The organism is Actinomadura sp. HBU206391, assembly GCF_014323665.1.
GTDB lineage: Bacteria > Actinomycetota > Actinomycetes > Streptosporangiales > Streptosporangiaceae > Actinomadura_C.
The window spans coordinates 1-56,756 of sequence record NZ_JABVEB010000018.1 but is presented as its reverse complement, the minus strand read 5'-3'; the positions used below and the strand labels follow the sequence as shown (position 1 = coordinate 56,756).

The 56,756-nt window shown below is 70.7% G+C and carries 53 protein-coding genes (1 of these 53 running past the window's edge); 27 read left to right on the top strand and 26 right to left on the bottom strand.

Annotated features, from left to right (window positions below):
* Positions 1-739 carry the 3' portion of an MFS transporter gene (locus HKK72_RS10050; RefSeq protein ID WP_187234012.1) on the top strand. 467 nt of this gene lie to the left of the window's left edge, so only the last 739 of its 1,206 coding nucleotides appear in the window; the start codon falls outside the window, past its left edge; the stop codon is at positions 737-739.
* Between the two features lie 108 nt (positions 740-847).
* Here HKK72_RS10050 and HKK72_RS10045 read toward each other — a convergent pair whose 3' ends face one another.
* The 3 genes from HKK72_RS10045 to HKK72_RS10035 all read right to left on the bottom strand — a co-directional run bounded on the left by HKK72_RS10045 (position 848) and on the right by HKK72_RS10035 (position 2,479).
* Positions 848-1,426, bottom strand: coding sequence for an HhH-GPD-type base excision DNA repair protein (locus tag HKK72_RS10045; RefSeq protein WP_187234011.1), 579 nt, complete (start codon positions 1,424-1,426; stop codon positions 848-850).
* Between the two features lie 156 nt (positions 1,427-1,582).
* On the bottom strand, positions 1,583-1,876 hold the full coding sequence (locus tag HKK72_RS10040; protein ID WP_187234010.1) for a hypothetical protein: 294 nt from the start codon (positions 1,874-1,876) through the stop codon (positions 1,583-1,585).
* A 9-nt stretch (positions 1,877-1,885) separates the two neighbouring features.
* Positions 1,886-2,479: a TetR/AcrR family transcriptional regulator gene (locus HKK72_RS10035; protein WP_187234009.1), complete on the bottom strand. Its 594-nt coding sequence runs from the start codon at positions 2,477-2,479 to the stop codon at positions 1,886-1,888.
* Between the two features lie 520 nt (positions 2,480-2,999).
* Here HKK72_RS10035 and HKK72_RS10030 point away from each other — a divergent pair.
* The gene (locus HKK72_RS10030; RefSeq protein ID WP_187234008.1) at positions 3,000-3,158 is read left to right on the top strand and encodes a hypothetical protein; all 159 of its coding nucleotides are present in this window, start codon (positions 3,000-3,002) and stop codon (positions 3,156-3,158) included.
* 103 nt (positions 3,159-3,261) lie between these two features.
* Here HKK72_RS10030 and HKK72_RS10025 read toward each other — a convergent pair whose 3' ends face one another.
* Positions 3,262-3,864 carry a hypothetical protein gene (locus HKK72_RS10025; RefSeq protein WP_222720545.1) on the bottom strand — a complete coding sequence of 201 codons (603 nt, stop codon included), beginning with the start codon at positions 3,862-3,864 and terminating at the stop codon, positions 3,262-3,264.
* A gap of 216 nt (positions 3,865-4,080) precedes the next feature.
* Here HKK72_RS10025 and HKK72_RS10020 point away from each other — a divergent pair, with 216 nt between their 5' ends.
* Positions 4,081-4,998: a magnesium transporter CorA family protein gene (locus HKK72_RS10020; RefSeq protein WP_315987172.1), complete on the top strand. Its 918-nt coding sequence runs from the start codon at positions 4,081-4,083 to the stop codon at positions 4,996-4,998.
* 32 nt (positions 4,999-5,030) lie between these two features.
* Here the strand turns inward: HKK72_RS10020 and xylB are convergent, their stop codons facing one another.
* Positions 5,031-6,413 carry a xylulokinase gene (xylB, locus tag HKK72_RS10015; RefSeq protein WP_187234006.1) on the bottom strand — a complete coding sequence of 461 codons (1,383 nt, stop codon included), beginning with the start codon at positions 6,411-6,413 and terminating at the stop codon, positions 5,031-5,033.
* A 144-nt stretch (positions 6,414-6,557) separates the two neighbouring features.
* Positions 6,558-7,703, bottom strand: a complete 1,146-nt coding sequence (gene xylA, locus HKK72_RS10010; RefSeq protein WP_187234005.1) for a xylose isomerase — start codon at positions 7,701-7,703, stop codon at positions 6,558-6,560.
* Between the two features lie 108 nt (positions 7,704-7,811).
* Between xylA and HKK72_RS10005 the strand changes: the two genes are divergently transcribed.
* Together HKK72_RS10005 and HKK72_RS10000 are read left to right on the top strand one after the other, a co-directional pair.
* A complete protein-coding gene (locus tag HKK72_RS10005; protein WP_261986695.1) occupies positions 7,812-9,131 on the top strand; it encodes an ROK family transcriptional regulator in 1,320 nt (439 codons plus the stop codon).
* A 129-nt stretch (positions 9,132-9,260) separates the two neighbouring features.
* Complete coding sequence (locus HKK72_RS10000; RefSeq protein ID WP_187234004.1) at positions 9,261-9,923, top strand: hypothetical protein; 663 nt, start codon at positions 9,261-9,263, stop codon at positions 9,921-9,923.
* A gap of 48 nt (positions 9,924-9,971) precedes the next feature.
* On the opposite strand, the gene HKK72_RS09995 is transcribed toward HKK72_RS10000, so the two are convergent.
* Both HKK72_RS09995 and HKK72_RS09990 read right to left on the bottom strand, forming a co-directional pair.
* On the bottom strand, positions 9,972-11,060 hold the full coding sequence (locus HKK72_RS09995; RefSeq protein ID WP_187234003.1) for an aldose epimerase family protein: 1,089 nt from the start codon (positions 11,058-11,060) through the stop codon (positions 9,972-9,974).
* Positions 11,057-12,085, bottom strand: coding sequence for a LacI family DNA-binding transcriptional regulator (locus HKK72_RS09990; protein ID WP_187234002.1), 1,029 nt, complete (start codon positions 12,083-12,085; stop codon positions 11,057-11,059). Before HKK72_RS09990 ends, HKK72_RS09995 begins: the two co-directional genes overlap by 4 nt.
* Before the next feature lie 364 nt (positions 12,086-12,449).
* On the opposite strand from HKK72_RS09990, the gene HKK72_RS09985 reads away from it, so the two are divergent.
* The 12 genes from HKK72_RS09985 to HKK72_RS09930 all read left to right on the top strand — a co-directional run bounded on the left by HKK72_RS09985 (position 12,450) and on the right by HKK72_RS09930 (position 26,306).
* On the top strand, positions 12,450-13,373 hold the full coding sequence (locus HKK72_RS09985) for a sugar ABC transporter permease (protein ID WP_315987171.1): 924 nt from the start codon (positions 12,450-12,452) through the stop codon (positions 13,371-13,373).
* A complete protein-coding gene (locus HKK72_RS09980; protein ID WP_315987170.1) occupies positions 13,370-14,287 on the top strand; it encodes a carbohydrate ABC transporter permease in 918 nt (305 codons plus the stop codon). Before HKK72_RS09985 ends, HKK72_RS09980 begins: the two co-directional genes overlap by 4 nt.
* The gene (locus tag HKK72_RS09975; protein WP_315987169.1) at positions 14,284-15,276 is read left to right on the top strand and encodes an NAD(P)-dependent oxidoreductase; all 993 of its coding nucleotides are present in this window, start codon (positions 14,284-14,286) and stop codon (positions 15,274-15,276) included. Before HKK72_RS09980 ends, HKK72_RS09975 begins: the two co-directional genes overlap by 4 nt.
* Positions 15,277-15,430: 154 nt before the next feature.
* Complete coding sequence (locus HKK72_RS09970) at positions 15,431-16,348, top strand: 5-dehydro-4-deoxyglucarate dehydratase (RefSeq protein ID WP_187234001.1); 918 nt, start codon at positions 15,431-15,433, stop codon at positions 16,346-16,348.
* The gene (locus HKK72_RS09965; RefSeq protein WP_187234000.1) at positions 16,345-17,442 is read left to right on the top strand and encodes a mandelate racemase/muconate lactonizing enzyme family protein; all 1,098 of its coding nucleotides are present in this window, start codon (positions 16,345-16,347) and stop codon (positions 17,440-17,442) included. The genes HKK72_RS09970 and HKK72_RS09965 overlap by 4 nt, the downstream gene beginning before the upstream one ends.
* Before the next feature lie 51 nt (positions 17,443-17,493).
* Complete coding sequence (locus HKK72_RS09960) at positions 17,494-18,639, top strand: Gfo/Idh/MocA family protein (RefSeq protein ID WP_187233999.1); 1,146 nt, start codon at positions 17,494-17,496, stop codon at positions 18,637-18,639.
* Positions 18,636-19,532 carry a PmoA family protein gene (locus HKK72_RS09955; RefSeq protein ID WP_187233998.1) on the top strand — a complete coding sequence of 299 codons (897 nt, stop codon included), beginning with the start codon at positions 18,636-18,638 and terminating at the stop codon, positions 19,530-19,532. The genes HKK72_RS09960 and HKK72_RS09955 overlap by 4 nt, the downstream gene beginning before the upstream one ends.
* A complete protein-coding gene (locus HKK72_RS09950; protein WP_187233997.1) occupies positions 19,529-21,091 on the top strand; it encodes a glycoside hydrolase 43 family protein in 1,563 nt (520 codons plus the stop codon). The genes HKK72_RS09955 and HKK72_RS09950 overlap by 4 nt, the downstream gene beginning before the upstream one ends.
* Positions 21,092-21,199: 108 nt before the next feature.
* Positions 21,200-22,534, top strand: a complete 1,335-nt coding sequence (locus HKK72_RS09945; protein ID WP_187233996.1) for an ABC transporter substrate-binding protein — start codon at positions 21,200-21,202, stop codon at positions 22,532-22,534.
* A gap of 91 nt (positions 22,535-22,625) precedes the next feature.
* Positions 22,626-23,960: a polysaccharide lyase family 1 protein gene (locus HKK72_RS09940; RefSeq protein WP_187233995.1), complete on the top strand. Its 1,335-nt coding sequence runs from the start codon at positions 22,626-22,628 to the stop codon at positions 23,958-23,960.
* 50 nt (positions 23,961-24,010) lie between these two features.
* Entirely contained in the window at positions 24,011-25,360 is a 1,350-nt protein-coding gene (locus HKK72_RS09935) for a Gfo/Idh/MocA family protein (protein ID WP_187233994.1), read from the top strand.
* Between the two features lie 262 nt (positions 25,361-25,622).
* Positions 25,623-26,306, top strand: coding sequence for a hypothetical protein (locus HKK72_RS09930; RefSeq protein ID WP_187233993.1), 684 nt, complete (start codon positions 25,623-25,625; stop codon positions 26,304-26,306).
* Here the strand turns inward: HKK72_RS09930 and HKK72_RS09925 are convergent.
* Positions 26,269-27,414 (bottom strand): acetylesterase, encoded by a 1,146-nt coding sequence (locus HKK72_RS09925; protein ID WP_187233992.1) that lies wholly within the window; start codon positions 27,412-27,414, stop codon positions 26,269-26,271. The two genes, HKK72_RS09930 and HKK72_RS09925, sit on opposite strands and share 38 nt — an antisense overlap.
* 118 nt (positions 27,415-27,532) lie before the next feature.
* On the opposite strand from HKK72_RS09925, the gene HKK72_RS09920 reads away from it, so the two are divergent.
* Positions 27,533-29,068 (top strand): aldehyde dehydrogenase (NADP(+)), encoded by a 1,536-nt coding sequence (locus HKK72_RS09920; RefSeq protein WP_187233991.1) that lies wholly within the window; start codon positions 27,533-27,535, stop codon positions 29,066-29,068.
* Positions 29,069-29,233: 165 nt separating this feature from the next.
* Here the strand turns inward: HKK72_RS09920 and HKK72_RS09915 are convergent, their stop codons facing one another.
* The 3 genes from HKK72_RS09915 to HKK72_RS09905 all read right to left on the bottom strand — a co-directional run bounded on the left by HKK72_RS09915 (position 29,234) and on the right by HKK72_RS09905 (position 31,837).
* On the bottom strand, positions 29,234-29,845 hold the full coding sequence (locus HKK72_RS09915) for a Dps family protein (RefSeq protein WP_187233990.1): 612 nt from the start codon (positions 29,843-29,845) through the stop codon (positions 29,234-29,236).
* 112 nt (positions 29,846-29,957) lie between these two features.
* A complete protein-coding gene (gene add / locus HKK72_RS09910; RefSeq protein WP_187233989.1) occupies positions 29,958-30,953 on the bottom strand; it encodes an adenosine deaminase in 996 nt (331 codons plus the stop codon).
* Positions 30,954-31,009: 56 nt separating this feature from the next.
* Positions 31,010-31,837 carry a phosphoribosylaminoimidazolesuccinocarboxamide synthase gene (locus tag HKK72_RS09905; protein ID WP_187233988.1) on the bottom strand — a complete coding sequence of 276 codons (828 nt, stop codon included), beginning with the start codon at positions 31,835-31,837 and terminating at the stop codon, positions 31,010-31,012.
* Positions 31,838-32,063: 226 nt separating this feature from the next.
* On the opposite strand from HKK72_RS09905, the gene HKK72_RS09900 reads away from it, so the two are divergent.
* Both HKK72_RS09900 and HKK72_RS39775 read left to right on the top strand, forming a co-directional pair.
* Positions 32,064-32,621 (top strand): GNAT family N-acetyltransferase, encoded by a 558-nt coding sequence (locus tag HKK72_RS09900; RefSeq protein WP_222720543.1) that lies wholly within the window; start codon positions 32,064-32,066, stop codon positions 32,619-32,621.
* Positions 32,622-32,939: 318 nt separating this feature from the next.
* A complete protein-coding gene (locus tag HKK72_RS39775; protein WP_222720542.1) occupies positions 32,940-33,554 on the top strand; it encodes a winged helix-turn-helix domain-containing protein in 615 nt (204 codons plus the stop codon).
* A gap of 27 nt (positions 33,555-33,581) precedes the next feature.
* Here the strand turns inward: HKK72_RS39775 and HKK72_RS42080 are convergent, their stop codons facing one another.
* The gene (locus HKK72_RS42080; RefSeq protein ID WP_187233986.1) at positions 33,582-34,763 is read right to left on the bottom strand and encodes a LamG-like jellyroll fold domain-containing protein; all 1,182 of its coding nucleotides are present in this window, start codon (positions 34,761-34,763) and stop codon (positions 33,582-33,584) included.
* Between the two features lie 245 nt (positions 34,764-35,008).
* On the opposite strand from HKK72_RS42080, the gene HKK72_RS09885 reads away from it, so the two are divergent.
* Positions 35,009-35,692 carry a hypothetical protein gene (locus HKK72_RS09885; protein WP_187233985.1) on the top strand — a complete coding sequence of 228 codons (684 nt, stop codon included), beginning with the start codon at positions 35,009-35,011 and terminating at the stop codon, positions 35,690-35,692.
* A gap of 161 nt (positions 35,693-35,853) precedes the next feature.
* Here HKK72_RS09885 and HKK72_RS09880 read toward each other — a convergent pair whose 3' ends face one another.
* The 8 genes from HKK72_RS09880 to HKK72_RS09845 form a co-directional block, all read right to left on the bottom strand.
* On the bottom strand, positions 35,854-36,900 hold the full coding sequence (locus HKK72_RS09880; protein ID WP_187233984.1) for an endo-1,4-beta-xylanase: 1,047 nt from the start codon (positions 36,898-36,900) through the stop codon (positions 35,854-35,856).
* Positions 36,901-36,980: 80 nt separating this feature from the next.
* On the bottom strand, positions 36,981-37,733 hold the full coding sequence (locus HKK72_RS09875; RefSeq protein ID WP_187233983.1) for a cupin domain-containing protein: 753 nt from the start codon (positions 37,731-37,733) through the stop codon (positions 36,981-36,983).
* On the bottom strand, positions 37,727-38,620 hold the full coding sequence (locus tag HKK72_RS09870; RefSeq protein ID WP_187233982.1) for a PmoA family protein: 894 nt from the start codon (positions 38,618-38,620) through the stop codon (positions 37,727-37,729). The genes HKK72_RS09875 and HKK72_RS09870 overlap by 7 nt, the downstream gene beginning before the upstream one ends.
* Positions 38,617-39,762, bottom strand: coding sequence for a Gfo/Idh/MocA family protein (locus HKK72_RS09865; protein ID WP_187233981.1), 1,146 nt, complete (start codon positions 39,760-39,762; stop codon positions 38,617-38,619). The genes HKK72_RS09870 and HKK72_RS09865 overlap by 4 nt, the downstream gene beginning before the upstream one ends.
* Positions 39,759-41,204: a glycoside hydrolase family 30 protein gene (locus tag HKK72_RS09860; protein WP_187233980.1), complete on the bottom strand. Its 1,446-nt coding sequence runs from the start codon at positions 41,202-41,204 to the stop codon at positions 39,759-39,761. Before HKK72_RS09860 ends, HKK72_RS09865 begins: the two co-directional genes overlap by 4 nt.
* 129 nt (positions 41,205-41,333) lie before the next feature.
* A complete protein-coding gene (locus HKK72_RS09855; RefSeq protein ID WP_261986694.1) occupies positions 41,334-42,197 on the bottom strand; it encodes a carbohydrate ABC transporter permease in 864 nt (287 codons plus the stop codon).
* A complete protein-coding gene (locus HKK72_RS09850; protein ID WP_261986693.1) occupies positions 42,194-43,192 on the bottom strand; it encodes a carbohydrate ABC transporter permease in 999 nt (332 codons plus the stop codon). Before HKK72_RS09850 ends, HKK72_RS09855 begins: the two co-directional genes overlap by 4 nt.
* A gap of 69 nt (positions 43,193-43,261) precedes the next feature.
* Positions 43,262-44,560: an extracellular solute-binding protein gene (locus HKK72_RS09845; RefSeq protein WP_187233979.1), complete on the bottom strand. Its 1,299-nt coding sequence runs from the start codon at positions 44,558-44,560 to the stop codon at positions 43,262-43,264.
* Between the two features lie 332 nt (positions 44,561-44,892).
* Between HKK72_RS09845 and HKK72_RS09840 the strand changes: the two genes are divergently transcribed.
* The 4 genes from HKK72_RS09840 (at position 44,893) to HKK72_RS09825 (ending at position 51,223) form a co-directional block, all read left to right on the top strand.
* A complete protein-coding gene (locus HKK72_RS09840) occupies positions 44,893-45,912 on the top strand; it encodes a LacI family DNA-binding transcriptional regulator (protein ID WP_187233978.1) in 1,020 nt (339 codons plus the stop codon).
* 72 nt (positions 45,913-45,984) lie between these two features.
* Positions 45,985-48,330 (top strand): glycoside hydrolase family 3 N-terminal domain-containing protein, encoded by a 2,346-nt coding sequence (locus HKK72_RS09835; protein ID WP_222720541.1) that lies wholly within the window; start codon positions 45,985-45,987, stop codon positions 48,328-48,330.
* A gap of 84 nt (positions 48,331-48,414) precedes the next feature.
* Positions 48,415-49,971, top strand: a complete 1,557-nt coding sequence (locus HKK72_RS42075; RefSeq protein WP_187233977.1) for a glycoside hydrolase family 43 protein — start codon at positions 48,415-48,417, stop codon at positions 49,969-49,971.
* Positions 49,958-51,223: an MFS transporter gene (locus HKK72_RS09825; protein WP_187233976.1), complete on the top strand. Its 1,266-nt coding sequence runs from the start codon at positions 49,958-49,960 to the stop codon at positions 51,221-51,223. The genes HKK72_RS42075 and HKK72_RS09825 overlap by 14 nt, the downstream gene beginning before the upstream one ends.
* Positions 51,224-51,261: 38 nt before the next feature.
* Here HKK72_RS09825 and HKK72_RS09820 read toward each other — a convergent pair whose 3' ends face one another.
* Positions 51,262-52,038 (bottom strand): class I SAM-dependent methyltransferase, encoded by a 777-nt coding sequence (locus HKK72_RS09820; protein ID WP_187233975.1) that lies wholly within the window; start codon positions 52,036-52,038, stop codon positions 51,262-51,264.
* 194 nt (positions 52,039-52,232) lie between these two features.
* Between HKK72_RS09820 and HKK72_RS09815 the strand changes: the two genes are divergently transcribed.
* The gene (locus HKK72_RS09815) at positions 52,233-53,723 is read left to right on the top strand and encodes a hypothetical protein (RefSeq protein WP_187233974.1); all 1,491 of its coding nucleotides are present in this window, start codon (positions 52,233-52,235) and stop codon (positions 53,721-53,723) included.
* Positions 53,724-53,801: 78 nt separating this feature from the next.
* On the opposite strand, the gene HKK72_RS09810 is transcribed toward HKK72_RS09815, so the two are convergent.
* The 4 genes from HKK72_RS09810 to HKK72_RS09800 form a co-directional block, all read right to left on the bottom strand.
* Positions 53,802-54,410: a disulfide bond formation protein DsbA gene (locus HKK72_RS09810; protein ID WP_410050291.1), complete on the bottom strand. Its 609-nt coding sequence runs from the start codon at positions 54,408-54,410 to the stop codon at positions 53,802-53,804.
* On the bottom strand, positions 54,305-54,625 hold the full coding sequence (locus HKK72_RS42710) for a Scr1 family TA system antitoxin-like transcriptional regulator (RefSeq protein ID WP_410050290.1): 321 nt from the start codon (positions 54,623-54,625) through the stop codon (positions 54,305-54,307). The genes HKK72_RS09810 and HKK72_RS42710 overlap by 106 nt, the downstream gene beginning before the upstream one ends.
* Before the next feature lie 92 nt (positions 54,626-54,717).
* Positions 54,718-55,386 carry an enoyl-CoA hydratase/isomerase family protein gene (locus tag HKK72_RS09805; protein ID WP_187233972.1) on the bottom strand — a complete coding sequence of 223 codons (669 nt, stop codon included), beginning with the start codon at positions 55,384-55,386 and terminating at the stop codon, positions 54,718-54,720.
* Between the two features lie 213 nt (positions 55,387-55,599).
* The gene (locus HKK72_RS09800) at positions 55,600-56,250 is read right to left on the bottom strand and encodes a hypothetical protein (protein WP_222720540.1); all 651 of its coding nucleotides are present in this window, start codon (positions 56,248-56,250) and stop codon (positions 55,600-55,602) included.
* 220 nt (positions 56,251-56,470) lie between these two features.
* Here HKK72_RS09800 and HKK72_RS39770 point away from each other — a divergent pair.
* The coding region (locus tag HKK72_RS39770) for a hypothetical protein (protein WP_222720539.1) at positions 56,471-56,756 on the top strand (286 nt) is incomplete at its 3' end.

Here is a 56,756-nt window from a genome sequence, read left to right as displayed (position 1 = left end):
GCTCGTGGTGGCCGCGGCGGCGTTCTCGCCGGAGGCGGCCGTGCTGCTCACCGGGGCGCTCGGGGTGGCCGGAACGCTGGTGGTCGCCTCGGCCCGGCCGTCGCGCGCCTGGCGTGCCCAGCCGAGGGCGGCCGACTGGGCCGGGCCCTTGCGCTCCGCCGGGCTGCGGCTGCTGCTCCTCGCCCTCTCGGCGGTCGGGGTGGCCCTGGGCGTGCTGAGCGTGGCCGTGGTCGCCTACGCCGACCGCCACGGGTCGGAGACGGTGTCGGGCCTGCTGCTCGCGGTGAACGCGGGCGGCGCCCTGGTCGGTGGCCTGGTCTACGGCGCCCGGCCGAGGACCGGCCCGGCGAACCGCCGGCTGCCCCTGCTGATGACCGGGCTCGCCCTGGGTTACCTGCCGCTCATGATCGCACCGGCACTGCCGCTGATGGTGGCCTTCGCGTTCGTCAGCGGTATCTTCCTGGCTCCCGTGCTGGCCTGCAGCTTCGGCATCGTCGACTATCTCGCGCCGCGCGGCACGGTCACCGAGGCGTTCGCGTGGATCGTCGCCGCCATGGGGGGCGGTGCAGCCATCGGCGCGGCCGTCGCGGGGGTCTCCAGCGATCTCGCGGGGGTCTCGGGCGCGTTCGCCCCAGCGGGCATCGGCGGAGTGCTCGCCCTCGGCCTGTGCCTCCTCGGCCGCCACCTACTACGCCCCGCCGAACCGGCGACGGCCAAGACCGAGGCCCACGCCGCGTGAGATGACGAAGAATTGCATGATCACGGAAGGGCAGGCGCCCACGTCCCCGCCGTGATCATGCAGTTGTTCGCGGCGGCGACGGCATCCGCGTGTTGTACGGCCGGTCGGTCAGGACTTCTTGGCGGCCTGTTTGGCCGCCTGCTTGAAGGCTCGGACCTTTTCCAGCGATTCGGGGTCGGTGATGTCGGCGATCGAGCGGTGCGAGCCCTCCTCGCCATAGGCGCCCGCGGCCTCACGCCAGCCTTCGGGCGTCACGCCGAACTGCTTGCCCAGCAGCGCGAGGAAGATCTGGGCCTTCTGCCTGCCGAAGCCGGGGAGGTCGTTCAGCCGCTTGAGCAGTTCCTTGCCGCTTCCGGCCTCGTGCCACACCGCGGACGCGTCGCCGTCATAGTGCTCGACCAGGTACTGGCAGAGCTGCTGCACCCGCTTGGCCATGGACCCCGGATAGCGGTGCACGGCGGGCTTGTCCGACAGCAGCGCGGCGAACCCGTCCGGGTCGTAGCCGGCGATCTCGTGGGCGTCCAGATCGTCACGGCCCAGGCGCTGCGCGATGGTGTAGGGGCCGGAGAACGCCCACTCCATCGGGATCTGCTGGTCGAGCAGCATGCCGACCAACGCGGCCAGCTGGCTGCGGCCGAGCAGTTCGTCGGCCTCCGGCCGCTGCGTGAGCCGAACTGTGATGTCCATGGGCAGTCAGGGGCACGATGTCCGTGGGTCGGACCCGTTGTCCCCATCCCCCTTTCACTGCGATTTTCCCGCATGGGCGGCGGTGGCGCTGCCCGAGTCCATGGGAAGAGGTGTCCACGTCCTCGTCGCGTGGGGCATCCACGCCGCCGCAAGCGGCTACCGGGACGGCTCGCGTCGTCCGAAGGCGCCCGGGCCCGCGTGGAACAGACCGATGAGGAGAACACCAAGGGCGGCGGAGCCGAAGGACCACGCGGGATCCCGATCGCCCTGTGCCCGGTACAGCAGCAGTGCCGCGATCACCAATCCGGCCCAGCCGCCGATGAGGTTCGGGACGGGCCCGTTACCGGTCAGATTCGGATACCGCTTCCTGGTGATGCCGTGCACGAAGTGCGGGAACGCGTTCCCGCCGACTACTCCGCCGAGAAAGCCGAGAATGATCGCCGGCCACATGAGAGCTCCTCATCGCTTACGTGCCTGATGGTCGAGCAGGGGAAGCAGCACCGCATCGACGAGATGACCGATGAAGTCGTCGTCGAGCGGCTCCCCCGTGACGAACAGCCGTGCGAACAACATGGCGGAGCTGATCTCCACGAACAGCGTGTGGTCGACCGTCACCGGCAAGTCCCCCCGCGTGACCGCTCGGGCGATGACCTCACCGAAAACCTCGCCCTTGTCGTCGACGACCTGCGCCCGCACCGTACGGGCCAGTTCGGGATCGCGGCGCATCGCGATCATCAGCCCGAGGATGAGCGAGGCGTCCTGGCCGACGAGCCCGGTCCGCATGACGTGCAGCACGGCCAGCAGATCCTGACGCAGTTCCCCGGTGTCGGGCGGCGTCATCATCGCCCGGCCTCCGGCATGCCGCTTGATCGCCGTCACCACGAGTTCGGCCTTGCCGGGCCACCTGCGGTAGATCGTGGCCTTGCTGGCCCGAGCGCGCGCGGCCACCCCGTCCATGGTCATCTGGTCGTAGCCGACCTCTGCCAGCAACTCCAGCGTGGCCAGCAGGATCGCTTCCTCCCGTGCCTCACCGCGCCCTCGTACAGTCGACATCCGCCATCCTCGTTCGAAACGAAACCGATTCGTACACTAGCCTGGCCATGAAGTGTACGCAATCGTTTCGCTGTGGTAGGGCGAGTGCCGGCCGGGGCGGGCGCAGGAGCTTTGCAGATCGCTCGCTGGGCGGCGGCGACGGCGCTCGCTGGACGGCCGGTGTAGAACGCGATCGACGCCATGGCATCGGTGGTCCAGGCGCACAGTTCGTCGTGACCGGCGTGGTCGGCATGCGCGAAGGCGTCGATCGCCCACGCCTCTGCCGACAATGCCTCCCCGAGGCAGTGGGCGAGCCATGCCATCAGCTCCGACAGCCATGCGGCCGGGTGAACTCCATCGCCTCGGCGGCGGCGTCGCGCAGCGCCCGGCGAAGTAGCTCGGGGCCCGCGACACCGCGACGCCTAGCTTCAGGGCGTCTCGACGTCTCGTGGGGTCGGCCTCCTCGGTGGACCCGTTCGGAATGTTCACTGCAAGTCACCGATTCATCCCTTACGGCGCGATAGGCAAGGAGCGGCTCACGGTGCACGCACGACCATCCTGGGAACCCCCACGGCTCTACTCATGGACTCTGCTGTCCATCGGATCCGGCGCGCCGCACGTCGGTGCTCTCGGCGTGACCGACGATCGCGCACGCGCGCTGCGGCGGGCCGGCGAGGCGCTGAGCGACACCGGGCACTGAATAACGGTGTGTTCGATGGCCCCTCCAAGGGCCACCGAACACACCGCACCGGTCACGAACGCACTACGCACTCGACTTCGGCTCCCGACTCACGGGTCTCGGCTCACGGCGCATTCAGGTGGCGGGCCCACGGCGGGATCGGGTTTCCGTGCCGCCGCATGAGCTGCAGCCGCTCGCGATAGCGGGCCACGTCGGGTGCCATCGCGGCGAACCACCCGCTGACGCTGTCCCATCCCCGGATGACGGCCTCATCCGCCGCGATCAGCCAGACCGGCGGATCCCCCGACGTCAGATCCGTTCCGTCGATGACGTGGAACGTCTGTGCCTGGTGGACGACGAGGACGTACATCCCCTGCGCGTCGGCGAACGGATTCGGCAGCCGGTCCAGCGTCGCGAGGGCGTGGGACTTCACCGCACCGCCGTCCAGTGCCGTGCCGAAGGAACTACCGGCCAGCCAGAGCGCCGATCGGGTTCCGATGAGGCGGTAGACCTGGCGCAACGCGGCGGGCAGGACCTTGACGCCCTGCGCGGCGGCCATCTCATCGATCTGTTCGCCCGACGCGCCCGAGACCGCGTCGGGCCGCAGGCCGTCGGAAAGCACCTGATGAAAAGTCGCGTGAATCCGCCCCGTCACGTAAGGAGTGGATTCCACGGTTTGATCATAAGTTCCGGGGTGCGAAACCGGTGGCACGATGTCCGGGAACAATCCCCCATTTGTAGGTCTGACGCGATGGTGCGACGGTTCCCCGCGCCGCCGCACCGACCCGCTAACGCGCGTGCCCGGCGGACACGGTAAACAAAGGTCATGGAAGAGACCTCTTCTCCCCAGCACTCGACCTCGCGCTCAAGCGACCGGATCGGGACGCACCCGCCGCGGACCAGGGTCTGGCGTGATGGGCGCCTGGAGGCGGAGGGCTTTCCGGTGGCACAGATCAGCGACTACCTCGACGAGTCCGACACGATGGTCTGGCTGGACCTGTGCGCTCCCCAGCAGGACGAGCTGCGCACCGTCAGCGACGAACTCGGCTTGGAGGCTCTGGCGATCGAGGACGCCGTCAGCCGGCACGAGCGCGCCAAGCTGGACCGCTATCCGGGCCATCTGTTCCTGAACGCCTACGACGTACGGCTCGACAGCGGCAGCGGCCGGCTGCTGACCTCAGAGGTGTCGGCGTTCGTCACCGAGCGTGCCGTGGTGACGGTACGACAGGATCCGGACTTCGACGTCGACGAGCTGACCCGACGGTGGGACGCGGACCAGCGGCTCGCGGGGCACGGCGTCGCGTATCTCCTGCACGGGCTGCTGGACATGGTCGTGGACCGGCATTTCGCGGCCGTGCAGGACATGGACGGCAAACTGGAGGACCTCGAGGACCTGCTGTTCGACGAGCGGACCCCCGACCGCACGATGCAGCGGTACAGCTTTCAGTTGCGCAAGAGTCTCGTGCTGCTGCGGCGGGTCGTGCTGCCGATGCGAGAGATCGTCAACACCCTGATGCGGCGGGATCTGGACATCGTCCCCGAGGCCATGGCGCCTTTCTACCAGGACGTCTACGACCATGTGCTGCGGGCGACGGAGTGGACCGAGAGCCTGCGCGACCTCGTGACGACCATTCAGGAGACCCGCATCGCGCTGCAGGGCAACCGGCTCAACGAGGTGATGAAGAAGGTCACGAGCTGGGCCGCGATCATCGCGGTGCCCACGGCGGTCACCGGCTTCTACGGCATGAACGTGCCGTACCCCGGCTTCGACCAAGAGTGGGGAGTGCTCACGAGCGTGGTCGTCCTCATCGTCACCGGTGTCGGCCTGTGGGTCGTCTTCAAACGCCGGGACTGGCTCTGATCATTGACCGCACGGTCGTGCGCGGAGGTCACTCAAGGACGGTCGAGGATGTGGTCACGGGCCTCGGCGTAGCGCTCCCGGAGCGCTTCGGCGGGGTCGGCCTCGTACGTCATGAATCCGGTGCCGGTCCGGCTCGGCGGCTCGTCCCCGCCGACCAGCGTCCAGGCCGCCTGCCGCGCCGCGCCCTCGGCGACGTACTCCCCCGGCGGGGGCACCAGCACGGGCCGGCCGAACACCGTGGGCGCTATCCGGCGTACCGCTTCCGACCGCGCCGCCCCGCCGACCAGAAGGACCCGCCGGATCTCGACACCGTGCTCGACGATCGCGTCGAGCCCGTCCGCGAGGCCGCACAGCATGCCCTCGACGGCCGCCCGGGCGAAATGCTGCGGGGTCGAATTGCCAAGGCGCAGCCCGTGCACCGACCCGGTCGCGTCAGGCCGGTTCGGGGTGCGCTCCCCCTCCAGGTAGGGCACCATCACAAGGCCCTCCGCACCGGCGGGCGCGGCCAGCGCGAGCTCGGACAGCCGCTCGTGATCAACGCCGAGCATGCGGGCGGCGGCGTCGAGCACTCGCGCCGCGTTGAGCGTGCACACGAGCGGCAGGTAACGGCCGGTGGCGTCGGCGAAGCCCGCGATGATCCCGGTCGGGTCGGCGCACGGCCGGTCGGCCACCGCGAACACCGTGCCCGACGTGCCGAGCGACACCACGACGTCTCCGTGACGAGCACCCAGACCGAGCGCCGCCGCCATGTTGTCGCCGGTGCCGGCCGACACGATCGCTCCTTGCCCGGTACGGCCGGCCGAGGCGGACGGGCTCAGCACCCGCGGCAGCTCGGGCACGTGCCCGAGCGCCCGGCGCAGCAGGTCGGGCCGGTACTCGCCCTCGGCCGGTGACCAGTAACCGGTGCCGGAGGCGTCCCCCCGGTCGGTCACCAGCTCTCCGGTGAGTCGCCAGGTCAGGTAGTCGTGCGGCAGGCACACCCTGGTCGTACGGCCGGCGGCCTCGGGCTCGTGCTCGGCGAGCCAGCGCAACTTGGTCACGGTGAACGACGCCACCGGGACACTGCCCACGGCCTCGGCCCACGCCTTCTGCCCACCGAGTTCGGCGATCAGATCCTCCGCGGCCCCGGCCGAACGGGTGTCGTTCCACAGCAGCGCCGGACGTACGACCTGGTCGTCCTCGTCGAGGCACACCATGCCGTGCTGCTGCCCGGCCACTCCCACCGCGACGACGTCGTCCAGCCCACCGGCGGCCTCGCCGGCCTCCGACAGCGCGTCCCACCAGGCGGCGGGATCCGCCTCGGTCCCGTCGGGATGCGGCGACTGGCCGCGCCGGAGCACCACTCCGGACTCCGCGTCACAGACCACGACCTTGCACGACTGGGTCGAGGAGTCGACCCCGGCGACGAGCGGCATGTCGGCGTGCTTCCTTTCGTCTTCGGCCCCGGCGTCGGCCGGCCTTGTCGAGCCGCGCGCCCACCGGCCCCCGCCGCGATGGGCGCCGCGCCCCGATGGGCCTCGCTCGGCGGCGAGGCCCGGTTCTCAATGGCGTCGAGCCGGTCAGCGGGCTCCGAGCAGATGTTCCATGGCGAGCTGGTCCAGGTGGGTGAAGTGGTAACCGCGCGCCGCTGCGGCGTCGAGGTCGAAGTCATCACCGGCCAGCGACTCGTAGGTCTCACCGGGCGCCAGCGTGGGAACGGCGAGCTCGTCGACGCGCGAGGCCCGCAGCGCCTCCTGCACCTCGGGGTCGGCGCGGAACGCCAGGGCGCGCTCCTTGAGAATCAGGTAGTTGCGCATGTTGGCGGCCGCCGACGTCCACACGTCCTCGGCGTCCTCGGTGCGCATCGGCTTGTAGTCGAAGTGCCGCGGGCCCTCGTACCCACCCTGCTCCAGCAGGTCGACCAGGAAGAACGCGCTCTTCACGTCGCCGGTGCCGAACACCAGGTCCTGGTCGTACTTCGGGCCGTGCTGGCCGTTGAGGTCGAGATGGAAGAGCTTGCCCTGCCAGAGCGCCTGGGCGACTCCGTGCACATAGTTCATCCCGGCCATCTGCTCGTGGCCGACCTCGGGGTTGAGCCCCACCATCTCCTCGTGCTCCAGCATGGAGATGAACGCGAGCGCGTGGCCGATGGTGGGCAGCAGGATGTCACCGCGGGGCTCGTTCGGCTTGGGCTCGAGCGCGAACCGGATGTCGTAGCCCTTGTCGATGACGTACTGGCACAGCAGGTCCATACCCTCCTTGAAGCGGTCGAGGGCGACCCGTACGTCCTTGCCGGCATCGATCTCGGCGCCCTCGCGGCCGCCCCAGAAGACGTACGTCTTGGCGCCCAGCTCCGCCGCGAGGTCGAGATTGCGGATGACCTTGCGGATCGCGTAGCGGCGGATGTCCCGGTCGTTGGAGGTGAAGCCGCCGTCCTTGAACACCGGGTGGGTGAACAGGTTCGTGGTCGCCATCGGGACGACCAGGCCGGTCGCGTCGAGCGCCTTGCGGAAGGCGGCGATCGCCTTGTCGCGGTCCGGCTCGACGGCGAGCAGGTCGTCGTCATGGAAGGTGACGCCGTACGCCCCCAGCTCGGCAAGCCGGTGGACGGCTTCGACGGGGTCGAGCGGGGCCCGGGTGGCGTCACCGAAGGGGTCACGGGCCTGCCAGCCGACCGTCCACAGTCCGAAGGTGAAGCGGTCGGCCGGGGTGGGGTCGTAGGCCATGGGTCCTCCACAGATCAAACTCGGATCATTCGTCAACTGTATGGACTAATAAAGTCTCACAGGCCCGGGATCGTCAAGATGCCGGGGCCCATTGATTAGTCTTGAGACATGCTCAATAGCGGTGCGGGAAACGGGGCGAGGCGCCGCGCCCCGTCCGAGGGCGGGTTCGACGGCCAGTCCGACAACACGTTCAACGACACGTTCAACGGCGGCCCCGTAAGGCACGGCACCATGCGGGAGAACAACCTCGCCGTCGTGCTCGGCGAGGTCGTACGGCACCAGCCTGTCACCCGAGCCAGGCTCGCCGACCTCACCGGGCTCACCAAGACGACCGTCTCCAATCTCGTCGCGGTGCTGGCCGACGGCGGGCTCGTGCAGGACGGCGGTCTCGTGCGCGAGGGCGAACGCGGCCGCCCCGGCGTCGCCGTCTCGGTCAACGGCGACGGCGTCGCCGGCCTGGGGCTCGAGGTCAACGTCGACTACCTGGCCGCCTGTGTCCTCGATCTCGGCCGCCGGGTGCGGCACCGGCACCTGATCGCGACCGACAACCGGGGCCGGTCGCCCGAAAAGGTCATCGAGGCCCTCGCGCGACTGGCCGGCCAGGCCATCGGTTCGGCCGCCGAGCAGGGGCTGACCGTCGCGGGAGCGGTCGTGGCCCTGCCCGGCGTCCTCGACCGCCGCAGCGGCTGGCTGCGCACGGCGCCCAATCTCGGCTGGTCCGAGGTGCCGACCAGGGCGCTGTTGGAGGCCGGGCTGCCTGCGCTGCGGCTGCCCCCCGACCAGGACAACGAGGCCAACCTGGGTGCCCTCGGCGAACTCTGGTTCGGCGCCGGCCGCGAACTCGGCGACTTCGTGCACGTGTCCGGCGAGGTCGGCATCGGCGCGGGCATCGTCGTGTCCGGCCGGGTCTTCCGCGGCGCCCACGGCTTCGCCGGCGAGCTCGGCCACATCGTGGTCGAGCCCGGCGGCCCGCCCTGTACGTGCGGCGGCCGGGGCTGCCTGGAGCAGATCGCCGGGCAGGAGGCCGTGCTGCGCGCCGCCGGGCTGACCGACGCGCGGACGCCCGTGCCGACGACCGTCGCCGCCGATCCCGACGGCCCCATGGCCGCGCTGCTGGAGTCGCTGCGATCCGGCGACGACCGGGCGGTCGCGGCGGTCGGGCGAGCCGGACACGCGCTCGGCTCGGCGCTGTCGGCGGCGGTGAACCTCCTCGACCCGGACTCGGTCGTCCTCGGCGGGATCTTCTCCCCGCTGGCTCCGTGGGCGCGACCCGCCGTACAAGAGGCGCTCGCCGCCGCGACCGCCGTGACCCGCGGCCGGACCCCGTCGGTGGTGGTGTCGCGGCTGGCCGGTGACGCCGCGGTGCAGGGCGCCGCCGGGCTCGTCATCGAACGCGTCATCGCCGACCCCGCCCGCCTCTGGCCCTGATCCCCTCCGCGTCCGGCGCGCCGATGTGAATCGCCGGCCGGACCCACGCGGGGGCTGGGCCTGATCAGGGTTCGGCTTGAGGCCCCTGGGCCCACGCTCGCCGTGCGTCCGGATTCCTACGCTAGGCGAATGAGGATCACCCGGGAGACAGCCCCGGAAAAGCGGGATCCGTGCTCCCGGCTCCACCTTCGTCGTCGCGACCGCGGCGAAGGGTCGGTCTCTTATCTCGGCATCGTCTTGCTGGTCGGCGCGATGACACTGGCGTTCGTCACCAGTGGAATCGGCGGCGAGATCGTGTCGTCGGCCCAAGCGGCGATCTGCCGGGTCGCCGGCGAGGAATGCGCCGCCCCGGCCTCGAACACGAACAAGAACCAGGCGGAGAAACCGCGGACGAGTCCCACCCCTTCTCCGCCCCCGGCTTCGCCCACGGCCGCCGCCGGCCCCGACCCCGGAAAATCGACGCCCTCGGCCGACCTGGGCCCCGAACCTGGTCTGCGTGACAGGATGTTGCGAGATCTCGACGATGCGCGATGCCGGGTCAGTTTCCAGTGCGACTGGGCCCGAGCGGCCCTGATAATCGCCATCTGGAGACATCCGGGCGGTCTTGAAGCCGTGGACTGGGTCAATGACAAAGAGATCTTGATCATCGGGCTGCCGATCGGCCGCGGTGAGCGCGAGCCGGTGCGGTACGACCGCAAGAAGAGAGCCATCTACCTCGACACAGAGGCGCCCGACGCCACGGTGGCGAAGGAGTTCGTCAAGCTGGTCGGAGAACTCCAGCGCGGCGGCTGAGCGCCGTCCGCCGGCGTCTCACCGCCGACGCACCACAGCGGCTCTCTGTCAGCGGCTCCCGAAGCGGAAGACGGTCGTGGAGGCGTGCTCCTCGCCCGGTCGCAGGACCGTCGAGGGGAAGTCCGGGTGGTTCGGCGAGTCGGGGAAATGCTGGGTCTCCATACAGAGTCCCGAGCCCTTGCCGTAGGCGCGCCCGCTGATGCCCGCGACGCTGCCGTCCAGGACGTTGCCCGAGTAGAACTGCACGCCCGGCTCGGTGGTCAGCACCTCCATGACCCGCCCCGACTTCGGCTCTTCGACCAGGGCGGCCGGCTCGAGCGCACCGGGCGCGGACTTGTCCAGCACGTAGTTGTGGTCGTAGCCCTTGCCGATGAGCAACTGCGGATGCTTCTCGCCGATCCGCTCGCCCACCGCGCACCCTCGGGTGAAGTCGAAGGGGGTGCCCTCGACCGGCGCGAGTTCACCGGTCGGGATCTGGCCCTGGTCGACCGGCGTGTAGCGACCGGCGTTGATCGTGACCCGGTGGTCGTAGATCTCGCCGGAACCCTCGCCGGCGAGGTTGAAGTACGAGTGGTTGGTGAGGTTGAGCACCGTCGGCCGGTCCGTGGTCGCCCGGTAGTCGATGCGCAGCGCGTCGTCATCCGTGACGGTGTAGGTCACGGAGACCTGGAGGGCGCCGGGATAGCCCTCCTCGCCGTCGGCGCTCAGGTACCCCAGGCTCAGCCGGCGCTCACCGGCGTCGAGGACGTCCCACACCCGCTTGTCGAAGCCGCGTTCACCGCCGTGCAGGCTGTTGGGCCCGTTGTTGCGGGCCAGCCGGAACTCCTCGCCGTCGAGCTCGAAGCGGCCGCCCGCGATCCGGTTGCCGTACCGCCCGACGACCGCCCCGAAGTACCGGCTCCTGGTGAGATAGTCGTCGAGCGAGGCGCAGCCGAGGACGACGTTGGCCGGCCGCCCGTCGCGATCCGGCACCTCGATCGTCTGCACGGCGCAGCCGTAGGTCAGCACCCGCGCGCGCAGACCGCGGCCGTTGTCCAGCGTGTACCGCGCCACCGGCGTGCCGTCCGGGGTGACCCCGAGCCGCTCCACCGTGCTTCCCGTGCTTCCCGTGGTGTCGTCTGCGGTGCCGTCGGTCATGATGCCTCCCTGGTCAGCCTCGAGGTCGGCGGAGGCGCCGGACTCGGCCGCGCGGCGGTCGAGTCGCGAACGATGAGCGTGGTCTCGAGAGTGGTCTGCGCCGCGCCGCCGGGCTCGGAGGAGCCGACGAGCTGCAACAGCATATCGACGGCGCTGCGCCCCGCCGCGACGGTCGGCATGGCGACCGTGGTGAGCTTCGGCCGGCCCAGCCGGGCGGGCATGATGTCGTCGATGCCGACGACGCTGATGGCGCCGGGCACCTCGACGCCGAGATCGGCCAGCCCCTCGATGAGGCCGATCGCCACCAGGTCGTTGTAGGCGAGCACGGCGGTGACGCCCGCGCTCAGCACCTCGGGAGCGGCGATCTGACCGCCGTGCTCGGTGGGCGAGTTCGGCCCGAGCACCACGAGTTCGGCGCCCTGCGCCCGGGCCGCGAGGGCGGCCGCGTCGCTGATCTCATGACTCGTCCACGACCCTTCCGGGCCGACGAGCAGGGCGAGCCGCCGATGGCCCAGCGCCGTCAGGTGCTCGACCGCGAGCCTGGCGCCGTGGCCGACGTCCATCAGCACGGCGGGCAGTCCCTTCACCCGGCGGTTGACGACGACGAACGGTACGTCCTTGCGCAGCCGGTCGATGGCCCGGTTGGACAGCCGCGGGCTGCAGAGCAGCACCCCGTCGACCTGCTTGGTGAAGGTCTGGATGAGCTCCTCCTCCACCCGCGGGTCCTCGTCGGTGTCGGCCACGAAGACGTGGTAGTCGCGCTGTCTCGCGTGCGCCTGGGCCGCCTTGATGAGCGGCGGGAAGAACGGGTTGGCGATGTCGGCGACGATCAGGCCGATGTTGTGCGTACGGCCCGTGGTGAGCGCCCTGGCGGCGCGATTGGGCCGGTAGCCGAGCTCGTCCGCCACCGCCAGCACCCGGGCGCGGGTCTCCGGGTTCACCAGGTGCGGCGCCGAGAACGTGCGCGACACCGTCGAGACGTGCACGCCACAGGCCCGTGCGACATCCCGGATCGTTACTGCCACCGTGCTCCTTCCGTGGGCAGCGGACGGCTCATTAATACAAACGGTTGCCGCCCGAGTCAACGGGAGATCGACTTCGCACGGAGCCGACGGGCGCGCTCGAACGCCTGCCGCACCGCGATTTTCGAGCGCTCTTCCATCTCAATCAGATACACCCCTTGACGTTTCGGCGAGATGTCGCAAGTGTTTCTTGCAATCGGTTGCCGTGATGCTCACCACACAGCGACCGCCCCGGCCGCAGACCCGACTCCCCGGCACCCTCACCCTGACCGCTACGACGACACCGGCGCACGCGAATCTAAGTAAGCGCTTTCCAGTAACCGGATCACCGATACGACACACGACACGGCAGTAAGGAGTCGCGCTCGTGGCAACTGCCCAGGCGAGCCCGGCACGGCGCGGACGGCGCCGGTCCGGTCGTGCGCCTCGGACGCCCTATGCCCTCATCGCACCCTCGGTGCTCCTGATGCTGGGCTTCCTGGTGTACCCGATGGCCACGGTCATCTACTACAGCCTGCAGCACTACAACGTCACGCAGCCCTGGGACAACGGCTTCGCCGGCCTGGAGAACTTCCGCGAACTGCTGTTCCACGACGAGTTGTTCTGGCAGAGCCTGTGGTTCAGCGTGAAATGGGTCGCCGCGACCGTCGGCCTGCAACTGATCTTCGGGTTGGCGCTGGCCCTGATCGTCAACGAGACGTTCGTCGGCCGCGCGGTGTCGCGGGCGATGGTGTTCTCGCCGTGGGCGGTCTCGGGAGTGCTCACCACCAGCATCTGGATCCTGCTCTACAACCCGACGACCGGCTTCACCCCGTACCTCGCCGAACTGGGGCTGGCCGAGCACGGCTCCTCACCGCTCGCGAGCCCCGGCACGGTCTTCCCCGCCGTCGTGCTCACCGAACTGTGGCGCGGCGTCCCGTTCTTCGCGATCCTGCTGCTCGCCGATCTGCAGAGCATCTCCAAGGATCTCTACGAGGCGGCCTCCGTGGACGGAGCCACCCGTCTCCAGCGGTTCCGGCACATCACCCTGCCGCACCTGCGCGACGCGATCGTGCTGGCCACGCTGCTTCGGGCGGTGTGGGAGTTCAACAACGTCGACCTGCTGTTCACGCTGACCGGCGGCGGCCCCGCGCACCAGACGACGACGCTGCCGCTCTACGTCGCGCAGAAGGCGGTGACCGCCCACGAGTTCGGGTACGGGTCGGCGCTCACCACCGTCGGCTTCGTCATCCTGCTCTTCTTCTCGATCCTCTATCTGCGGCTGAGCAAGTTCGGAGGTGAGCGGGCGTGACCCGCCGTACGACCGCCGTGACCGACCGGACGCCGGAGCCCCCGGTCACCGCCGAACCGCCGGGCGGGCCGAAGGCCCCGCTCAAGGCCACCGAGCGCGGCCGGCCGAGCGGAGCCCGCCGGTGGGAGATCTATGTCCCGCTGGGGCTCTACCTCGCGTTCACCCTGGTCCCGTTCTACTGGATGCTGCTCTACGCCTTCCGGCCGTCCGGCCGGACCGGCTTCCTGCCCTGGCCGCTCACCCTCCAGCACTTCGACACGGTCTGGAACGGCGTCGGCTTCCGCGTCTACTTCGAGAACAGCGTCAAGGTGGGCCTGACCGCCCTGGTCACGACCACCGTCGTCGCCCTGGCCGGCGGGTACGCGCTCGCGCGCTACCGGTTCCGGGGCAAGCAGCTCTTCATGATCGCCATGCTCTGCACGCAGTTCATCCCGGGCGCCATGATGCTGATCCCGCTGTTCGAGATCTTCCGGCATCTGCACCTCGTCAACAGCCTGTGGAGCCTGGTCGTCGCCGAGACGGTCTTCCAACTGCCGCTCTCGCTCATCCTCATCAGCGGGTTCGTCAAGAACGTCCCGGTGGAACTGGAGGAGGCGGCGTGGGTGGACGGCTGCTCCCGGCTGCGCGGGTTCTTCGTCGTCGTCCTGCCGCTGCTGCGCCCCGGCCTGGTCGCGGTCGGCTCGTTCGCGTTCATCCACAGCTGGAACAACTTCCTGTTCGCGCTGATGTTCGTCAGCGCGCAGGAGAAGTACACCGTGCCGGTCGGTCTGAACTACACCATCGGTGAGTTCGGCGCCGACTTCGGCTCGCTCGCCGCCGGTGGCGTGGTCGCCGCCCTGCCCGTCGTGCTCGTCTTCGCCGTGATCCAGCGCTACCTCGTGCAGGGTCTCAGCGCCGGGGCGGTGAAAGGTTGAGCGGCTCCTCCTCCGGCTCCCGTCCCGGCCCCTCCACCGGTTCCCGTCCCGGCCCTTCCACCGGCCCGGCGAACGTCACCCCCCTGCCGCCGGGCTCGCGCGTCCTCGTCACGGGCAGTTCCGGCCGATTCGGTCGCAGCGTGGTGACGGCACTGGCCACGGCCGGTCACGAGGTCATCGGCGTCGACCCGGCACCCGGAACTCCCCGCGACCACGCCGCCGCCGTACTGCCCGCCGACCTCACCGACCTCGGCGAGGCCTACGAGGCGATGGCGCGGTTCCGGCCGCGGGCGGTCGTGCACCTGGCGGCGATCGCGACCCCGTTCAGCCGGACCGACGGCTTCACCCACCGGGTGAACACCCAACTCGCGTTCAACGTGTGCGAGGCGTCCGTGCACAGCGGGGTGGAGCGCGTCGTCGTCGCGAGCAGCCCCACCGTCATCGGGTACGGGGCGCCGCACGGCTGGGCCCCGGCGTACCTGCCCATCGACGAGGAGCATCCGGTGGCACCGTGGAACGCCTACAGCCTGTCCAAGCTCGCGGCGGAGCACACGATGCGGATGTTCACGCGCGCCGCCGGCGACCGGGTCCGGTTCGCGGCCGTTCGCCCGTGCTTCGTCGTACCGCCGGAGGAGTGGGAGGGCGCGCCCACGCAGAGCGGCCACACGATCCGCGAGCGGCTGGACCGTACGGACCTGGGCGGCCAGTCGCTGTTCAACTACGTCGACGCGCGGGACGCCGCCGATCTGGTGCGGTTGCTGCTCGACGGCGTGCCCGGTCACCCGAACGGCGAGGTCTTCTTCGCCGGCGCGGCCGACGCCCTGGCCGCCGAACCCCTCGCGGACCTGCTGCCACGCCACGTACCCGAGACGGCTCCGCACGCTGCGGCGCTCACCGGCAGCACGCCGGCCTTCTCCATCGCGAAGGCCGAACAAGTGCTGGGCTGGCGGCCCGAACGCAGCTGGCGGACGGAGATGAGAACCCCGTGAACGCGAACAACTACATGATCACGACTCACCGCGACCAGGGAGGAACACCCACCCCACCCACCAGCCGTGATCATGCACTTGTTCGCGGAAACCCGGCCGGCGGCGACATCCCGCGCGTGCACAACTGCATGATCACGGCGGGGAGGGGGCGGTCATGGAGCTGAGCGGGGTGCTGTTCTTTCCCGTGACGCCGTTCGACTCCGGCGGCGAGGTGGCCGCGGACGTCCTGGCCGAGCACATCCACGCGGGGCTCACGCACGGCCCGGGCGGGGTGTTCGTGGCCTGCGGGACCGGCGAGTTCCCGGCGCTCTCGACCGGGGAGCACGAGCTGGCCGTACGGACCGCCGTCGACACCGTCGACCGCCGGGTGCCCGTGATCGCGGGGGCGGGCGGGCCGCTCGGCGCGGCACTGGCACAGGCCCGGCAGGCCGCGGCGGCCGGCGCGGACGGGTTGCTGCTCATGCCGCCCTACCTCGCGCAGGGGCCGGCGGACGGCCTGCGGGCCTACGTCAGGGCCATCGCCGAGGCCGCCGGGCTGCCGGTGATCCTCTACCAGCGCGGAGGCGTCGTGCTCGAGCCGTCGGCCGCCGTCGCGCTCGCCCGGCTGCCCGGGGTCGTGGGGCTCAAGGACGGCATAGGCGACATCGACCGGATGGCGCGCATCGTCGCCGCCGTTCGCCGGGAGATCGGCGCCGGCTTCACCTTCTTCAACGGGCTGCCGACCGCCGAGCTCACGGTGCCCGCCTACCGGGGCATCGGCGTGGACCTCTACTCCTCGGCGGCCTTCTGCTTCGTTCCCGAGGTGGCCGTCGCGTTCTGCGCAGCCGTCGACGGCACCGATCCGGGCCTGGCGCACGCGCTCATCACCGAGTTCTATGCGCCGCTAGTGGAGCTGCGCGGCAAAGTGCCGGGTTACGCCGTATCGCTGGTGAAGGCGGCCGTGCGGCTGCGCGGGCTGGAGGTCGGCCCGGTCCGGCCGCCGCTGGTCGACCCGGCGCCCGAGCACGTCGAGGAGCTGTCCCGGCTGATCAAGGTCGGGCTGTCGCTCGTGGGCGGGGAGCGTGGCCGATGAGCGCCATCGCCGATCTGCGCAGCACCGTGCACCGAGTGCCGATGACGCGGCCGTGGGGGCCGGACATGTCGCACATCCAGGTGATCGTGTGCGAGCTGACCACCGATGACGGCCGTACCGGCACCGGCTTCTCCTGGGCTCCGTGGGTCGGTGGACGAGCCGTGCACGCACTGCTCGAAACCGATATCCGGGACGCCGCGATCGGCCTGCCCGTTCACCCCGAGGTGGTCTTCGACCGGCTCTGGTGGCACCTGCACGAGGCCGGGCGGGGCGGGCTGACGACGATCGCGCTGGCCGCCGTCGACCTGGCGCTGTGGGACCTGCGCGCGACCGGCGGCCTCGTCGACGCGATCGGCCGGCGCCGTGACACCGTGGAGGTCTACGGCAGCGGGGTCAACCGGCACTACTCGCTCGACGAACTGATCGCCCAGGCCCGGCGCTGGTCGGAGCAGGGCCACACCGCGGTGAAGGTCAAGGTGGGGCGGCCCGAGCTGGCCGAGGACGTCGACCGGATCGCGGCGGTGCGCGACGTCATAGGCCCCGACGTGCGTCTCATGATCGACGCCAACCAGCTCTGGGACCTGCCGCGCGCCCTGCGGGCGATCGACGCACTCCGGCCGTACGGGCTGCACTGGGTCGAGGAGCCGATGCCGGCCGAGGACGTCACCGCGTATGCGCGGCTGCGGGCGAGCGTCGACGTCCCCATCGCGCTCGGCGAGAACACCTACACCTCCTATCAGTTCCGCGACCTGCTGACCTCGGGCGCCTGCGACATCGTGCAGCCCAACGTGGTGCGGGTCGGAGGCATCACCCCATTCCTGCGGATCACCGAGCTGGCCCGTACGTTCGACGTCCCGGTCTTCCCGCACCTGCTGCCCGACATCTCCGGTCAGCTCGCCTGCTGCCTGCCGCTGCCGGCCATGGTCGAGGACGTCGAGGACGCCTCGTTCGCCGCGCTCGGGCTGCTCACCGAGCCGTACCCGGTGCGGATCGAGGGCGGGCTGCTCCGGCCGGGCGATCATCACGGCCTCGGCCTGCGCTTCGACCCGGCCCGGCTGGCCGCCACCGAGATCCGGCCGGCCGGCGATCACTGACCGGCCCATGGAGCCATCGGGCCATCGGGCCATCGAGGGAGAGGAGGACGCGTGACGGCTACGAGTGTCGTCCTCGCGGGCGCGCACGGCCACGGCCGCATGCACCTGCGCAATCTGCGCAGGCTCGCCGACAGCGGCCTGGTGCGTCTCGCCGGGGTGTGCGACCTGATCCCGGTCGGCGACGACGCGTTCGACGGGCTGGGCCGGCCCGAGCAGTCCAGCGACCTGCCCGGCCTGCTGCGCGACACCGGCGCCGAGATCGCCATCCTCGCGACCCCCATCCACACGCACACCGAGCTGACCCTGGCCGCCCTCGCCGAGGGCTCGCACGTGCTGCTGGAGAAGCCCCCGGCGGCGACCTACACCGACTACGAGCGGATCGTCGCCGGCGCCGACGGGTCCGGGCGGGTCTGCCAGGTCGGTTTCCAGAGCCTCGGCTCACGTGCGCTGCCGGCCGTACGCGAGCTCATCGACGAGGGTGCGATCGGCCGGGTGCGCGGCATCGGCGCGGCCGGGTCGTGGTCGCGCGACTCCGCCTACTACGACCGGGCGCGGTGGGCGGGTCAGCGCCGCGTCGACGGGGCCGACGTCGTTGACGGAGCGCTGACCAACCCGTTCGCGCACGCGCTCGCCACGGCGCTGAGCGTGGACGGCAGCGAAGGGCCGCAGGCGGTCGGCGACATCGAGCTCGAGCTCTTCCACGCCTTCCCGATCGAGAGCGACGACACCTCGTGCCTGCGCCTGCGCACGGCGAAGGGCACCGTGATCACGGTCGCGGTCACCCTGTGCGCGCCGCGGCGCAGCGAGCCGTACGTCGTCGTGCACGGCGACGCGGGGCGCATCACGCTGTGCTACACCCGCGATGAGGTCCGACTTGAGCGCGCCGACGGAACGGTGACGGTCGACACCCATCCGCGCGTGGACCTGCTCGAGAACCTGATCGCGCATGTGCGCGGTGACGCCGACCTGCTGGTGCCGCTGCGGCGGACCGGCGGGTTCATGCGGGTGCTCGAAGCGGTGCGGACGGCGCCGGATCCCCGGCCGATCCCCGAGGACGCCCAGGACATCACCGAGGAGGACGGTGTGGTCGGTCATGTGGTGCACGGCATCGAGGAACTGGTCGAGGCGAGCGCCGAGTGGCTCGCCCTCTACTCCGAACTCGGCGTCCGCTGGGCCGGGCAGAAGGAGGTCCGATGACCGGCGGGCCGGCGGGCGACACGGTGGACCTGCGGCTCGACCCCGAGGGGCGGCCGCTGGCCCGGTACGTGTGGCGGCCCGAACTGGCCGCGACGCTGGCCCCCCGGCCGTACCTGCATCCGGTGTGGACCCTCGGCGGCACGGAGGTCACCGAGCTGATGCCGGATGACCACCTGCACCATCTCGGGGTGTCCGTGGCCGTGCCCGACGTCGGCGGCCGCAACTTCTGGGGCGGCCGCACGTTCGTACGCGACCAGGGGCCGACCTGGCTCGGCGATCACGGCGTGCAGCGGCATCTCGGCTGGTCCGCCCTCGCCCCCGACTCCTTCGGGCAGTCACTGGTGTGGACCGGGCCCGACGGCGGGGAGGTCCTGCGCGAGGAGCGGACCGTCTCGCTGCGCCCGGTCGGCGACCATTGGGCGCTCGACTTCGCGTTCGCGCTGACGAACGCGACCGGCGAGCCGCTCGCCATCGGCAGCCCCGCGACCAATGGGCGGCCGGGGGCGGGTTACGGCGGCTTCTTCTGGCGGGCGCCCGGTTCCTCGACCGGCATCCTGGTGTTCACCCCCGACGCCGTGGGCGAGACCGCGGTGCACGGCACGCGGGCGGACTGGCTCGCGATGAGCGGCACCGCGCCGGGCTCACGCGGCTGGACCCTCGTGTTCGTGCCGGGTGACGAGCGGACCCGCGCGGACCTGTGGTTCGTCCGGGCGGACGAGTACCCCGGCGTCGGCTCCTCGCTGGCATGGGAGCGCTCCCGGGACGTGGCCCCCGGCGACTCGGTGCGCCGTCGCGTCATCACGATCGTGGCCGACGGGCTGCTTCCCTCCGACCGCATCGCCGCACTCCGCCGGGACGCATGCGCGGCGGGCGAGGGGCGTGACGGGCCATGACATCCAGCCTGCGGGCCGCGCCCTGGACCGCCGACCTGGGCGACGGCACCTACCGCAACCCGGTGCTGAACGCCGACTGGTCCGATCCGGACGCGATCCGGGTGGGCGAGGACTTCTACCTGGTGGCCTCCAGCTTCCATCGGGTCCCCGGCCTGCCGGTGCTGTGGTCCCGCGATCTCGTCAACTGGACGATCATCGGGCACGCGCTCGGCGAACTCGAGCCCGTGGCGTGGTTCGCCCGTCCTCGGCACGGCTGCGGAATCTGGGCCCCGGCCATCCGCCACCACGAGGGGCGGTTCTGGATCTTCTATCCGGATCCCGACCACGGCGTGTTCGTGGTGACCGCGGGCGATCCGGCCGGCCCGTGGAGCCGGCCGCACCGGCTCAAGGCGGGTCTGGGTCTCATCGACCCCTGTCCGCTGTGGGACGACGACGGCCGGGCCTACCTCGTCCACGCCTGGGCCAAGAGCCGTGCCGGATTCAACAACCGGCTCACCCTGCACCGGATGAGCCCGGACGCGACCCGCCTGCTCGACGCGGGAACGATCGTCGTGGACGCCGATCTGATCCCCGGCTATCGCACGCTCGAGGGCCCGAAGCTCTACCGCCATGGCGGCTGGTACTGGATCTTCGCGCCCGCCGGAGGCGTCCCAACCGGCTGGCAGTCGGTGTTCCGCGCCCGTGACCCGTTCGGGCCGTACGAGCACCGCGTCGTGCTGGCGCAGGGCGACACCGAGACCAACGGCCCGCACCAGGGCGCGTGGGTGACCACCCCGTCCGGGCAGGACTGGTTCCTGCACTTCCAGGACCGGGGCGCATGCGGTCGGGTGGTGCACCTGCAGCCGATGCGGTGGCGCGAGGACGGGTGGCCGGTGATGGGCGCCGACGACGGCACCGGCCGCGGCTCACCGGTGCCGGCCCACCGCAGACCGCTGGTGCCGAGACCCGGCCCGGTGTGCGCGCCGGCGGTCGACGACGATTTCAGCGGGCCCGGGCTCGGGCCGCAGTGGAGCTGGCAGGCCAACCCCGATCCGGCGTGGTGGTCACTGTCGGCCGCCGGCCTGCGGCTGGTCTGCCGGGGCGCCGGCCAAGGCGGCGACCTGCGACGGCTGCCCAACGTGCTCGGCCAGCGGTTGCCCGCCGGGCCCTGCACCGCCACGGTCGCCCTCACCCTGGACTCCACCGTCGCCGGCGCGCGGGCCGGCCTCACCGTGCTCGGCGAGACGTACGCCTTGATCGGATTGGAGCGCACCGCCGGCGGACTCGCCCTGGTGCACCGCACCGCGCCGGCCGGCGAACCCGAGACCGACGCCGCGGCGCGTCGCCCGCTGCCGCCGGGACGCGCCACGGCCCATCTCGCGGTGCACATCACCGCAGGCGCCGTGTGCCGGTTCACCGCGGACGTCGGCGACGGCCCTGAACCGGTCGGCGAACCGGTCACGGCCACCGCCGGACGCTGGGTCGGCGCCACGCTCGGCCTCTTCGCCGTCGCGGGAACGGCCCTCGCCGGCCACGCCGACTTCGGCGCGTTCCGGGTGACCGGAGAGGCGCGCCCATGACCGTCAGAGCAGTGACATTCAGAGCTGTGACCTTCAGAGCTGTGCATCGGGGACCAACACAGACCGACGCGGCACCACCGCGTCACCACAGGAAAGGTGAGAACGACGATGTCTCGACGCGGCCTTCTGCCGGGGCTCCGATCCCGGCTCGCGGCAGCCTCGGCGATCACTGTCGGCGCCTGCCTCGCACTCAGCGCGTGCGGTGGCGACTCCGGATCGTCCGACGGCACCATCACGATCAGCTTCTGGGACACCAACGCCAGTCCCACCTCCACCCCCATCTGGCAGCACACCATCCAGGAGTTCCAGAGACAGAACCCCAAGATCAAGGTCAAGTACGTCGGCATCCCCATCGCACAGGTCCAGCAGAAGTACGACACCGCGATCGCCTCGAACGCGGTGCCGGACGTCGGCGGCATGTCCACGTCCTACCTGGCCAACGTGGCCGGGCAGAACGCCCTTGAGCCGCTCGACGACCGGTTGGCCGGCAGCGCCCTGAACGGCAAGCTCTCGGCGTCGTTCCTCGACCTGGTGAAGTCCGCGGGACCCGACGGGAAGCTCTACCAGCTGCCCAACACCGCGAACATGGGCATCCTGTGGTACCGCACCGACTGGTTCAAGTCGGCCGGTCTGAAGCCCCCCACCACCTGGGAGGCCTTCTACACGGCGGCGGACAAGCTGACCGACGCCAAGGACAACAAGTACGGCTACACCATCCGTGGCGGCGCGGGATCGATCGCCCAGGTGCTGGAGTTCATCTACGCCCAGTCCGGGATCAACATGATCTTCGACGCCCAGGACAAGACGACTCTCAACGATCCGAAGAACGTCGCCGCGCTCGAGAAGATCGTGGCGCTCTACAAGAAGGACACGCCGAGCGCCGACGTCAACAACGACTACATCAAGATGACCGCCCAGTTCGACGGCGGGAACATCGGCATGATGCAGCACAACCTGGGCTCGTTCGGCGACCACAAGAAGGCGCTCGGCACGGAGAAGTTCGCCGGCACCACGGTGCCCGCGCAGCCGGACGGCTCCCGCGTCATCATCTCCAACCCGATCGGCGGGACCAGCGTCTTCAAGGCGGGCAAGCACAAGACCGAGGCGTGGAAGTTCGCCGAGTTCGTCTCCGGCAAGGAGATGACGACGCACTACAACAAGACCATCGGCCAGATCCCGGCCAACACCGACTCGGCCGCCGAGAGCTGGGTCAAGGAGAATCCCACTCTCGATGCGGCGATCACGGTGATGAACGACCCCAAGACCAAGATCGTGCAGTTGCCCTACTACCTGCCCGAGTTCAACGCGATGACCAAGGCCGAGGCCGAGCCGCTCTTCCAGAAGGTGCTGCTCAAGCAGATGACGGCCAAGGAGTTCCTGGACCAGCTGGCCCAGAAGTTCAACGAGGCCCAGGGCAAGTACAAGGAGCGCAAGGACGGCTGACCCCGGCCTCCGTGGCCGCCGGCCTCCCGGCGGCCGGCGGCCACGGAGCCCAGCCCGGAACCGGAAGGACCCCTCACCCCAAGGAACAGACATGCGCAGACGATCGTCCTTCGCCCTGTCCGCGGTCTGCGCCGCGGCGGCGCTGACCGGCATGACCGGCCACGTCTCGGCACAGCCGCAGCGGCACCTCCCCGACCCCGGCCGGCAGACCCTCGCCGCCAAAGACGGCTGGGCCTCTTACTCCACCGGCACCACCGGCGGCTCGACCGCCCGCCCCGGTCAGGTGCGCGTCGTGCGGACCAGAGACCAGCTCGCCGCCGCCGTGACCGGCGACCTCCCGAAGATCGTTTATGTCAAGGGCACGATCGACGGCAACGTCGACTCCAGGAACAAGCGGCTGACCTGCGACGACTACGCGACCGGCGGCTACAGCCTGCCGGCCTTCCTCACCGCCTACGACCCGGCCACCTGGGGCAGGGTCGACCCGTCCGGGCCGCTCGAGGAGGCGCGCAAGGCGTCGGCGCTGCGGCAGAAGGAGCGGGTCGAGATCCCGGTCGGCGCCAACACCACGATCGTCGGGCTCGAGGGCGCCCGCATCAAGGGCGCCAACCTTGTCCTGCGCGACGTCGACAACGTCATCGTGCGGGGGATCGAGTTCCAGAACGCCTTCGACTGCTTCCCCGCCTGGGATCCGAACGACGGCGAGTTCGGCGAGTGGAACGCCGAGTACGACCCGATCTCGCTGTACGGCGCCACACACGTGTGGATCGACCACAACACGCTGAACGACGGCGACATGCCCGACAGCGAGCAGCCGACGCACTTCGGCCGCGTCTACCAGGTGCACGACGGCCTGCTCGACATCACTCACGGCTCCGACCTCGTGACGGTGTCGTGGAACCGGTTCACCGACCACGACAAGGTCATGCTGATCGGGCACAGCGACTCCTCCACGCTCGACACGCGCAAGCTCCGCGTCACCCTCCACCACAATCTGTTCACGAAGATGGGGCAGCGGACGCCGCGTGTCCGGTTCGGCCAGGTGGACGTCTACAACAACCACTACGCCGAGAGCTCGGGCGAGCCCTACCTCTACAGCTGGGGCGTGGGCGTCCAGTCGGCCATCGTGGCCGAGCACAACGCCTTCACGCTGCCCGCCGACATCGACCCGGCCGACGTCATCGAGTACTGGAAGGGCACCGCGATCCACGCGGCGGACAACAGGGTCGACGGCGCATCCACCGACCTGCTCGCGGCCTACAATGCGGCCTACGACCCCGACCTGTCCCCCGACGTCGGCTGGACGCCGACGCGGCGAAGGGCCGTGCACCGGTCTCGGGACGTACCGCGCCTGGTCAGGGCGGCGGCCGGAGCCGACCGTCTCAGCCGTCCAGGCCGGATCGCGCTCGCCGGCTCCGGCGGCTGACGCCGGCGCCCGGCCCGGCCAGAGATCCCGGCCAGAGATCCCGGCTCGAAATGACGGTTCTGGAGGACGTACGCGTGTCGGCACAGCGACCACGGCGGGTAGCGATCATCGGGACCGGGTCGAGGGCCCGGATGTACACCCGTGCCCTCGGCACCCGGGACGGCACATCCGTCGTGGCGCTGAGCGACGTCAGCCCGACCTGGATGGCCGTGCACAACCGGATCCTCACCGAGGAGTGCGACCGGCCGGCCGCGGCGACCTGGCATCCGGGCGACGTCGACCGGATGCTGCGCGAGGAACGCGTCGACACCGCGGTCGTGTGCACGGTCGACGCCCTGCACGAGGGCCACATCGTGGCGGCACTGCGCGCCGGGTGCCGGGTGGTCACGGAGAAGCCGATGGTCACCACTGCCGAGCAGGCCCGGCGGGTGCTCGACACGGTGTCGGAGACCGGCGGCGATCTGTCCGTGGCGTTCAACTACCGGTTCAACCCGCTGCACTCCGCGACCCGCGACCTGCTCGCGGCGGGACGGATCGGAGACGTGCTGTCCGTCCACTTCGAGTGGCTGCTCGACGTGCGGCACGGCGCCGACTACTTCCGCCGGTGGCACCGTGACCGGGCGAGCAGCGGCGGCCTGATGGTGCACAAGTCGGGCCACCACTTCGACCTGGTCAACTGGTGGCTCGGCACCGTACCCGTCACGGTGTACGGGGTCGGCAGGCTCGCCTTCTACGGGTCGGCCAACGGCGCGCGAAGCGGGCTGCGCCGGGACTACGACCGGGCGCACGGAGAGACCGCTGCCGACGGCGACCCCTTCGCACTACGACTGGCCGGCGATCCGGAGTTGCGCGCGCTCTACCTCGATGCCGAGGCCGACAGCGGCTACGTCCGCGACCGTAACGTGTTCGGCGACGGCATCTCGATCGAGGACGACATGGCGGTGCTGGTCACCTACGCGTCCGGCGCGACCATGACCTACCACCTGACCGCGTACTCCCCATGGGAGGGCTACCGCGTCGCCTTCAACGGCACCCGTGGCCGGCTGGAGCTCGAGGTGGAGGAGTCGACCTGGGCGGCGCCGGACCAGGCCCCCGAGGGCAGGGTCCTGCACGGCGTCGCGCAGGCACCGGACTCCGGGGCGGCCACACTGCGGCTGCGCCCGCTGTGGGCTCCACCGGAGGACGTGGAGGTGGACCACACCCACGAGGGGCACGGCGGGGGTGACGCCCGGATGCTCGCGGCGCTCTTCGATCCCGCGGCATCCGGCCACGCCATGATCGCCACCCCGGCGGACGGGGTGAACGCGCTGCTCACCGGCCTGGCCGCCAACCGGTCCTTCACCACCGGCCATGCGATCGAAATCGACGATCTCCGCCGAAACGGCTCACCACGTCCATGACCTCGCAGCATCGGCCGACTCTCGGTTCGGCGGCACCCATGCACCAACTCGGGTCCATTTAGACCGCATGGGATTCGGACCCCCATCGGGCGGCCCGTCTAAGCTTCGGCGAACCGCCAATGGGACGCCGCCGCACAATCTCCAAGCCGGCCACTCCGCGTCTAGACCCATCGAACGGACCCGGTCGCTGGGTCCAGGAACTGGGCTCAGGATGGGCCTCCGGCTTCAAGCGCTCGCACCTGAAGCAGCATACCTTGGGCAAGTGGAAACTGAGCAGCGCACATACGTTCGCCGGCAGTCGCGGGGCCATAATGGCGACGTCGGCGAAGGCGCGATCTCATATATAGCGGCCGTACTGCTGGTGGCGGTGATCGCGGGCGCCATCAGCGTCAGCGGTATCGGACGCAGCGTCGAGGCCGGCATCGTGGCCGCCGTCTGCCGCGTCGGCCAGCAGGACTGCGCCACCGGCAAGCCGCAGCAGCCCAAGCGGAAGCTCCCGGAGAAGCCCTGGCCGAAGCTCACGCCACGCGTCAGCCCAGCGCCCTCACCGACCTGGGAGACCCAACCCGGGAAACCGGGTCAGAAGGCCGATCCCACACCCTTGCCCGTCACCCCATCACCCAAGGCACCGCCCCCGCTCACGCCCCTGCAGCAGGGCCAACGGGTGGCGAAGCTGGGCGTCAACTACGTGGAGTGCTCTCTTGTCTTCGTCAATACCAAGTGCATTGGCACCTGGGCCTGGTACTACAAGCGGACAAAAGCGGAAGAGCGTGCCCGGGCGGCAAGGAAATGGGCCGAAGACCATGACATCGCACTGACCGTAGGAACCCCATCAGGGTACGATCCGACCCTGCGAATATATACCCTCGATCGCAATGGGAATGGTTCTCAGAACGTGGACGAGTTCATTAAGAAGATGGAGGAGCTCCAAAAGAACGGGGAGTGAACAGCGTTCGGGCGAGCCAGGTGAAGGCCTCGTCCTGCATCGGCCGGTCGAAGGCGTGCCCCCCGGAGTGGAACCGGCCGGTGTACGCCTCCGGCCGCCCGGCCGCCGCGTACCGCTCGCGCAACCGGGCGTCAGCGCGGCGCATGCCGGTGAGCGGGAACAGCCGATCGGCCGCACAGAACATCGCCAGCAGCGGAGAGGGCGCGCGCAGCCCGAGGACGTCCGGCCAGTCGGCCACGGTCCCGATCCCCGGCGGCCATGACAGCCAGGAGTGCCTGTCGACGTGATCGTCGAGCATGTCGGGAAAGCTCGACAGCATCGCCACCACCACGGCGGCGCGCACGTCGTCGGACAGGGCGTGCAGCAGCCCGGCGCGCAGGCCGCCGCCGGACAGCCCGGCGCAGCCGATCGCCCCCGGAAGCACGTCCGGGCGCGCGCCCAGGAGACGCAGGGCGATCAGGTCCTCACGGGCGACCAGCCCCAGGATCGACGTGCCCAGCAGATTGCAGTACTTCGCGATCACCGGTTCGTGGTGGTGGGCGGCCATGTCGTAGTGCCGCTCGTCCCCGATCGGCTCACCGCGCCGTTCCGCCAGCTCCCGTAGGTCGTCGGAGAGACGGCGCACCCGGTCCGGCATCGCGGAGAGCGGAAAGCGCCGGGCGCCCCACAGGAGGGCGTCGTGGCACAGCACCACGAAGCCTCGGCGGGCGAGATCGTTCGCGAACGCGCGGCCGCCGTAGATGTCGCTGCGCAGCGCGCGGATCTCGGCAGGCACCTCATCGGGGCCATCAGCGATCTTCTCCTTGCCCCAGCGCTTCATCCCCGCGTGGCAGTGCAGCGCGAGGACGCCCGGCATGGGGCCTGCGGATTCCTCGGGCTTGATGATCCATGCGTGCGTACGCGGGCCGAAGCCCACCGACCACGACAGTTCTTCACCGGCCAGGCCGTCCGCGGTCCAGCTCCGCTCGCGGCGCACGTCCGTGGGATGCTCGCCGAGCGGCGGCATGCCGAGCACGTCGTCCAATCGGCGGCGGAGACCGGCGTCCGGGGCCGGCCACAGGGCGCGCCGCCGCCCGGCCAGCTCGACCAGGCCGCCGAAACCGCCCATGGAGCTGTGATTTACAGAACCGTGCCCAATGGAACCGTGCTCCTCGGAACTGGGGCGAGTTTGTTCACTTTCACGGTGAGTGTCCATAATCGAATCTCATTACCTGGAGGTTGATCTCATGAGCGAACCGGTCTGGAGCGTCGACGCGCGCACCGGAGAGCGCCGTGATGCAGTCGCGGTCGCCGTCGAGGCGACCGCGGCCGAAGTGGCGGATGCCTGCCGCGCGGCCGACGCGACCCGTGCCGCGCTCGACGCGGCGGGGATACCGGGCCGTGCGGCTCTGTTGCGGGAGCTGGCGGCCGGGCTCGAGGACGCGGGCGACGAACTGGTGGAGGTGGCGGACGCCGAGTCGGCGCTCGGAGAGCCGCGGCTGCGCGGCGAGCTCGCCCGTACCGCCTTCCAGTTCCGGCTCTTCGCCGAGGCGCTCGAAGAGGGTTCGTGGCTCGGCGTCACGATCGACCACGCCGACCCCTCGGCGCGCCCGGTGCCGCGTCCGGACCTGCGTCGCATGTTGGTGCCCCTCGGTGTGGTCGCCGTGTTCGGCGCGAGCAACTTCCCGCTCGCCTTCAGCGTGCCAGGGGGTGACACCGCGAGCGCCCTCGCCGCCGGGTGTCCCGTCGTCGTCAAGGCCCACCCCGCCCATCCGGACCTGTCCGAGCGGTGTGCGCGGATCATGCGCGCGTCGGCCGAGAAGGCCGGGCTGCCCGCCGATGTCATCCAGATCGTGCACGGCCAGGAGGCCGGCGTCGCCCTGGTGACCGACCCCCATGTCAAGGCGGTCGGTTTCACCGGTTCGGTCCGCGGTGGGCGGGCGCTGTTCGACATCGCGCGGTCCCGCCCGGAGCCGATCCCGTTCTACGGTGAACTCGGCAGCCTCAACCCGGTCGTCGTGACCCCGGCGGCGGCCGCCGAGCGCACCGAGGACATCGCGGTCGGCCTGGCCGGCTCGTTCACGCTCGGCGTGGGGCAGTTCTGCACCAAGCCCGGCCTGGTCTTCGTGCCCGCGAGCGAGGCCGGTGACCGGCTCGTCGACCGCATGGCGCAGAGCGTCACCGAGGTCGGCCCCGGCGCGATGCTGACCGACGGCATCCGCACGGCGTTCCGCTCCGGGCTGGCGCAGCGGGAGGCGCTGCCGGGCGTACGGGTCGTCGCCTCAGGCGCCGACGGCGAGGACCGCGTCGTTAGCGCCCGGGTGCTCGCCGCGCCGAGCACGGTGCTCTCCGACGAGAAGACCGCCGAGCTGCTCCTGGACGAGTGCTTCGGACCGGTCACGGTGGTGGTCTCCTACACCGACGAGGCCGATCTGCTGTCGGCGCTCGACAGGGTGCCGGGCAGTCTCACCGGCACGGTGCACACGGGTACGGGCGCCGACGACGTCGCGGCCGGCGCGGGAGCCCGGCTCGGCGAGCGGGTCGGCCGCGTGGTCTGGAACGGTTACCCGACGGGTGTCGCCGTCACCTGGGCACAGCAGCACGGCGGGCCGTACCCCTCCTCGACGGACGCCACGGCGACGTCGGTGGGCACGGCCGCGATGCAGCGCTTCCTGCGCCCGGTGACCCACCAGGACACCCCGCCCGCGCTGCTTCCCGAATCCCTGCGCGACGACAACCCGCTGGGGCTTCCGCGCCGCGTCGACGGCCGCCTGGAGGCCTGACCGCCACGGAGGATGGCAGGCGGCTGGTAGGGGCCGTCCTGTTCCGGTGCGCCGGGGCGAGACGGCCTCAACCAGCCGGTCGTGATCCGCGCAGGTGACGCCTGTGCCGTGCGCGGGCCCGATGATTCGTACGGGCGTACGGGAACACTGGCGGCGGCTCGGCCCTCAGACCTCGGCGGCCGACAGGTTGACCAGGTGCTCGGCGACGAACCAGACCTGGAGCTCGTTGGTCCTGAGCACCTCGCCCATCAGCAGGTCGGCGGTGCCGTCGTCGTGGCCCGCCGCGGCCTTCTCGATCGCCTCGCGGACCTTCCCGAGGACGATCTCGTGTGCCTCCAGCAGGCGGGCGAGCATCTCCGGGACCTTCTCGTCACCGCCCGGCGGCCGCGGCACCGTGGTGAGTTCGGCCACGTGGCGAGGGTCGGCGATCGCCACCCCGCCGATCCGATGCACCCGTTCGCCGACCAGATCGATCACCTTGAGCTGCTCCTCGGCGTGCCTGTCGAACAACAGGCGCAGCTCGTGGAAGACCGTCCCGCCGACCACGCGATGGTGTTTCTTGTACAGGTTGTAGAGGATGGTCGAGTCGGCCAGGATCCGGTTGAGCAGCCGACGGCTCTCGCCCCTGGCGTGATGGGCGAGGGCGATCGAGAACAGCCGTATCTCGCCGAACCGCGCGCGCTCCGCGCCGCTCTGGTACAGCAGAGGCAGGGTGGACCGTGCCGCGCCTGTCCTTCCGGGTGTTCCGAGTGGGTCTGTACGCCTGGTGTGTGTCATCGCGTCCGCAAGCCTCCCCGTCACGACCATCGTGAGCCACCGCCGACAAACGGACTCAAAAAAGGGCGTCCAGATGCCGGCTGAAGACGGTCTGTGTCGGGAAATCCGCCCCTCAGGCCATCGGCCCGCGCAGCCAGGCGTCGATGCCCGAGAGCGCCCGGTCCACCAGGTCGCGCGGCGCACCGCTGTGCCGCAGGGAGGTGCCGGCGACCGCGGCGAGCTGGACGTCGGTCAGGCCGAGTTCGGTGCGCGCGATCTCGTACTCCGCCGACAGGTCGGTCTCGAACAGCAGCGGATCGTCGGCGTTGATGCTGCACCGCACACCGGCGGCGAGCAACGCGGGCAGCGGATGCCGATCCATGGACGGTACGACCGACAGCATCACATTGCTGGTGGGGCAGACGTCGAGCGGGATGCCCCTCTCCGCCAGCCGCTCGACCAGCTCGGGGTCGTCCGCCGCACGGACGCCGTGCATGATCCGGTCGACGCCGAGGACGTCCAGCGCCTCCCGCACCGACTCGGGGCCGGCCAGCTCACCGGCATGGGGCACCACCCGCAGTCCGGCGTCACGTGCGACCGCGAACGCCTCGGCGAACCAGGATCCGGGAGCCGCCGTCTCATCGCCGTCGAGACCGAACCCGACGACGCCGTCGACCGCACGGGACGACGCCAGCCGGGCCATGGCCAGCGCCTCAGCCGGCCCGCGGTCGCGGTTGGCCGCCACGATCAGGCCGAATCCGACACCGTGCCGCCGTGCCGCGTCGTGCCCTGCGGCGAGCACGACGTCGACGGCCTCGGCGGCCGATCCGAGCCGGCCGTCGAACAGCCCCGGCCACATCGACGGTTCCACCCACACCGCACCGGCCCGCCCGGCGTCCTCGACCACCTCGCTGACGAGGCGTTCGGTGTCCGCGGCCGTGCGCAGGCACCGGGCCGCCGCAGTGATCGTCTCCATGAACGCGGCGAACGACCCGTACCCGCGCGGCAGCGGGGCCTCGATGCCGGCCGCCTCGGCCAGTTCGGCGAGGGTGCCACGGCGCATCGCGCCGTCCAGGTGCAGGTGCACGTGGGCCTTGGGCAGCTGGGCGAGATCACGACCGGCGGGCATCAGCGAATGATGGCAGGTTCACCCGGCCGCGGCGAGGGCCGCGCAGTGACAGGGGGCTACCAGCGGCGTCCGGTGAGACGTTCGTACACCTCGACGTAGCGGCGCCGGGTGGCGTCGACGATCTCGGGCGGAATCTCCGGTCCTGGCGGCGTCCGGTCCCAGTCGAGCGTCGCCGACCAGTCGCGGACGAACTGCTTGTCGAGTCCCTGCTGGGGCCGCCCCGGCTCCCACCCGTCGGCGGGCCAGAACCGCGAGGAGTCCGGGGTCAGCACCTCGTCGGCGAGCACGAGGGCGCCGTCCGGCGCCCGGCCGAACTCCAGCTTGGTGTCGGCGATGATGATCCCGCGGTCGGCCGCGAGAGCGGCGCCGCGCCGGTAGACCTCCAGCGTCACGTGCCGCAGCTCGTCGGCGGTGCCCGCTCCGATCTGAGCGACCACGTCCTCGAAGGTGATGAACTCGTCGTGGCCCTCGGTGGCCTTGGTCGTCGGTGTGAAGATGGGCTCGGGCAGCCTGGAGGCTTCGACCAGGCCGGGTGGCAGCGCGACGCCCGAGACGGTGCCCTGCTTCTCGTACTCCTGGAGTCCGAGCCCGGCGAGGTAGCCGCGAGCGATCCACTCCACGGGCAGCATCTCCAGCCGCCGGCACCGGATGGCCCGGCCCGCCCATTCCTCCGGCACGTCGGTCGCGGACACGACGTGGTTCGGCACGATGTCGGCGAGCTGCTCGAACCACCAGAGTGAGAGTTGCGTGAGGATCTTCCCCTTGTCGGGGATCTCGGTGGGCAGGATGACGTCGTACACGCTCACCCGGTCGGACGCGATGAGGATCAGGTCGTCCCCGTCGGCGTATACGTCACGGACCTTGCCGGAATGTACGAGTCGCAACCCACGTCTCCTTGGTCATCAGCTGCTCTGAGCCCGTGATCGTCGCAACCACGGCTGCCGCCATCACCAAGGTTAGACAGCCGCCCTCGCGCCCCGAGCGCCGCGGGGTCCCGGGCGGTATGGAATGCCCCTTGCGGGTACATCGATGGTGATCCGTCGGCTAGCGAGGGGGTCCATCGTGGGCGACCAGACGTTCCGCCGCCATGGCGCCGAAGGTGCGCGTGCCGTGAGCGGAACGGTCGCGCGCATCCATCGCGACGCCTATGCCGAACGGATGGTCCCCGGCGATCTCTTCTCCGGCCAGGACGCCTTCATGCAGCGGTTCGACGCCTACACGGTGCGACCGGAGTTCGACATGGTCATCGCCTACCGCGACGGCGAACCCGTGGGGCAGGCATGGGGCTGGCCGCTCGGCCGGCACTCCGGCGACGCCTGGTGGCTGGGGCTGCTCGAAGAGCCGGAGCCGGGGTTCACCCGCGAGGACGGGGCCAGGACGTTCGCCCTGTCCGAGATCATGGTCGGCCGGGAATGGGCCGGCCAGGGCGTCGGGCGCGCGCTGCACGACGAGCTGCTGTCGGCCCGGCCCGAAGCGCGGGCGGTGCTCCTCGTACGCCCGCACAACACCACGGCCTACCGGGCCTATACCGGATGGGGCTGGCGCAAGGCCGGTGCACTCCGCCCGAACGTCCCCCACGCCCCCGACATGGACGTCCTCATCACACCACTCCCCATCTCGCCCCCGCCAAAGCTTCCCCCCGCCGTGATCATGCAGAAAAGCGCGTAAGCGACCAGCGGTCACGGATCGCCAGGGATGAGCCGCAGGGCTACGGCACCCAAGTGCATGATCACGGCAGCGGTTTCCCCGCCGTGATCATGCAGAAGGGTGTGGGTGAGTGCGGTCGGTGCTATCGATGCTCCCGATATTCCCTACTTTATGAGTTGACTTAGTTTGAAACCGCTCGGATGATGTCGCTATGAAGACCGATCCGCTTCTCGTGGCGCGGTTGCACGTGGATCTCCGGCTGCAGGCGAGCGCGCTGTGCGACGGCCGCCGCCCCGCATCCGCCCACCGATCGCTTCGACCACTGGAAACGGGATCGCCATGCCCGAGCAGCAGCTCGCGAACGTCATCGATCTGGTCGCGTACGTGCGCGACGTCGTCACCTCCGCCACCGAAAAGGACCTGACCGCCGCCGCCCGCGCGCTGCCGGGTGAGCACGGCACGCTCCTCGGCGTCGTCCCGGTGCCCGGGACCGGCAGGGCCCTCGCCATCGTCGGGCATCTCATCACCACCGACGAGACCGCGATGCCCGAACGGACGGAGCCGCTTCCGCCGTCGTCTTCGCCGCTCCCGCCGTCCCCGTCGTCCTCGCAGCCCGCCGCCGCATCGACTGCGACCGGGCCGCCCGCCGCGAAAGCACCCGCGCCCGCCCTCCGCGACGTCGTCGTCGACGGAGCCACGCGGCGGGCCTGGTCGGCCGGCCGGGAACTCGACCTGGCCTACCAGGAGTTCGAGCTGCTCGCCCATCTGACCGCCCATCCGGGTCAGGTCTTCAGCCGCCGGCAGCTGCTGGCATCGGTCTGGGGAGCGGAGTTCGGGCCGAGCGCGCGGACGGTGGACGTCCACGTCCACCGGCTGCGCCGCAAGCTCGGTCCGCACGGCCATCGGCTGGTCACGATCCGGCGGGTCGGCTACAGGTACGAGTCCTCCGCGTGAGCCGCGTCCCGGCCGGGGCGAAGCGCGTTATGTCCGGTGGGTCAGCACGTCGCGGATCTGAGTGGCGGTGAGGACGCGGTCGAAGACCCGTACGTCGTCGATCGCGCCGCGCCAGCCGTCGATCGCCCTGCCGTCGCGCCATCCTCGCCCGATGTCGAAAGGACCGTCGCCCCGGCGCATCGCGGTGCCGGGGCCGGAGGCCTCCATGACGGCGTTGATGTAGAGGCTCACCTGTCCGGCCACGGGGTCGAAGATCGCCGCCAGGTGGGTCCACTTTCCGCGCGTCGCCGGGATCCCGCTGAACAGTCCCCGGTCGCCCTTGATGGAGCCGCTGACCGGGTGGGGCATCATGAACACCCATTCGGAATGGTCGGGATCGTAGTTCACCAGGAAGGCGGGATAGGCGCCCGCGTGCTGGGTGACCACGGTGGTCCACTGGCCGAGCTCGTCGAGGCGCACCCACGCCGTGATCGTGAAGGCCGCGTCAGAGCGGATGACGGGGCCGTCTGTGGCGAGATGACCGGTGCCGTCGAACTCCAGGGCACGGCCGCCCGGGACCGCCATGGGCCGCACGCCGCCATGCGCGGCGGCGGCGAAACCGTGCCCGGAGGAGTCCGACACCGCCCGGCCACCGGCCTCTTCGAACCGCCACCAGGCCGCCGGCGCCGGAAGCCGCGGCGCGGCGGCCGACCCGGTGGGTCGTGCTGAGCCGTCCGAACCGGAGGTCAGTCCGGGAACGCCGGGCACCAGCCCGGCCGCGAGGGCGACGGCGAACGAGGCGGCCGCGACCGGAACCAGCACTCGGCCGATGCCGCGGCGGCGCAGCCGGCCACGAGGGGCGGGGAGACGGCGAACGTCCTCCGACGCCAGTTCGTCCACCTCGCCACCGGACGGCTGCGCGCCGGCGATCCCGGCGACGTCCGGCCCGGTCGCCAGCCGCCGGCGCGCCGACGACCAGCGGGCGACGGTTTCGGCATCGCAACCGCATGCCATGACCAGCGCCCTGACCAGTTCCTCGCGAGGGAGCGACTCTCGGCCGAGCGCGGTGGCGATCGTGCTGCGCGGCAGGAAGTCCCCGTTGCTCTGCGCCCGCGTCTCCAGCTGCCGGTAGGTGAGCCCGGACCACCCCTTGAGACTCCGCAGCAGGGCCACGAATTCGGCAGCGGTTCGTGCCCCGTCCGGATCGGGCTGGAACGTGTCGAGGGGCACGGGACGAATCTATCGACGGTGATCGATAACCGTCCAGCGGGAACGAGCAGCGCCGACGCCGCCGTCCGAGATCCGCTCGCCCGCCGGCGAAGCCTCTGACCTGCACAGACAGATACGGACAGGCTCGGACAGGTCCCGATCTTGTGCGGGCCGCTCTCAGCCATGAGGCTCGAGACACCGCACACCTCCCCAGCTGACCCGAGCCGGTCGGCCCACGCCTGCTGGACAAGTCAGGAGACCCGCGCATGAAGCTCAGAGCGGCCGGCGACCTCGGTGACCTCGGCAAAGGCCGGTCGTCGCGGGACCGACGGCGCCGCCGCTGGATGCTGCTCGCCCCGCTCGCGCCCTTGGCCGTGGTCGACATCGCCCTGGTGATCGGCGGCATGGCCTTCGAGAGTCCCTCTCCGGTGGCGTCGTGGACGGCGGTCCCGGCCTCCCTCAGTCCCGCGGCCAGGACGGCGGCGGCCCACTCCTGCCAGGAACGGCTCTCCGGGCAGCCTCGGTCGCTCGACGCCGCGGGTCTGAAGGAGGTGGTGGCGGAGGATCGAGGCGGCCTCACCGCGGTGCTCATGAGCGGCTCCGGCCGGTACGGCATGTGCGTGGGCGAACCCGGCGCGCCGCTGTTCGTGGGCGCCGGCGACGCCGGCCGCCTCACGGGCGACGGGATCGTGCTCGGCGGAGCACCCGTGCGCATCGACAGGTCCGCGCGGATCGACAGGTCCGTCCCGTTCCGGGTGGCGTACGGGAAGGCGACGTCCAAGGTGTCGACGGTCGTCATCACGACCGCGGACCGGCGCCTCGTGACGGCGACCATCAGCGCGGGCCATTACCTCGCCTGGTGGCCGTCCGACGCCGATCCGGTCACCATCACGGCGACCGCCGCCGACGGCCGGATCATCGAGGTGCTGCGCCCGGACCCGCGCGGCTGAGCCCGAGCCGGGGGGATCGGGCCCGATGGGCCGGGGAGCCGTAAAGGGGGCGGCGAGGCCCGAAGCGCACCGTCATCGCGCGATCGGGCCTCGCCAGGTTCAGCCCGGATTCAGCTCAGGGCCGCCGGTTCAGTCCAGGACCGGCCCGGTTCGGCCCGGTCTCAGCGTCGCCGACCCAGTGCCAGCAGGGCGTTATAGGCGGGCTTGCGGTTCAGCGCCTCGTCGAAGATGCATGCCGCACCCTCGCCTTCGAACCAGCCGGGGACCCAGGAGTGCCGGTCGGTGAAGCCCCAGACGGTGAACTCCACGCAGCGCCGCACGCCCAGGCAGGCCGACAGCGCCTGCCGGTAGTAGTCGGCCTGGGTGGCCAGCTTCTCGTCGGTCACCGGCAGCTGCATCCGCACGTCGATCTCGGTGATGGCGGTCTCGAGCCCGAGTGCGGTGAAGCGGCGCATGTTGTCGGCGAAGTCGCCGGGGAAGCCGTACTGCAGCGAGAAGTGCCCCTGGAATCCGACCCCGTGGACCGGCACGCCCTCGGCCTTGAGTCCCTTGACCAGTTCGAGGGTGGCGTCGCTCTTGGGGCCGATCCATTCGAGGTTGTAGTCGTTGACGTACAGCTTGGCCCTGGGGTCGGCTTTGTGCGCCCAGCGGAAGGCGTCGGCGATGTAGCCGGGCCCGAGCCTGGTCAGCCACAGCGAGGGGCGCAGGGTGCCGTCCTCGTTGACGACCTCGTTGACGACGTCCCATGACCGGACCTTGCCCCGGTAGCGGCGTACCTGGGTCGTGATGTGGTCGCGCAGGATGCCGCGCAGTTCCTCGTCGGTGAAGGTGCCCTCGGTGAGCCAGGTGGGCAGCTGGTTGTGCCAGACGAGGGTGTGGCCGCGCACCGCCTGGTGGTTGCGCCGGGCGAACTCGACCACCGAGTCCGCGTCCTCCCAGGTGTACCGGCCGCGCTCCGGTTCGACCGACTCCCACTTCATCGCGTTCTCAGCGGTGACGCTGGTGAACTCGCGCCGGAGCACCTTGCGGTAGTCGGCCTCGTCCGCGAGCGCGTCCACCGCGACGGCCGAGCCGATGCGCACGCCCGTCTGGTGCGCCAGCCGGCGGAGGTTCTCGGGCCCCCGGCCCGGATGTGCGGACGCCGGGGCGACCGCGGCCCCGATGAGCGCGAGTGTCGCCAGCAAGGTGACGAGTGCACGTGACTTCATGTCGTTCCTCCTGCGGGTGGGTGCGGAGACGAAGGCGGAGGGAGAGGACTGTCGAGGGATACCGGGAGAGGTCGAGGGCTTCAGCCGGGTGGCCGTCCGGCCGACGGGTCGTAGGTGTCGAGCCGGCCGCACATTCCGTGCCGGCGCTCCTCGGGCGGGGCCAGCCGGTGCACCGCCGCCTCGGTGAGATGGCTCCAGTCGCCCGCCGCCAGCCGCTCCAGCTGCTCGCCGGTACGGGCCGCGGCCGCGAGCGGCCCGGCCTCCCACCGCTCCCTCCAGGCGCCGAACGAACCGGCCTTCAGGGCGCGCGCGGCGCCGTAGAAGTCCTTCAGCGCGCCGAGCTCACCGGCCCGCACCCTGGCGCTGAGCTCGAAGAACCCTTCCAGCGCCAGATCCCGCCGGGCCAGTGCCGCCTCGTCCGGATCGCCGTGGAGCGCGGCGGCCCTCTCGTAGGCGCCGGCGTCGGCGAGCGTGGCCGGCGGAAAGGTGAACACGGCGTCACCGGCCTCGGGCAGGCCGTTGTTCTGCATGATGACGAGGATGTGCAGCCTTCCGTCGGAGTTGACGAGCCGGTGAATCGTCCCGGGCGTGAACCACACGACCGCGCCCGCGCTGAGCGAGGTCTCGGCGTAGCCCTGGGCGTTCAGCGTCTGCACGTGCCCGCTGCCGCCGACGACGACGTACGCCTCCGCGCACACCAGGTGGACGTGCGGGGAGCCGCCGCACACCCCGTCGGCCGCCGGCCAGTCGTAGACCCGCAGCCCTGAGACCCCGACGCCGCCGGGGAACCCGGCCGCACCGGCAGACCGGTCCGCGCCCTGATCGCTCACCATGGGTGGGTCCGCACGTACCAGTCCAGCCGCTCGCGGTCCCACGCGGCGGCGGCGACGACGATCCGATAGCGCAGGTCCAGCGTGTGCCCGGGACCGAGGACGTACTCCTGGTGAAAGGCCAGCGACGGGTTCACGGCGGCGAACGGCTCGTTGCGTACGAACCAGTGCGTCGGCGCCGCCTTGTTGTCCGGGCCGTCGATGAACAGCAGGGTGGAGCAGCGGTCCACCTCGTCGTGGCGTCCGACGTAGGCCAGCCAGCGGGCGGGCCGGCCCATCATCTCCGGACCGCCCTGATCGTCGGCGGCGATGACCTCGCCGCCGGTGAACGCTCGCGGACCGCGCCAGAACAGCCCGGTGTAACCGGCCATCGGGCGGCCGTTCGTGGTCGGGCTGCCGAAGTCCAGCGGCTGACCGCACACGTTCGTGAGCCTCGTACGGAAGTCCAGCGCCCAGGAGACATCGCCGGCGTCGGCCACGGTCATCGACCGGATCTCGTCGACCCAGCGCTCGCCGGCCTGGGTGTGCCAGCCGAGCCGCTCGGCCACCTCGACCCGGTCGTCGCCCGTCCACAGCTCGGTGAACTCCTCGTGGCGCATGGACCCGACGTTGGGCAGGTCGACGTACCCCTCGTCGCGGACATAGCTGCCGCCGCCCCAGAAGTTCTCCCCCGACACGTGCGAGGCGGTCATCTGAATGCCCTTGTGCCAGCGGTGGTCGTGCGGCCGGTAGCCGGTCACCACGTCACCGGCCAGCGTGCGCACCGGATGCAGGTACGGCTTCGGCCCCTCGAACGGGTCGGCCTTCTGCTCGTAGACGTACCGGAGAATCTCGACGTCACCGGCCCACACCGACAGAGCGCCGTCCATCCGGTCGATCTGCAACGTCATGTCCCCACCTCCGGGGCCCAGCCGGGCGTGTCGCCGTGCGGCCGGTGATAGAAGGGGTCCCCCGGCGCCAGTTCGCTGCGCAGGACGGGCCGGCCCGTCAGCGCGGACTTGTAGAGACCCGTGACGAACTCCAGGGTCTGCCGGCCGCCGGCCCCGCTGGTGGCCGGCCGCTCGCCCCGCTCATAGGAGTCGAGCAGCGCGGCGAGCTGCGCGGCGTGCGAGCTCGGCACGTCCGCAGCGCCCCCCGCCGCCGGGGCGGTCCAGGCCGCGGCGCGCGCCTCCGGTACGTGCGGCGCGGGCGTGTAACTCCAGTCGGCGTCCCGGTAGCCGTACAGATGACGCAGCTCGACGGTGGCGTCGGTGAAGTCGAAGCGCAGGTAGCTCTCCTCGCGGGGCGACAGCACGCTGTTGACGACGCTCGCCATGGCTCCCGAGGCGAAGCGCACCATCGCCATCGACACGTCCTCGGTCTGCACGTCGCGGTCCAGCCGGCCCGCCATCGCGCGGATCTCAATCCACTCGCCGAGCAGCGCCAGCATCAGGTCCATCTGGTGGATGCCGTGCCCCATCGTCGGGCCGCCGCCCTCGGTGTCCCAGCGTCCCCGCCACGGGACCTCGAAGTACGCGTGGTCGCGGTACCACGCGGTCACGCACTGGGCCACCAGCGGCCGGCCGAGCTCGCCACGTGCCATGAGCTCCCGCATCCTCCCGGCGCCTGAGCCGAACCGGTGCTGGAAGACGATGGCGGCGTACGGCCCGCCGCCCGCGCCGTCAACGCCCGCGCCGCTCCCGCCGGTGCCCTCGGCGGCCGCCATCCGGTCGTACTCGGCCAGCGAGAGGCAGGGCGGCTTCTCGCACAGCACCCACGCACCCGCCTCCAGGCACGCGACGACCTGCTCGGTGTGGACGAGCGGCGGCGTGCACACGTGCACGAGGTCAGGGCGGATCTCCTCGAGCAGCCGGTCGAGGTCGGTGAACGCCCCCGGGATCCCGTGCTCGTCGCAGAAGGTCTTCACCCGGCCGGCGTCCACGTCCATCGCGGCGACGACCTCGGCGCGGGCGGCCTCGCCGCGCAGGGCGGGGACGTGGCAGATGCCCGCGATCCCGCCGGTGCCGACGATGGCCACCCGCGCCCTGCTCATCGGCCCAGCACGACGGTGGTCAGCGAGCGCGGGGCGAGGTCCACCGCCAGCCGCTTGCCGTGCGCCCTGGCGGCACCGGTCTTCGCCAGCGAGTGCTCGCCGTCGGTGAGGTAGGAGGTCACGCGCCCGAGCGCCGGCCGGTCGAGCGTGAGAGCCGCCTGGGTACGCGTCGTCGCCGTGTTGAGGATCTCGACCACCTTGGTGCCGTCGGCGTTGCGGTACGCGGTGAGCTTCAGCGCCGGGTCGGTCGCGGTGGCGGACACCCTGGTCGCGCCGGGCCGGATGAACCGGCCGTAGGCGGCGAGCGCCCACAGTCGCTTGGACACGTTGTAGTTCGCGCCGTCCAGCTGGATCAGCCCTCGGGTGGCCCCGATGGACGCGCCGAACCAGAACACGTAGGCGTTGGCGTTCCCTGTGGTGAGGGTGCGGTGGATGTCCTCGGCGATGGTGAAGCCGTCGTAGCCGCTGCCGTCGTCCCAGTTCTCGTTCCAGGTGGTCCCGTTCGGCGACCACTCCGACATCCACACGTGTCGCTCGGTCGGCAGGGGGCCGGTGACCGGGCTGACGTACGGGTGGCCGGTGTGGGTGGCGACCCACTTCGCCGCCTGTGGGTCGGCCTCGATGGCGGCGGTGTACTCCTGCTGTCCGGTCCAGCCGGCGACGTCACAGCAGGCCACCTTCATGCCGAGGCCCGACCGCTTGACCGTGGGGCCGAAGATCTTGATGAACTCCGCCGCCTGGGCCGGGGTGAAGCGCATCGAGGCGTACGAGACGGTCAGGTCGGGTTCGTTCGTGAACCCGATGTCGGTGAGCTTGATGCCCTCCCGCCGGTAGAACCTGGCGTACTGCACGAGGTAGTTCGCGTAGGCCTGCCGCCAGTCGCCGCTCGCGCAGGTCGTGCCGCTCAGCCCGCAGAGGGTGCCGCCGTTCGCGTCGGTGCCGTTGTCCTTCATGTAGCCGGGCGCGCTCCACGCGTCGGCGTAGAAGCGCTTCACGCCGTACGCCTTGGCCTGCTTGGCCAGCCACACCTGTCCGCCGTCGTCGCCGTCCCACTCGTACTTCGGCGGCGCGTCGGGCCCGCCCGGGTCGGTCGGCTGGATGGTGCGCATGTGGTCGTACACGCTGTCGGCCGACGATCCGATGCCGAGCCGCAGAATGGACAGGCCCGCGCCCTTGTCGCGGCTGAGCAGCAGGTCGAGCACCTCGCGCTGCTTGGCCGGCGGCAGGCCCTCGGTGTTTCCCGGCGCCGGCGTGCCGCGCATGAGACTGGCCCGCTGGAAGGGCTGCGCGAAGCCGAATCCGTCGATCGGCTGCAGCCCGGAGCGGAAGTCCACGCTGCCGGAGGGCGCGCCGGTGGCGAGGGCGGGGGCCGCGGGCGCGGCGAGCGCCATGACCGTGCCGAGGGTCAGCGCGGTCCTGCGTACGAGGCGGGGCACTGCCATTGCTGTCTCCTTAACGGGTACGCCTTAACGGGTACGGCTTAACGCGTTACGGCTGGACGCGGTACGGCGCCGGGATGCGACCGATGCGAGGGAACGGCAGGGGCGGGACGTGCTGTGGACGGGCATGGGTCAGCCCTTGGTGGCGCCGGTGGTGAGACCGCCGATGAGATGCCGCTCGGCGACGGAGTAGAAGGCGAGTGCAGGCGCCATGGCGAGCACGACGTAGGCGAGGATGCGTGCCGTGTCCTGCGAGTACTGGCCCTTGAACTGCTGAATGCCGACCGGGATCGTGAGCCACTGCTGGTCGGTGAAGACCAGTAGCGGCAGGAAGAAGTTGTTCCAGCTCGTCACGATCGCGAGCACTGACACGGTCGCCAGCGCCGGACGTGCCATGGGCAGCAGGACCCGCCAGAAGAAGCCGAAGGCGGTGCAGCCGTCGATCGTCGCGGCCTCCTCGAGCTCGCCCGGAATCGTGCGGAAGAAACCGCGCAGGATGATGATCGTGATCGGCAGTCCGAAGGCCGCCTGCGGAAGGATCACCCCAAGCGGGTTGTCGAGCAGGCCGAAGCTCCTTAGCATCACGAACAGCGGCAGGATCGCCACTGCGAACGGGAACATCAGTCCGATCGTGAAGAGGGTGAACATCGCCTCGCGCCCGCGGAAGGCGAAGCGGGCGAAGACGAACGCGGCGAGCGCGGCGACCCCGACCGTGATGAACGCAGTCGCCAGCGCGATGAACGTGCTGTTGAAGATCTGCCGCCAGAAGGGACCCGACTGCAGGAGCTCGGTGTAGTTCCCGGTCTCCCACTCGTCCGGCAGGCCGATCGGGTTGGTCGAGAGGTCGCTGGTGGTCTTGAATCCCGAGATCAGGCCGTAGAGCAGCGGAACGACGATGAACGCCCCGATCACCCAGATGAGCGCGTGCGTGGACAGCGACCGGAGCATGGCCGCCGCCCGGCGGGGCCTCTTGCGGTGAGCGGCGTGAGTGGTCATCGCAGGCCTCGCATGGCGGTGACGGCTCCTTCGGTGTCGCGCCGCATCACGTAGCGCTGGTAGAAGACGGCGAAGACGAAGCTGATGATGAACATCACGACGCTGATGGCGCTGGCGTAGCCGACCTGGTAGCGCTTGAAGCCGAACTGGAACATCGTGATCGACATCGTCTCCGAGGCATGCACGGGCCCGCCCTGGGTGATGACCCACACCAGGTCGAACAGCTGGATCGCCCCGATGACCGACAGGAAGATGCTGATCCGGATCGTCGGGCCGAGCAGCGGCAGCGTGACGTGGCGGAACCGCTGCCAGCTGCCAGCGCCGTCGATCGAGGCCGCCTCCAGCACCTCCTTGGGGATGCTCTGCAGGCCGGCCAGGTAGAGGATCATGTGGAAGCCGAAGTACTTCCAGGTCATGACCAGGAACAGGGTGATTAGCACCAGCGACTCGTCGGCGAACCACGTCGGGTTCAGATGTCCCAGACCCACCATCCCGAGGAGATGGTTGGCCAGCCCTTCGTCCGGCGAGAAGATCATGGTGAACAGGACGCCGGTGATCACTTCGGACAGGACATACGGCGCGAAGAACAGCAACCGGTAGAACGCGCGCCCCCGCAGCCGCTGGTTGAGCAGCACGGCGATGGAGAGCGCGAACGGCAGCTGGATCCCGATCGACAAGAGGATCAGGAGCAGCCCTCGCCAGAGGTCGCCGAGGAAGACCTCGTCCTGGAAGAGCCGGGTGAAGTTCTCGAACCCGATGAAGTCGCTCGGCAGGCCGAAGCCGCCCCACCTGAAGAAGCTCGCGTACAGGGCGACGAAGATCGGCGCTAGGACCAGCAGGGTGAACAGCACCAGCGCCGGCAGCAGGAACAGGATGATCGTGACCCGGTTCCAGCGCCGCCGGCGGCGCATCGCGCGGCCGGGCGCCGCCTTGCCCGTCGCGTGCTCGGCGAGCGCGTCCTCGGACTGCCCGTCTTTCAGGGTGGAAAGTGCCATTCATTCACTCCAGGCGCCGGCCGAGCCCGTGCCGGCCCGGCCGTGCCTCGTCGTCGCGGCCTGGTCGGGCTACTGGCTCTTCGCGGTCTGGGTGATCGCCTGCGTGACCTTCTCCGGGGTCGACTTGCCGGCGATGAGGGCGGCGACGCTGTCGTTGACCTCCTGGCCGACCGCGGGCGGGAAGCCCTGGTCGAGGAAGAGCTGGAACCCGGTCGAGTTGACCAGCGCCTGGTTCACGACCTTCAGGTTCGGGTCGGTCAGCTCGCTCTCGGCGCCCTTGACGACCGGCTGGTAGCCCTTCGACTGCACGAGACGGCGGTCGATCTCGAGCGACCCGAACCACTTGAGGAAGTCGACCGCGGCCTTGGGCGCGTCCTTGCTGAGAGCATGGCCGCCACCGCCGCCGAAGACCTCGGTCACAGTGCCCTGGCCGCCGTCGACTGTGGGGAAGGGGAAGAACCCCAGGTCGTCACCGATGCCCTTGCCCGCGTCGCTCTGGACCGACGGCGCCCACTGCCCCATGAGCTCCATGGCGGTCTTGCCGTTCCCCATCTGGGCGGCCTGCCCGTCAGAGGTCGGGTAGGAGGCGTTGAGGAAGCCCCGCTGGAAGGGGTCGAGGTCGACGAGTTCCTTGAGGTGCCGGCCGGCCTGGACGAAGCCCGGACCGTTGAAGTCGTTGGTGGTGTAGGTCTGCTGCAGCGCCGGGAGCCCCGCGACCCGCATGGCGAGGTAGGCCCAGTAGTACATGCCGGGCCACTTCTCCTTGCCGGCCAGCGCGATCGGGGTCACCCCCGCCCCCTTGAGCGCGCGGATGGCCTCGAGGTACTCCGCCCAGGTGGCCGGCGGCGTGTCTATCTTCGCCTTGGCGAAGAGCTCCTTGTTGTACCAGAACCCCACCATGCCGGTGTCGAACGGGATGCCGTACGTCTTGCCGTCGAACTTGTAGGCCGCCAGGGCGGCCGGCAGCAGCGTGCCCACCCAGGGCGCGACGTCCTTGGTGAGGTCCTTCACCAGCCCCGCGTCGATCTGCTGCTTCAGTACGCCTCCGCCCCAGGTATGGAAGATGTCCGGCAGCTTGCCGGACGCCGTCTGGGCGGTCATCTTGGCCTTGTACGCGTCGTTCTCGGTCGCGACGAACTTGATTTTCACGTTGGGGTGCGCGGCCTCATACTCCTTGGCGAGCTTCGGCCACAGCGACTTCCCCGGTTCGGTGGTCGCGATGTTCCACCATTCGATGGTGACCTGCTCGGTCGCGCTGTCGGAGTTGCCGGAGTCGTCGCCGCCACAGGCGCTGAGTATGGGGATGGACAGGCCGGCCAGCCCGGCTGCGGAGAGGAAGGTGCGGCGAGAGAGGGGTTCGGGGCCCATCAGGGACCTCCTGGGCTCGGGGTCGGGCAGTGCCGGTGATGGGTGCGGTATTTCGACCGCGTTTCGCAACTATTTCGAAAATCTGTCGAACCGTGTTGCTGCCGTACCCTAGGAAAGGCCTCTCCATCGGTCAAGGCCCGTACCGAAGGATCTTGACGATGGCCATAATGCGCCGAGCCTGCCTGCGTTCGCAGCCGCGCTCGGACACGTCCAAGACCGGTCTAGGAGTCGTCGAAACATTGCGATACTGTTCGCAATCAACAGCAGCTAAGGAGAGCACTTGTGCCAAGTAAGCTCGTTGGGGCGGGTGCCGTCCGGAGAGGGCCGAGCCCGTGAGTGAGCAGCACTCGCGCCCCACGCTCGCTCTCATCGCGGAGGAGGCCGGGGTATCCCAGGCCACCGTCTCGAAGGTCCTCAACGGCCGGACCGATGTCGCCCCGGCCACCCGAGAGCGCGTCGAGGGCCTGCTGAAGTCGCACAACTACCTGGCGCCGGGCGGGCGGCGAGCCCGACGTTCCGGTCTGATCGACCTGGTCATCGGCGGGCTCGACAGCCCGTGGGCCATCGAGATCCTGCGCGGCGTCGAGTCCGAGTGCGCCGACCGCGGGGTCGGCGCCGTGGTCTCACTCGTACGCGACGAGGACGCCCGCCCGCCCAGCTGGACGAGCCTTCCCGCGCTGCACCACAGCGACGGGGTCATCCTCGTGACCTCGCGCATGACGCACAAGCAGCGTGAGCAGCTCGAACGGGCCGGCGTCGCGCTCGTCGTCATCGATCCGGTCAACCTGCCCGACAGCGACATCGCCAGCGTGGGCGCCACCAACTGGGCCGGCGGGCTCGCGGCGACCGAGCATCTGCTGTCGCTCGGGCATCGCAGGATCGCCGTCATCGGCGGCCCGCGCGAGATGCTCTGCAGCCAGGCCCGCATCGACGGTTACCGGGCGGCGCTCGAACGCGCGGGCATCGAGATCGACCGACGGCTGATCCGGTACGGCGACTTCCGGCACGAAGGGGCGTTCCGCCAGTCGCAGGACCTGCTCGACCTCGACGACCCGCCGACCGCGATCTTCGCGGGCAGCGACCAGCAGGCCATGGGCACCTACGAGGCGGCCCGGCAGGCGGGCCTACGGGTACCCCAGGACCTCAGCGTCGTCGGCTTCGACGACCTGCCCATGTGCGATTGGCTCTCCCCGCCGCTCACGACCGTACGACAGCCGCTCGAGGAGATGGGGCGCACCGCGGCGCGCACCCTGTTCCAGCTCCTCGACGGCCAGTCGCTGGTGAGCACACGGGTCGAACTCGCCACCGAACTGCGCATCCGGCACTCCACCGCCGCTCCCCCACGCGACTAGGTCGACCCGACCGCCAGGTTCACCGAGACGGAGGTTCCCGATGACCGAAGCGACGAGGAAGGCGAGCAGCCGATGAGCGCGATGTCAGGCGAGGATCAGGCCACGGCCGAGACGTGGCGCGACCCCAGCCTCCCGATGGCCGACCGGGTGGCCGTCCTCCTGCGGCTCATGACCCTGGAGGAGAAGGCGGGTCAACTTTCGGCGTTCTGGGCGACGCCGGCCGACCCGGGGGCACCCGTGGCGCCCGTCGACGACGACGGGAGCGAGCCCGCGCCCTCGCTCGACCAGGTCATCAAGGCCGGCCTCGGCCAGCTCACCCGGGTGTTCGGCACGGCTCCGGTGTCGCCCCTCGAGGGGGTCGAGCGGCTCGTCGAGCTGCAGACCCAGGTCGCCCGCGCGAACCGCTTCGGCATCCCCGCGATCGTGCATGAGGAGTGCCTCACCGGTTTCATGACCTGGTCGGCCAGTGTGTTCCCGTGCCCACTGGCCTGGGGCGCGTCCTTCGACCCGGAGCTGGTCGGCGAGATGGCTGCGGCGATCGGCGCGAGCATGCGGTCGGTCGGGGTGCACCAGGGCCTCGCGCCCGTGCTCGACGTGGTCCGCGACTACCGGTGGGGCCGGGTCGAGGAGTCCATCGGCGAGGATCCGTACCTCGTCGGGGTCATCGGCAGCGCCTACGTCCGCGGGCTCGAACGAACCGGCGTGGTGGCCACCCTCAAGCACTTCGCCGGCTACGCCTCATCACGCGGCGGCCGGAACATGGCGCCGACGCCCATCGGACCCCGCGAGCTCGCCGACGTCGTGCTGGAGCCGTTCGTCATGGCGCTGCGCGAGGGCGGCGCGCGAGCGGTCATGCACTCCTACACCGACATCGACGGAATCCCTGCGGCCGCCGACGAACGGCTGCTGACCGGCCTGCTCCGCGACCGGCTGGGCTTCACCGGCCTGGTCGTCGCGGACTACTACGGAATCTCCCACCTGGAGAGCCTGCACGCCGTCGCCGGCTCGCACGGCGAGGCGGGCGCGCTCGCTCTACGCGCCGGTGTCGACGTGGAGCTGCCGACCGTGCGCTGCTACGGTGAGCCGCTGCTCGAGGAGGTACGCCGCGGCGCGTTGCCCGAGGAGCTCCTCGACCGGTCCGCGACCCGGGTGCTCACCCTCAAGGGCGAGCTGGGCCTGCTCGACGAGGACTGGGATCAGCGCCTGGCCGACACCGTGGCGCCCGTGACCGACGCCACGCGTCTCGACCCGCCCGAGCACCGCGACCTGGCGCGCAGGCTGGCGGAGGAGTCGATCGTCCTGCTCGCCAACGACGGGACCCTGCCGCTGCGGGCCACCCGGGTGGCGCTGGTCGGCCCCCTCGCCGACGACCCGCTCGGCATGATGGGCTGCTACGCCTTCCCCAACCACATGGGCGGCCAGCACCCCGACATGCCCATGGGCGTGGAGTTCCCGGCACTCGCCACCGCGCTGCGCTCCGAGCTGCCCGGCGCGGTGCTCGACGCGGCGCCCGCCTCCGACGTCGCCGTCTCGCGGGACGCCGACATCACCTCCGCCGCCGACGCCGCGCGGCGGGCGCAGGTGTGCGTGCTCGCGCTCGGCGACCGCGCCGGCCTGTTCGGCCGGGGCACCTCCGGTGAGGGGTGTGACGCCGAGACCCTCGTGCTCCCTGGCCGCCAGGCCGAGCTCGCCGAGGCCGTGCTCGCCACCGGGACGCCCACCGTCATCGTGCTGTTGTCCGGCCGGCCGTACGCGCTCGGCGACCTCGCCGACCGGGCCGCCGCGGTGGTCCAGGCGTTCTTCCCCGGCGAGGAGGGCGCCGGGGCGCTGGCCGGGATCCTCTCCGGCCGGGTCGAGCCGTCGGGGCGGCTCCCGGTGAGCGTGCCGCGTCACCCGGGCGGACAGCCCGGCACGTACCTCCGCCCCCGGCTGGGCGGACGCAACGCGTGGAGTTCAGTGGACCCCACCCCGCTCTACCCGTTCGGTCACGGCCTGACCTGGGCCCGGTTCGAGTACTCCGACCTGCACGTGGACGCGTCCGCGGCGACCGACGGTTCCATCCGGGTCAGCGCCGTCGTGCGCAATGTGGGCGACCACGCCGGCACCGAGGTCGTACAGCTGTATCTGTCCGATCCGGTCGCCTCGGTCGTCCGGCCGGTGCGCTGGCTGGCCGGCTGGGCCAGGATGCGTCTCGAACCCGGCCGCGCGGCCCGGGCCGAGTTCACCGTGCACGCGGACCGCACCTCGTTCACCGGGCGTGATCTGGAGCGCATCGTCGAGCCGGGGCTGTTCGAGGTGGGGGTCGGCCCCTCCAGCGAAGACCTGCCGCTGCGCGCCTGCTTCACCCTGGACGGCCCGACGCGGGTCCTCGGCGCCGACCGGGTGCTCTCGGTCCCGGTGCGGATCACGCCCTGCTGACCGGTCGAGGCTGACCGGTCGACGCCGTCGGGTCGACGCCGTCGGGTCGACGCTGACCGGTCGACGACGAAAGGAAGCGTGAGGGTGCCTGCGGAAGGCGAGACGAGAGGGTTCCGGAATCCGATCCTCCCGGGCTTCCATCCCGACCCGTCGATCTGCCGGGTCGGGTCCGACCACTACCTGGTGACATCGAGCTTCGAGTGGTTCCCCGGCCTGCCGATCTTCCACAGCCGCGACCTCGTCCACTGGCGGCCGCTCGGTCACGTGCTCGACCGGCCCGCCCAGCTGGCGCTCGACGGGATCCGGCCGTCCGGCGGCCTCTATGCCCCCACCATTCGCCACACCCGCGGCACCTTCTACGTGATCTGCACGCTGGTGGACGGGCCGGCGCGGTCGGGTCACTTCGTCGTCACGGCGACCGACCCCGCGGGTCCGTGGTCGGATCCGCACTGGCTCGACGGTGAAGGCTTCGATCCGTCACTGCTGTTCGACGACGACGGCCGGGCCTGGTTCACCGCCTCGCGGCTCACCGGCCGCTACGAGGGGCACGCCGAGGTCTGGCTGCGCGAGTTCGACCCCGGGAACCTGAAGCTCGTCGGCGACGAGCACGTGATCTGGGACGGCGCGGCCAAGGGCGCGGTGTGGTCCGAGGGCCCGCACCTCTACCGCGTGGACGGCCGCTACTACCTGCTGACCTCCGAGGGCGGCACCGAGCACGACCACGCGGTCACGGTGGCCCGCGCCGACCGGATCGCCGGACCGTACGAAGGCGCTGCGCGTAACCCGATCCTCACCCACCGGCATCTCGGGCTCGACCACCCGATCGTCGGCACCGGGCACGCCGATCTCGTGGTCACCGGCACCGGCGAATGGTGGATGGTCCTGCTCGCCATGCGGCCCAGCGGCGGCTACTTCTACAACCTGGGCCGGGAGACGTTCCTGACCCCGGTCCGCTGGGAGGACGGCTGGCCGGTCGCGGGTCCGGTCGAGGACGTCCACCCCGCACCCGAACTGCCCGCCTGCCGGTGGCCGGCCGAACCGGCCTGCGACCACTTCGACGCCCCCTCGCTGGCTCCGTACTGGAATGTCCTGCGCACGCCGCGCGAACCGTTCTGGAGCCTCGCCGAACGGCCCGGGCACCTGCGGCTCCGGCTGCGGCCCGAGAGCCTGACCGACCTCGCGAGCCCCAGCCTGGTCGCCCGCCGGCAGCAGCACCTTCGCTTCGCGGCGCACGCCGCGCTCGACTTCACGCCACGCGGTGACGGCGAATGCGCCGGGCTGGCCCTCGTGCAGAACCACGACTTCCACATCCTGCTCGTCGTGACCGCCCGGGGCCTGCGGCTGGTCTGGCGGGCGGACGGCGTCGACACGGTGCTGGCCGAGGAACCGATCGCCCCCGGTCGCGTCCACCTGGCCGTCGAGGCGCACGAGCAGGAGTACCAGATGCGCTACGCCACCGAGCCGGGGCGGTGGCGGCGGCTCGGTGGTCCGGTCGACGGCCGGATCCTCAGCTCACCGGTGGCCGGCGGCTTCACCGGCGCCTATGTCGGGATGTACGCGAGCGCCAACGGGGCGCAGAGCACCAACGTCGCCGACTTCGACTGGTTCGAGTACACGGGGCTACCCGATGAGCGGAGTTGACGACGGAGCGGGTCGTGAACCTGCCGGGCTCCCCCCGGGCCCGGCCACCCGCAGCGCGCTGGCCTCGGTCGGCGCCCTGGTGGCCCTGGCGGTGTCGGCGTTCGCCTATGTCACGACGGAGAACCTGCCGATCGGCCTGCTGCCGGTCATCGCGGAGGATCTGCGGGTGTCGCTGTCGGCCGTCGGCCTGCTCGTAACCGGCTATGGCGTGACGGTGGCGATCGTCTCCGTCCCGCTGACCCACTGGACCCGGCAGATCCCGCGCCGTTTCCTGCTCTCGGGCCTGCTGGCCGTGTTCGTGGTCGCCACCGTGGTGTCGGTCTCGACCTCCAGCTACGCGGTGCTGCTGGCGGCCCGGGTCGTCACCGCGCTGTCGCAGGCGATCTTCTGGTCGGTGGCGGGCATCACGGCCGCGGGCCTGTTCCGCCCCGAGGTACGAGGCCGGGTCCTCTCCGTGCTGTTCGCCGGGAGCTCCCTCGGCATCGTCGCGGGCGTCCCAGCGGGCACCTGGCTCGGCCAGCAGTCCGGCTGGCGCGCGGCATTCCTGGCCCTGAGCGCGCTCGGCGCGCTCACGTTCGTCGCGGTCATCGCCCTGCTGCCGACGGAGCCACCAGGGCAGGGCCACGCCGCCACCGGCACCACGCCGGACACCCGCCGCTACTGGATCGTGGTGGTGACCACGGGGCTGATCATCCTCGGCCAGTTCACCTGGCATACCTACATCACGACCTTCCTCACCGACGTGAGCGGTTTCTCCGCGGCCGCGATCAGCCCGCTCCTGTTGCTCTCGGGAGTGACCGGGATCGTCGGCACGGCGGGGTTCGGCCTCTTCGTCGACCGTGCCCCGCGAACGGCGATGGTCATTCCGGTGACGCTGCTGACGGTCACGCTGCTCGGGCTGTACGTCGTGGGCACCGCACGGCTCCCGGCGGCCGGGCTGATGGCGCTGTCGGGCTTTTCGATGGGCGCGCTGGTGACGGCATTGCAGAGCAGGACCCTGCAGGTGGCCCCCGGCCGATCGGAGATCGCGGCGGCCGGCACCTCGGCGTCCTTCAACGTCGGCATCTCCGGCGGCGCGCTCATCGGCGGCCTGCTGCTGCCGCACACGGGACCGCGTGCCGTCCCGCTGGCCGGCGCCGTGATCGCGGCCTGCGCGCTCGTCGTGCTGCTGTGCGAACCGCTCGTGGCCCGCCGTGCCGCCGGTCCCGAGGCTCACGCGGTGCGGAGCGACGCCGGGGCCGCGCTCCGCTGAGCGGGGTAGGCGCGCCGCCGGCGGGCCCGGCGAACGGGCTAGTCCCGGTCCGCGATCAAGTGGACGAGCGGGGCGACGCCACGGTAGGGATCGGTGCACCCGGCCCGTTCCTCGCATGCGAGCAGTGCGGCGAGCTCGGCGGGCTCCGGCACGGGGGCGTCGCCGGGGGCGTGATCGGTGAACACCCGGACGCCGTACCAGGCGCGCACCGCGAGGCCGCGCCCGGCCAGTGCGGCCATCAGCTCGCCGAGCCGGTCGGCCCGCGCGGTCACCCCGATCCGGTTGCGGTAGGTGACGTCGCCGAAGGCCCGCTGTGCCGTCGCCCAGTCCCCGGCCAGCCCCGGCCGCATCGCGAGAGACTCCGCGTTGCGTACGAGCAGAGACACGATGCCGTCCGGCGCCAGGAGGGCGGCGATGCCGTCCAGCACCGGTGCCGGGTCCGCGAAGTACATGAGGACGCCATGGCACAGCACCGCGTCGAACCCGGCCGGAGCGAACAGCTCGGCCAGCCGGGCCGCGTCGCCCTGGACCAGGCGGACCCTCGCGCGGATCTCCGGCGGCTCGGCCGCGAGTGCCGCCGTGAAGTCCTCGAGCAGCACCGGGGACGAGTCGACCCCGGTCACGTGGTGACCTCGGCGAGCCGCCGCGAGAGCCTGCGTGCCCTGGCCGCATCCGACGTCGAGAACCCGCCGGGACGGCCGATCGGGCAGATGGTCGCGCAGCCGGCGGGTGACGAGCTCCTGCCGGACGACGTCGCGGAGCCGGCCCAGCCGTTCGCGCCACTGCGCCTCTCCGGCCGCGAAGTCGCTGGCCATGGGGTCGATTCTCGCGCATCAGCGCGCCGTGGGCCACTGGCCGACCGGGTCGCCCGGTATCGGGGACACGCGTGTCGTCCATCGGTTTACCACTTCAACTGTGGCATTCACCACGAACCGCGCACCATTGCCCAATACCCGGCGAATGGATACGTTGCGGCTCCCTTCTTGATCTTTTTCGCATTGGAGGCTGCATGCGACTTCGCGCTGCCCTAGCAGCGGCGGCCCTCACGGCCGGCCTGTCCCTGCCACTGTCGGTTGCCGGTGCGGCGTCCGCGAGCGACTGCGCGAGCGGTCCCGATTTCAACGGCGATGGCCGCTCGGACCTGGTCGTCGGTGACCCCGGTGCTTCCGTGGACGGCATCGCGGACGCGGGTGCCGTCCGGGTGATCTACGGCGGTGGCGTGACCCCCCAGTCCCTCACCCAGGGAATGGGTCTGGTCGGGGACGGCGCCGAAGCCGGGGACGGTTTCGGCGCCGTCGTGACGACCGGCGATGTCGACGACGATCAGTGCGTCGACGTCGTCGTCGGGGTGCCAGCCGAGGACGTCGGCACGGCCAAGGACGCGGGCACGACCCATGTGATCTACGGGTCACCGAGTGGGCTGGGCACGGGCAAGGCGCCCGCGGTATGGGTGCAGGGCAAGGACAAATTCGCCGGCACCGCCGAGGCCGGGGACCGGTTCGGCGCCGCCCTGTCCTACAGCAAGGGTCGTGCCGGTTACCCTGCCCTGCTCATAGGCGTGCCGGGCGAGGACATCAGCGGCAAGGCCGACGCCGGGATGGTCTACTCCCGCCACTTCTATACCGACCCGTCCATTGGCGGCGAGGTACTCGGAACCTTCGGCATCACACAGGACACCGCCGGCGTCGACGGGGCCGTCGAGGCGGGCGATGAGTTCGGCGCGTCGGTCACCGGGAACTCGGTGGTGGGCGCGCCCGGTGAGGCGATCGGCGCGGACAAAGGCGCCGGGATGGTCCACGTGTTCAACGGCATGGGTCCGACCTTCGCCGACTACTCCCTGTCCCAGGACCTCAGCACGATAAGCGGCGCGGCGGAGGCCGGTGACCGGTTCGGAGAGTCCGTCTCGCTCCTCCTCCCGGCCTGGGGTCCCGACTTCGCCGGCCGGCTGGCCATCGGCGTTCCGGGCGAGGACCTGGGGAGTGCGGCCGACGCCGGCATGGCGCACACCGTCACGACGGGGACGACCTCCGCCGTCGAGGTCCAGGCGCTACACCAGGACGTCGATGGCATCGACGACACAGCCGAGTCCGGTGACAGGTTCGGGCAGACCGTCAACGCCTTCAACGCCTCCGGCCTCAACCAGGGCAGCGATGTACTGACACTGGCCGTCAGCGCCACGGGCGAGGACTCCGGCGGCGGAGCCGTCCACGTCTTCTCGCTCCGCGGCGACCCCGGAGCCGCCGACCTCCTGCTCTGGCAGGGCCAGAGCGACATCCCAGCAGGCCGGCGGCAATCCGGTGAACATTTCGGTGCCGTCATCGCCGAGTCCGGCGACACCCTCTGGATCGGTGCCCCCGACGACGCCGAGCATCCTGAGGGCATCGTGCACGGGGTACCCATGACCCGCTTCCGCGGTGGAACCGGCGCCCCTTCCACCTTGGTCTCCGGACAGGACGGCATCCCCGCCAGCGGTGACCGCTTCGGAGCCGGCATCGCCTGACCGACCATCTAGGCGAACTGGCGGCGGGCGCCCGGGAGCGGGCGCCCGCCGAGGGTCTGACCATGCGGCCCGGTGGTTTCACTCCAGGTCGTCGAAGACCGGCTCCTCATGGGGGGTGCCCTTGAGCTCGTGGAAGCCCGGTACGCCGGCCACCAGCAGCGTGCCGTCCCACAGCCGCCCGGCCTGCTCTCCCCGGGGTATCCGGGAGACGACCGGACCGAAGAACGAGATCCGCTTTCCATCCGCGCCCGCGACGGAGATCACCGGGGTGCCGACATGGTCGCCGATCAGGCCGATGCCCTCCGCGTGCGATGCGCGCACCGCGTCGTCGTGGTCCGTCGACATGCCGACCTCGGCGAGCTCAGGCGGCAGCCCGGCATCGGACAGCGCATCCGGGAGGGCGTGCCAGTCGGCGCTGCCGACGTGGAACCGGTTGCCCAGCGCGGTGTAGAGCCTGGCGAGCGCCTGCTGACCGTACCTGCGCTCCGCGGCGACGCAGATCCGCACGGGAACCCACAGGTAGCCCTCCGGGTCGCCTTCCGGATCGTCGTCCCGGCCCTCGTTGAGAACCGACAGGCTCATCACGTGCCATCGCACCGTGACCGGCCGGACCTTCTCCACCTCCAGCATCCACCGGGAAGTGATCCACGTGTACGGACACGCTGGGTCGAACCAGAAATCCGCGATCGTCTGTTCCGCCATCGCCTGCGCTCCCCAACGGCCGGCCCGGTCGCCGTGGCTATAGGCGCTTCCAGGAGCCACGCAAGCTGATCCTTCATCACGACCGGCCCACCGGTGAGCCTACGCAACGCCATTTCGTCCATGACGGCCAGCAAGAATGGCGGACGGTCCCTGGCGAGGGCTTGCTGTCTTCGCAGCCGCTCGGTGACGATCTCGTCCACGTCGGCAGCGTCGTCCACCAGCTGCGGTCGCGTACCAACCCGCGTACCGGAATGGGTCGCTGAATCACCCGCCAGGAGGCGTGCTGGCCTTCTCAGTCGAGCACGGCCGGATCCGTCAGGGTCTCGATCACCGCTCCGTACAGCCCCGTACGGATCTTCCCCACCGTCGCGCCGTCCTTGCCGGCGAGCGAGGCGGCGAGTTCCACCGCCCTGGGCAGTACCTCGGCCTCGGGGACAGCCTGATAGACGATGCCCGCGGTCACCGCCTCCTCGGCCGGGTAGCGGCGGCCGGTGATCGTCGCCTCGTGGGCCGTGGCGGCGGTCAGTCGCGCCTGGATGAGCGCGCCCATTCCCGAGGTGAACGAGATCCCCAGGTCCACCTCCGGCAGGCAGAAATAGCCGCGGTCGCTGCGCATCACGATGAAGTCGTGGGCGAGCGCGAGCATGGCACCGCCCGCGAACGCGTGCCCGTTGACGGCGGCCACGGTCGGCATGGGCAGCGTGAGCAGCCGGGCGAACATCCTGTGGATCCGACCGACGTACGGCTCGAACTGGTCCCCGTGGGCGGACAGCCAGTCGAGGTCCAGGCCGTTGGAGTAGAACTTCCCGGTCCCGACGGTCACCAGCGCGCCGGGTCCTTCGGCCTTCTCCAGGGTGTCGAGCACCTCGTGGAACCCGTCCAGGAAGGCGGGGGTGAAGCGGTTCTCGTCGTCGTCGAAGCGCAGGACATGGACATCACCGTCACGCTGGAGATCGAACATCGGCGTTCCTTTGCGGTTGTGGTCGGTGCCGACGCGCCTGCCGAGCACTCAAAGTCCTGGGTCCAGACACCGGCCGGGTGAGCCTTGGGAGGCAGCCACAGCTGGGGCTGCCGTTGCCGATATCGCTCGCCCCTTTGCGGTTACCAAGGGAAAGCCCTCCTTGTCCGGCCAGACGACCTCGAGTATGAGGAAGGGTGGTCGCCGGTAGACCGGTCAGTGCACGTATGCCGTGTGGCGGCGGCGGAGGAGGCGGACAGCGACCTGATACACGGCGACGAACACCACCACCGGCACGAAGCCGATCGCCTGGAATAGCCATGGGATCTCGTCGCTGTCCCATTCCGACTTGGCTCCAAAGACGAGCCCGGACACCAACAGCGCGAGGAATGAACCAACCGCCAAGAAGGTCGCCCACACAATCGCGGAGGTTTGCGCCCGGGCGCGGTACTGGGCCGCCAGGATGATGGCTTCATCCGGGGGCATCCAACCCTCGCCACGGGACCGCTCCCATATGTCTTTGATGGCTCGCACCTCGTGAGCTTGCGCTCCAACTCCCCCCGGCAGAGGGAACAGTCGGCCTTCGCGGTCGAGCAGCATCGTCCTGGACGAACCCGGATTGTTCTCGATCTCGATGCTCAACACGTCGGACCACACTGCCTTGCGGGTCCGAAACAGCTGCCGCACCACGATGTGGTCCCGGTAGACGATGGTCGCCGCCCGCCAGAACCAGATGATGGCGAGATACACAGTGCTCATCAGCACGATCGAGCCCGCTTTGAAAGTCACGGACAGGTCGTCCTCCGGCACGATCGAGCCCGCCAACGGAATGCCCGGCAATCCGAGAAGGCCGGTGATGAACACCAACTGCGTCGGTCGTAGCCGGTACTTGCGAATCACCCGGCTGTCGGGCCCTATCTCCACCTGCTCCTCCAGTCGGAGATCAGCGTTCGAGCACACAACGGTATCGCCAGGTCTGCGGAAGGTCCCGGCGGGAGCGCACACGACACCCTCCCTGCTGAGCCGGCCGAGCCCACCACGCCATGGGCAGGCCGTCCCGGACGCACCCGTATGGAACGTCTGCCCCGTGGCCATGATCACCAGGAAGCGCGGCTCTGAGATCGCCCCTGAGAGCCATTCGCCGTGTAGCGCAACGACCGCCGACTTGGGCGTGCGTCCCGGCGGCACCAGAGGCGGTCTGTTGACCAGAGGCATCACCCGATCGCTTCCCGGTCCCTGCGAAGGAACTGCACCATCACACATAGCCGTAACCGGCTACAACGGCTACATGTTTAGAGAATTCCCATACGTCCGATTTATGTTTGTGATCAATAATGCAGCTCTACGACTTAACAAGAACGGCATTCTGTTCG

What these genes read in the sequence shown, in the direction of transcription:
- HKK72_RS09995 (WP_187234003.1), bottom strand. Translation starts at nt 11,060, where the DNA reads ATGACCGACGGCACCGCAGACGACACCACGGGAAGCACGGGAAGCACG.
- HKK72_RS09935 (WP_187233994.1), top strand. Translation starts at nt 24,011, where the DNA reads ATGACGGTTCTGGAGGACGTACGCGTGTCGGCACAGCGACCACGGCGG.
- HKK72_RS09970 (WP_187234001.1), top strand. Translation starts at nt 15,431, where the DNA reads ATGGAGCTGAGCGGGGTGCTGTTCTTTCCCGTGACGCCGTTCGACTCC.
- HKK72_RS09950 (WP_187233997.1), top strand. Translation starts at nt 19,529, where the DNA reads ATGACATCCAGCCTGCGGGCCGCGCCCTGGACCGCCGACCTGGGCGAC.
- HKK72_RS10040 (WP_187234010.1), bottom strand. Translation starts at nt 1,876, where the DNA reads ATGTGGCCGGCGATCATTCTCGGCTTTCTCGGCGGAGTAGTCGGCGGG.
- HKK72_RS09920 (WP_187233991.1), top strand. Translation starts at nt 27,533, where the DNA reads ATGAGCGAACCGGTCTGGAGCGTCGACGCGCGCACCGGAGAGCGCCGT.
- HKK72_RS09945 (WP_187233996.1), top strand. Translation starts at nt 21,200, where the DNA reads ATGTCTCGACGCGGCCTTCTGCCGGGGCTCCGATCCCGGCTCGCGGCA.
- HKK72_RS09865 (WP_187233981.1), bottom strand. Translation starts at nt 39,762, where the DNA reads ATGAGCAGGGCGCGGGTGGCCATCGTCGGCACCGGCGGGATCGCGGGC.
- HKK72_RS09845 (WP_187233979.1), bottom strand. Translation starts at nt 44,560, where the DNA reads ATGGGCCCCGAACCCCTCTCTCGCCGCACCTTCCTCTCCGCAGCCGGG.
- HKK72_RS09850 (WP_261986693.1), bottom strand. Translation starts at nt 43,192, where the DNA reads ATGGCACTTTCCACCCTGAAAGACGGGCAGTCCGAGGACGCGCTCGCC.
- HKK72_RS09815 (WP_187233974.1), top strand. Translation starts at nt 52,233, where the DNA reads ATGCGACTTCGCGCTGCCCTAGCAGCGGCGGCCCTCACGGCCGGCCTG.
- HKK72_RS10000 (WP_187234004.1), top strand. Translation starts at nt 9,261, where the DNA reads ATGAGGATCACCCGGGAGACAGCCCCGGAAAAGCGGGATCCGTGCTCC.
- HKK72_RS09825 (WP_187233976.1), top strand. Translation starts at nt 49,958, where the DNA reads ATGAGCGGAGTTGACGACGGAGCGGGTCGTGAACCTGCCGGGCTCCCC.
- HKK72_RS09925 (WP_187233992.1), bottom strand. Translation starts at nt 27,414, where the DNA reads ATGGGCGGTTTCGGCGGCCTGGTCGAGCTGGCCGGGCGGCGGCGCGCC.
- HKK72_RS09955 (WP_187233998.1), top strand. Translation starts at nt 18,636, where the DNA reads ATGACCGGCGGGCCGGCGGGCGACACGGTGGACCTGCGGCTCGACCCC.
- HKK72_RS09860 (WP_187233980.1), bottom strand. Translation starts at nt 41,204, where the DNA reads ATGGCAGTGCCCCGCCTCGTACGCAGGACCGCGCTGACCCTCGGCACG.
- HKK72_RS09875 (WP_187233983.1), bottom strand. Translation starts at nt 37,733, where the DNA reads ATGGTGAGCGATCAGGGCGCGGACCGGTCTGCCGGTGCGGCCGGGTTC.
- HKK72_RS09835 (WP_222720541.1), top strand. Translation starts at nt 45,985, where the DNA reads ATGAGCGCGATGTCAGGCGAGGATCAGGCCACGGCCGAGACGTGGCGC.
- HKK72_RS09915 (WP_187233990.1), bottom strand. Translation starts at nt 29,845, where the DNA reads ATGACACACACCAGGCGTACAGACCCACTCGGAACACCCGGAAGGACA.
- HKK72_RS10005 (WP_261986695.1), top strand. Translation starts at nt 7,812, where the DNA reads ATGCTCAATAGCGGTGCGGGAAACGGGGCGAGGCGCCGCGCCCCGTCC.
- xylA (WP_187234005.1), bottom strand. Translation starts at nt 7,703, where the DNA reads ATGGCCTACGACCCCACCCCGGCCGACCGCTTCACCTTCGGACTGTGG.
- HKK72_RS09880 (WP_187233984.1), bottom strand. Translation starts at nt 36,900, where the DNA reads ATGAAGTCACGTGCACTCGTCACCTTGCTGGCGACACTCGCGCTCATC.
- HKK72_RS09870 (WP_187233982.1), bottom strand. Translation starts at nt 38,620, where the DNA reads ATGACGTTGCAGATCGACCGGATGGACGGCGCTCTGTCGGTGTGGGCC.
- add (WP_187233989.1), bottom strand. Translation starts at nt 30,953, where the DNA reads ATGCCCGCCGGTCGTGATCTCGCCCAGCTGCCCAAGGCCCACGTGCAC.
- HKK72_RS10035 (WP_187234009.1), bottom strand. Translation starts at nt 2,479, where the DNA reads ATGTCGACTGTACGAGGGCGCGGTGAGGCACGGGAGGAAGCGATCCTG.
- HKK72_RS10045 (WP_187234011.1), bottom strand. Translation starts at nt 1,426, where the DNA reads ATGGACATCACAGTTCGGCTCACGCAGCGGCCGGAGGCCGACGAACTG.
- HKK72_RS09855 (WP_261986694.1), bottom strand. Translation starts at nt 42,197, where the DNA reads ATGACCACTCACGCCGCTCACCGCAAGAGGCCCCGCCGGGCGGCGGCC.
- HKK72_RS09805 (WP_187233972.1), bottom strand. Translation starts at nt 55,386, where the DNA reads ATGTTCGATCTCCAGCGTGACGGTGATGTCCATGTCCTGCGCTTCGAC.
- HKK72_RS09820 (WP_187233975.1), bottom strand. Translation starts at nt 52,038, where the DNA reads ATGGCCAGCGACTTCGCGGCCGGAGAGGCGCAGTGGCGCGAACGGCTG.
- HKK72_RS09940 (WP_187233995.1), top strand. Translation starts at nt 22,626, where the DNA reads ATGCGCAGACGATCGTCCTTCGCCCTGTCCGCGGTCTGCGCCGCGGCG.
- HKK72_RS09965 (WP_187234000.1), top strand. Translation starts at nt 16,345, where the DNA reads ATGAGCGCCATCGCCGATCTGCGCAGCACCGTGCACCGAGTGCCGATG.
- HKK72_RS39775 (WP_222720542.1), top strand. Translation starts at nt 32,940, where the DNA reads ATGCCCGAGCAGCAGCTCGCGAACGTCATCGATCTGGTCGCGTACGTG.
- xylB (WP_187234006.1), bottom strand. Translation starts at nt 6,413, where the DNA reads ATGCCGCTCGTCGCCGGGGTCGACTCCTCGACCCAGTCGTGCAAGGTC.
- HKK72_RS09885 (WP_187233985.1), top strand. Translation starts at nt 35,009, where the DNA reads ATGAAGCTCAGAGCGGCCGGCGACCTCGGTGACCTCGGCAAAGGCCGG.